We start from the raw sequence: 57,468 nt of genomic DNA, 5'->3' as shown, positions 1-57,468 counted from the left end.
GATGGCTGTCATCGACGGCTCGTCGCGCTCCGCGACCGCCATCGCCGCCGCACCCTCTACACGCGTGATGCGCATCAACCACGCCCGCTTCGTCTATCTCGTCAGCCAGCAGCCGGCTTTCGCGCTGATGGTGATGGACGCGCTGTCGAAGCGCCTGCGCGCCTCCAACAACGTCACCTACCGGACGGCGGCCGCCCCATGAGCGATCGCCGGCCGAGCCCGTTCAAGACCCTGTTCGACAGCGACGTCGCGACGCTGATCCAGGCCGCCGACGACGTCTACCAGATCCGGTTCAAGAACCGCGCCGCCAACGCCTATCTGGTGCGCGGCAGCAGGCGGACGATCCTGATCGACGTCGGGCTGTCGAGCAATTTCCCGCATCTGCTCGCCTGCCTCGCGCATGTCGGCGTGACGCCGGACATGATCGACATGGTGGTGCTGAGCCACGAGCATCTCGATCACATCGGCGCGGCCTATCATTTCCACGGCCGCGCCTATATCGCCGCGCACCGGCTCGCCGCCAACAAGATCATGCTGCGCGACGACTTCTCGATGCTGCGCAAGATGTTCAACGAGCCGAACGTGCCGATCGAGATCGACCTCTGGCTCGAGGAAGGCAACCTGATCGACCTCGGCAATTTCCGCCTCAACGTGATGTACACGCCGGGCCATACCTCGGCCTGCATCACGCTGTTCGACCAGGACAAGGGCCTGTTGTTCGCCGCCGACACCTTGATGCCGGGTGGCGTGATGGGGGGCGTGTTCGGCTCCGGCTCGATCGCCGACTACATCCAGTCGCTGGAGCGGCTGAAAGGGCTGAGTTCGAAAATCCTGCTGTCAGGCCACGGCCGGCTGTCCGATACGCCACACGACGACGTGCGGATCGCGCTGCAGCGCTCGCATGCGCTGCTCGACGACACTGCGCAACTGTTCGACGCGCTCGACGCGCGCTCCAATTTCGAGCCGATCATGCAGTCGGTGCGCGACCTCAACAAGCTCGACGACTGACGCTGCCCGCGCCACCCGTTGTGGTCCGACATCACTTTGCACTAGGATCGACCGAACAACGCAACGAGCGCGGCAGGACAAGCCGTCGCCGACAACGGGGAGACGGACGGATGGACAAGGACGCGATGGCGCAGATGCGCCGCCGGGTGGTGATTTCGTCGACCATCGGCAATGCGCTGGAATGGTTCGACTTCACCGTGTTTGGCCTGTTCGCAGGCATCATCAGCAAGCTGTTCTTTCCCGCAGACAATCCAAGCTCGTCGCTGCTGCTCACCTTCGCCACGTTCGGCATCGCGTTTGCGGCGAGGCCATTGGGCGGCCTGGTGTTCGGCCTCTACGCGGACAAGCACGGCCGCAAGAAGGCGCTGGTCGTCATGATCACGCTGATGGCTGTCGGCACCGGTCTGCTCGGCCTGCTGCCGACCTTTGGCGCGATCGGGATCGCGGCGCCGCTGCTGTTGCTGCTGGCGCGCCTGATCCAGGGCTTTTCCGCCGGCGGCGAATTCGGCAGCGCCAGTGCGATGCTGATCGAATTCGCACCGCCCGGCCGGCGCGGCCTTTTCGGCTCGTTCCAGATGGTTTCGCAAAACCTGGCATTCGCCATCGGTGCAACCATGGCGATCGGCCTCAATCTCGGCCTGTCGGCAGATGCCTTCGCGAGCTGGGGTTGGCGCGTGCCGTTCATCCTCGGCATCCTGATCGGGCCGACCGGGTGGTACCTCCGCCAGCGGTGTGACGAATCTCCCGACTTCCAAGCCTATCTCGCCGAGAAAGCCGCGGCGGCGCAACCGGCGAAGAGGACCACGCTCGGCCAGCTGTTTTCCGATCATCCGGTCGAACTGATAGCCTCGTTCTGCCTGATCGCTGCCGGCACCGCGATCAATTACGTCAATGCGATCTTCCTTCCGACCTATGCGGTGGCCGAGCTGAAACTGCCGCTGCTGAATGCGCAGATGGGCCTGCTCTTCATCAGCCTTGCCAATGCAGGGATTGCCGTGGCCACCGGGGCGCTGTCGGACCGGATCGGCCGCCGTGCCGTGCTCATTCCGTCGCTGGTCATCTATGCCGCGCTGTTCTACCTGATGCTGCAGCGGCTGGTCGCCGCTCCCACGACCACGAATCTCTGGCAGCTGCAGATCGTCGCGGTTTTCCTGGGCGTGTTGGCCGGGCCGATGCCGGCGTTCATGACCGAAATCTTCCCGGTCGGCGTTCGCTCGACCGGAGCCTCACTGATGTACAATCTGGCGGTGATGCTGTTCGGCGGACTAGCGCCGTTCATCAACACCTGGCTGGTTGCGGCGACGGGCGACAAGACAGCGCCCGTCTATTACATCCTGTTCGCCGCGGCCGTCGGCCTGGTCGGCCTGTCGATGTATCGCGGGCGGCCTGCCGTACCCGAGATCGCACCTCAACCGGCGCAGTGACGCACAAGCGAACGCGTGCACCTCGCGCGTCTTTCCCGCGCCGCTCAATTCCGTGTGAGCACGCGCGGGCGCAAGTCATTTGACAAAACCTTCCGCGGCCTGTTCAACAGCGCCAACAACAATGCCTGATAACAGGGAGCGAGACATGAAGCTTTACGACTCGATCGGACCGAATCCGCGCATCGTGCGCATGTTCATGGCGGAGAAGGGCATCGAGATCCCCAAGCAGACCGTCGACCTGCGCGGCGGCGAGAACCGGCAGGAGGCGCATCTGAAGCGCAATCCGCACGGCCAGATGCCGACGCTCGAGCTCGACAACGGCAGCTACCTCTCCGAGGTCGTCCCGATCTGCGAATATCTCGAGGAAAAGCATCCTTCGCCCGCGATGATCGGTACGACGGCCGAGGAACGCGCCGAGAGCCGGATGTGGACCCGCCGCCTCGACCTCAACATTGCCGAGCCGCTTGCCAATGGCTATCGCTTCGGCGAGGCGCTGAAGTTCTTCGAGAAGCGCATCCCGGTCGCGCCCGACGCCTCGCCCGGCCTGAAGATGATCGCCGCCAATCGCATCAAATGGCTCGACAGCCAGATGTCCGACGGCCGCGAATATATCTGCGGCAGGCGCTTCACGCTCGCCGACATCCTGCTGTTTTGCTGGCTCGAGTTCGGCAACCAGGTGGGCCAGCCGCTCGACCAGTCGAACACCAACATCGTGGCCTGGTTCAACCGCGTCGGCGCGCGGCCATCGGCGAAGGCGTAATCTTTCTACCCGTCATTGCGAGCCATCGGGCGCGCATTCGCGCGACCCGTTGCTCGCAATGACGCAAAGAACTCATTCAAATCACCACCGGCTTGTCCGGCAACTCGTTCGGGCCACCGGGCACAGGCGGAAAGTACGTCGCAAGCTCCCGCGACACCGCCTCGATTCCCCTGATCACGCCCTGCTCGAACCGGCCGCTCCTGAAATCGACCTCCATCGCGCGGCAGATCGCTTCCCATCCCGCGCGGCCGACCTTGAGGTCGATGCCGCGGTCGGCGACGATCTCGACGTCACGGTCGGCCAGCAGGAGGTAGATCAGCACGCCGTTGTTGTGATGGGTGTCCCAGATCCGCAGATGCGAGAACACGTCGAGCGCCCGCTCCCGCGCCGGCTGGTCGTGGAACAGCGGTGCGCCGTCCAGCGCGCCCTCGACGACGAAGCGGATCTGGCCGGAATGCGTGGCCTCGCCGGCCTTGATCGCCCGCTCGATGGCGTCGAGCACGCGCGGCGGAAAATCGCGCCGTACCCGCCAACGGTGCTCGAGCAGATGCTTGCCGATGCGTTTGATGCCCATCGCTACCAGCTCCCTGACGCGCCGCCGCCGCCGAAGCTGCCGCCCCCGCCGCTGAAGCCGCCACTGTCGCTCGAGCTCGAGCCGCTGCTCCAGCCCCCGCCGCCGGACCATCCGCCGGGATAGCCGCCGCCGCGTCGATACGGCCCCGAGCCGACCACCGGACCGCCGAAATTCAACCCGCCGAAGATCAGCGCCGCGGCGAAGCCGAACAGGCCGACCAGGATGGCGGCGGCAAGCGAGCCGGCCACCATCCAGGCGAAGACGCCGACGATGCCGCCCGTCGCGACCGAGCCGAGCAGCCGTCCCAGCGCAGCGCGCAAGATGCCCGCGCCGATGATGACGGCGAAGATCAGCACCGGATTGGCGAAATCGATCAGATCGGGGGCCTGCCAATGCGCGGGCTCCGGCGCTGGCAATTGCTCGCCATCGACCAGTCGGATCATCCTGTCAACGCCGGCCGAGATGCCGCCGGCGAAATCGCCGGCCTTGAATTTCGGCGTAATCTCCTCGTCGATGATGCGATGGGTGATGACGTCGCTCAGCACGCCTTCGAGGCCGTAGCCGACCTCTATGCGCAGATGCCGGTCGTTCCTGGCGATGACGAGCAGCGCGCCGTCGTCGATCTTCTTGCGCCCGATCTTCCAGGCTTCCGCAACGCGGATCGAGAACTGCTCGATCGGCTCCCCATCGGTGGTCGGCACGATCAGGATCGCGATCTGCGCGCCCTTGCGCGTCTCCAGGTCCTTGAGCCTGTCGTTGAGCGAGGCGATGTCGCTCGCCGACAGTGTCCCGGTCTGGTCGACCACGCGGCCGGTGAGCTGCGGCACCGCGACCTCGGCCAGCGCCGGACACATAAAGCCCAGCAGCAAGGCAAGCAGAAAGACGCGAGCAGCGCTCATCGCGATCGGCCGCGCCACCGCTACTTCGACGGCGCTGGCGTCGGGTTGAAATCGACCTTCGGCGCGGTCGAGATCTCCTTCTCGTTGTCGACCGTGAAGTTGGGCTTCTCCTTGTAGCCGAACGCCATCGCGGTGAGGTTGTTCGGGAAGGTGCGGATGCCGATGTTATATTCCTGCACCGCCTTGATGTAGCGGTTGCGCGCCACCGTGATGCGATTCTCGGTGCCTTCGAGCTGCGCCATCAGGTCGCGGAACAGCGCGTCCGATTTCAGCTGCGGATAGTTCTCGGTGACGACGAGCAGTTTAGACAGCGCGCCTGTGAGTTCCCCCTGCGCCTGCGTGAATTTCTGGAAAGCGGCCGGGTCGTTCAGCACCTCTGGCGTCGCCTGGATGCTGCCGACCTTGGCGCGCGCGTTGGTGACGCCGAGCAGGACATCCTTCTCCTGCTGCGCAAAGCCCTTCACCGAGTTGACGAGGTTCGGCACCAGATCGGCGCGCCGCTGGTACTGGTTCACCACCTCCGACCAGCTCGACTTGACCTGCTCGTCGTTGTTCTGGATCGCGTTGTAGCCGCAATTGGTCAGGCTCAAGGTCGCCAGCGCTGCCAGCACGGTCCAAAGCTTGCGCATGAAAGTTCTCCCGGTGGAATTTCGCCGTCACCGTATCAGATCGTTTTCGCCGGGTAATCCCACGCGGCGGCATGCGGCTGCATTTTTGCCACTGATGGCCCTTGCCTATCCCTCCCCGCGCCGTTCATCATGAAGGAAAATCGATCCGGGGAGGATCCATGACATCAGACACTTTCGAGACGATTGTCGTCGAGCGGCCGGAGCCCGCGATCATCAGGATCGTGATGAACCGCCCCGAGGCTCGCAACGCCCAGAACCTGCAGATGACCTACGATCTCAACACGGCCTTCGACCGGGCGGTGCAGGACGACGCAGTCAAGGTCATCATCCTCGCCGGCAACGGCCCGCACTTCTCCGCAGGTCACGACCTGCGGCCGAGCGGCAAGAACCAGGCGGGCACCGATTTTCCACCGGTCGGAAATTGGGGCGGCTTCGCCGAGCCGAATGCCCACGGCCGCTTCGCGCGCGAGCAGGAGATCTACCTGCAGATCACGCGGCGCTGGCGCAATCTCGCCAAGCCGACCATTGCGGAGGTGCATGGCAAATGCATCGCCGGCGGGCTGATGCTGGCCTGGGCCTGCGATCTTATCGTCGCAAGCCAAGATGCCGAGTTCTGCGATCCCGTGGTGACCATGGGCGTCTGCGGCGTCGAGTGGTTCGTGCATCCCTGGGAACTGGGTGCGCGCAAGGCCAAGGAGATGCTGTTCACCGCGGATGTCTGGAGCGCCGACGAGGCGCATCGGCTCGGCATGGTCAATCACGTGGTGCCGCGCGGTGATCTCTCCTCCTTCACGCTGGCGCTGGCGAAGAGGATCGCGGCTAAACCCGCCTTCGCGCTGAAACTCTCCAAGGAAGCGGTCAACCGCTCGGTCGACATCATGGGACAGCCGGCCGCGATCGATCAGGCGTTCGCGCTGCATCAGCTCTGCCACGCGCACAACCTTCAGGAATTTGGAATGGTGGTAGACCCCGCGGGCCTTCATCCCTCCGTCAGACAATCCGCAAACGTGAAGTAGATCAGATGGACTTGACCCTCAGCGACGAGCAGCGCCTGCTGCGCGAAAGTGTCGACCGCTTCGTGACCGAGACGTTCACGGCCGAACACCGCAAGAGATCAGCCAACGAGCCGCTCGGATTTTCGCCCGCGATCTGGAAGCAGTTCGCCGGGCTCGGCTGGCTGGCGCTGCCGATCGGCGAGGCCCATGGAGGGCTCGGGGGCGGCGCGATCGAGATCGGGATATTGATGGAGGCGTTCGGACGCGGACTGGTGACCGAACCCTACCTTTCCACGGTCGTGATCGGCGCGGCGCTGGTCGGCGCATGCGGCACCGGGGCGCAGAAGCAGGCGATCCTGCCTGACGTCGCGGAAGGCGCGCTCACGCTCGCTTTCGCGCATTCGGAGCGCGCCGCGCGGTTCGATCTCGGCCATGTCGAGACGACGGCGACCAGGAGCGCCGACGGATGGCGGCTGAACGGCAACAAGACCGCGGTGCTCGACGGCGCCGCCGCAAAGCAGATCATCGTCTCTGCCCGCATCGTCAATGCGAACGGCGCCTCCGGCAAGCTCTGTCTGTTCCTGGTGCCGGCTGATGCGCCCGGCCTGCGGGTGCGCGACTATGCGCGGCTCGGCGGCGGACGCGGCTGCAATCTCGACCTCAATGACGTCGCGCTCCCGGCCGATGCGCTGCTCGGTGACGGCAGCGACGCCCTGCCCGCAATCGAGGCCGTGGTCGACCGCGCGATGGCCGCGCTCGGCGCCGAAGCGGTCGGCATCATGCAGACGCTGCTCGACACCACGCTGGAATACACCAGGATCCGCAAGCAATTCGGCCGCCCGCTGTCGGCCAACCAGGTGATCCGCCATCGGCTTGCCGACATGGCGATGCAGGTCGACGAGGGCCGCTCGATGGCGCTGCGCGCGGCGCTGATGGCCGATGCCGAGCCGGTAGCGCGCAGCCGCGCCGCGTCCGGCGCGAAAGCAAAGATCGGCAAATGCGCCCGCTTCGTCGCCGAGCAATCGGTGCAGCTGCACGGCGCAATGGGCGTCACCGAGGAGCTCGACATCGGCTCCTACTTCAAGCGCCTGCTCGCCTTCGAGACGCTGTTCGGCGGCAGCGCCCATCACTATCGCCGCCATGCTGCCCTGAGCGGTCGCCTGCAAGCCTGACGGAGCGCAAGATGGATCTCACCTTCAACGCACAGGAACGCGCCTTCGAGCAGGAGGTTCGCGACTTCCTCGCCGCCAATCTGACACCGGAATTGAAGCGCGCCACCGCGCTGACGCCATCGGTATTCTCCGATCCCGACATCGGCATGGCCTGGCAGCGCGCGCTGCATCGGAAGGGCTGGGGCGCGCCGGGCTGGCCGGTGGACCATGGCGGGCCGGACTGGACGCCGGCGCAGCGCTGGATCTTCGAGGCCGAATGCGCCCGCGCCGGCGTGCCCAATGTCAACGTGATGGGCGTGAAGATGGTCGGGCCCGTCATCATCGGCTTCGGATCGCCGGAGCAGAAGAATTTCTACCTGCCGCGCATCCTTTCCGGTGAGGACTATTGGTGCCAGGGCTATTCCGAGCCGGGCTCTGGCTCCGACCTCTCCTCGCTGAAGACGCGCGCGGTGCGCGACGGTGACGACTACATCATCAACGGCACCAAGATCTGGACCACGCATGCGCATCACGCCAACCGCATGTTCGCGCTGGTGCGTACCAACGAGAGCGAACGGCAGCAGGACGGCATCAGCTTCATCCTGATCGACATGAAGACGCCGGGCATCACCACGCGCCCGATCCTGACCATCGGTGGCGACCACGAGGTCAACCAGGTGTTCTTCGACGACGTTCGCGTGCCCGTCGCAAACCGCGTCGGCGAGGAGGGCAAGGGCTGGACCTATGGCAAGTATCTGCTCGAATTCGAGCGCGGCTCCGGCATCGCCTCGGCCAAGCTGCGCGATGCGCTGAAGACGATCGCCGATCTCGCGGGGTCCGACGTCACCGGCCGCGCCATCGACGATCCTGATATCGCGCTGCGGATGTCGGAGGTCGAGGTCGACATCGATGCGCTCGAGATGACCGAGCTGCGGGTGCTGTCGGCGCTGCAGACCGGGCAGAACCCCGGCGCGGTGTCGTCGCTGATCAAGCTGCGGGTCAGCGAGATCCGCCAGGCGGTGACGCGGCTCGGCGTCGACGTGATCGGCAATGACGGACTGGCGGTCGAACCGGCGCGGCCGTTCTACCGGCTCAACCACGAGCCGGCGGTATCGGAGGAGCTGCTGCCCGTGGTGCCGGAATATCTCAACGGGCGCGCCTACACGATCTTTGGCGGCTCGTCGGAGATCCAGCGCGACATCATCGCGAAGATGGTGCTGGGGTTGTAAGACGCCGTCATTCCGGGGCATCGCGCGGCGATGGACCCGGAATCTCGCCCAGCAACCTCGAGGTTCCGGGTTCGACGCTCCGCGTCGCCCCGGAACGACGGAATCAAGCCGCCCGCGCCTTCGCGTCGCGGATCGCCTGCCAGATCTTTGACGGAGTAAGCGGCGTGTTCAACTGCGTGATGCCGAGCTCGCTCAGCGCGTCCATCACGCCGTTGGTGATGCAGGGCGGGCCGCCGATCGCGCCCGACTCGCCGCAGCCCTTGGCACCGAGCGGATTGGTCTTGCATGGCGCCGAGTCGTCCAGCGTCACCGAGATCGGCGGGATATCATCGGCGCGCGGGATGCAATAGTCCTGATAGCTCGCGGTCAGGAGCTGGCCTTCCTCGCTGTAGGCCACGCCTTCGTACAAGGCCTGGCCGATGCCCTGGGCAACGCCGCCATGCACCTGGCCGGTCACCAGCATCGGATTGACGGCGACGCCGACGTCATCGACCGTGGTGTAGCGTACCACCTTGCTGACGCCGGTCTCGGGATCGATCTCGACCTCGCAGATATGGGTGCCGTTCGGCCAGCTCGGCCCGTCGACCTCGCCTTCGCTCTCGACCGAGAGCTGCGCACCTTTTTCCTTCTTCGCGATCTCGAACAGGCCGATGCGCCTGTCGGTGCCGACAACGCTGAGCACGCCGTCGCGATACTCGATGTCCTCGACGCCCGCCTCCAGGATGTTGGCGGCCTTCTCCCGCGCCTTGTTGATCATGTCGTTGGAGGACACCGCGACCGCCGTGCCGCCGACGAACAGCGAGCGCGAGCCGACGCTGCCGAAGCCGGTGGCGAGATCGGTGTCGCCCTGGACCACGTCGATCCTGTCCATGGGAATGCCGAGCGTATCCGACACCATCTGGGTGTAGGTGGTTTGCAGGCCCTGCCCCATCGCCATCGTGCCGGACCACAGGATGACGCGGCCTTCGGCGGTGGCGTGCAGCGAGACCTTTTCGTTGTGCGCGCGGCCGCCGGTCCATTCGATGTAGCTGGTCAGGCCGCGGCCGTAGAGCAGGCCCCTCTTCTTCGCCGCCTTCTTTCGCGCGGCAAAGCCGTTCCAGTCGGCAAGCTCCGACGCGCGCTCCAGCATGTGCGCGAAGGCGCCGCTGTCATAGACCTGCCCGACCGCGTTGGTGTAAGGCAACTGCGCCGGCTTGATGTAGTTGACCTTGCGGATGGCCCGCGGATCCATGCCGATCTGGCGCGCCGCCGCATCGAACAGCCGTTCGACGATGAAGACGGCCTCGGGCCTGCCGGCGCCACGATAGGCGCCGACCGGCGCGGTGTGGGTCATCACCGACTTGACCTCGAAATGCACCAGCGGCAGGTCATAGACGCCGGTCTGCACGAACGGCCCGAGCACCAGCGGGATGATGTTGGCGGTGCCCGACGAATAGGCGCCGGTGCCGCCGATCGAGCGCACGCGATAGGCCAGCACGCGCCCCCTGGCATCGAGCGCGAACTCTCCGGTCGAGGTGAGATCGCGGCCATGGGTGCCGCCGACGAACTCGTCGGTGCGATCGCCGCGCCAGCGAATCTTCTTGTTCAGCTTGGTCGCGGCATAGGCGACGATGCCGTCTTCGGGATATAGACTCGTCTTCTGACCGAAGCCGCCGCCGATATCGCCGACCAGCACGCGCACGCTGTCCTTGGGCCGCTTCAGGATGGATTCCGCAAGCAGGTCGCGGGTCGAGCCCGGCGTCTGCGACTGCACATGCAGCAAGAGCCGCCCGGTCTTCTTCTCGATCTCGGCGATGGTCGAGCGCGGCTCCATGGCCGACGGCGCCAGGCGCTGGCTGACCAGGTCGAGCGAGACCCGGTGCGCGGCGCTGGCAAAGGCCTCCTCGACCTTGGCGGCATCGCCATAGCTCATCGCGGCGACGATGTTGTCGGGCGCCTCGGGCCAGACCGCGGGTGCGCCTGATTTGATCGCCTCGACCGGATCGACCACCGAGGGCAGCACCTCGTAGTCGATCTCGATCGCCTCGGCCGCGGTCTGCGCCAGCACGCGCGAGGTGGCGACGACGGCCGCGACACCCTCACCGGCGTAACGGACCACCTCATGCGCGAGCAGGCGTCGCGGCGGCACCGTCATCGGCTTGCCGTCCGGCCGCTTGAAGATCGCGAGCGTCGGCAACGTGCCGATATCGTCCCTGACGAGATCGGCACCGGTATAAACCGCCTCGACGCCCGGCATCTCCAGCGCCGCCCTGGCGCCGATCGACCTGATGTTGGCGTGGGCATGCGGCGAGCGCAGCACATGCAGCCAGAGCGCGCCGTCCTCCGGCTTGTCGTCGATGAAATGCCCCTTCCCGGTGAGCAGCCGCTGATCTTCGAGACGCTTGACCGGCTGGCCCGCACCAAAACGCATATTGCCGGGAAGAATGTTCATCGCAGGGTCCTTGATTGCAGAAATTTCGCGGGGGTTTTAGCGGATTTTTGCCGGCTGACAACCGACTGCGGCCAGGGGACGGATGCGCCGGCCCCGCATTGCGCGACGAGCACGGATTCGTGACCGTCCGGGCTGCCGACGAGAGTATTATTGCGTGCGACCAATATCGACGACGGCGACCTCGACATCACGCGTCGACCCGTCGCGCTTGACGCTCAGGCGCACCGTCTTGCCGACCCCGACCTGCTCGACCTCATCGGTAAGGTCGGAGAGCCGGTGAACCGGCTTGCCGTCGACCGCAGTGATCACGTCGCCAAGATGACCGGTGGAGAAATCGACGCCGTGGATTCCGGCGCGTTCAGCCGGCGACCCCGGTGTGGTGCGCACGACGATCAATCCTTCGGCGCCCAGACGCGTGGCAACCGCCTCGTTTGCGGTCACGACGCCGACGCCCGGCGTCGGCACGCGGCCGTCGCGAATCAGTCCCGGGACCACGCGGTTGACGATATCGACGGGGATGGCAAAGCCGATACCGGCATTCGACCCCGAGGGCGAGAGGATTGCGCTCGTCACGCCAATCAGGCGGCCGGCTGAATCGAGCAGCGGGCCACCCGAGTTGCCCGGATTGATCGCGGTATCGGTCTGGATCACGTTGGCGATCTCGCGCCCACTGCTTGTCGGCAGCTTTCGCTTGAGTGCGCTGATGATGCCGCTGGACATGGATTGATCGAGCCCGAACGGATTGCCGATCGCGAACGCGAACTGGCCGACCTTGAGGTCCGCGGAGCTGCCGACCGCGACCGGCGGCGGCAATGCGTGCGCGCTTTGTACCCGCAGCACAGCAAGATCGTAGTTTGGCGCCGTACCGACAATCTCCGCGCGCACCACCTCACCGGAGGCAAAGCGCACCGCGAGCCGGCTTGCCTTCTCCACCACGTGGTTGTTGGTGACGACGTGGCCGTCACCGTCCCAGACTATGCCAGTGCCGGACGCGACGCCGCCCTCCTGCTCCTCGCTGAACGGATTGGCGCTGGATTGTGCTACGACCTGCACAACCGACGGCGAGACCTTCTCGAAAATTTCAATATTGGCCTTCTCAGCGTCCAGAAGCGCCCCGCGGGTGGCGACGGCGCGGGCGCTCGAGCTCATCCAGGGAGCCTGAAGCAGATTGCCGCCGGCATAGGCCAGCAGGACGGCTGCGGCGATGGCAAGGAGGAGGGTCGCGCGGCGTTTCATCGATGAGCTCCGCGCAACAAACGCCGCCCGTGCGCGAAGGTTTCTGGGGAACGGCCACGGCGCGTGCTCCAATGACTTGCGTCCGGTTAGCCGATCTGCCACGCGGGACTTTCTTGAAACCAACCCATCCGCTGCTAGTTGTTCCCTGATGCATTGCAGCGCCGGACCGCCTTCAAGGCCCGATGGCTGCCATGCGTGCTGGCGGGAGCGCGGACATGACGAAGCAGACCCGTTTCAACATCGGCTACGCCGTCGCTGCAATCGTCGTGGTTTTCCTGATCCAGTACGCGGTCGCGACCGCGAACAGGATCGCGGTGATCCCCTACAGCGAATATCAGCAGCTTTTGCAACAGGGCAAGGTCGACAGTGTCGGCATTTCCGATCGTACGTTGCAAGGCACGCTGAAGGAACCGTTGTCGAGCGGACAAAAGCGGTTCGTCACCACGCGGGTCGATCCGCAGGTGGCGCAGGAGCTCGAGAAGTACCACGTCCGCTTCACTGGGCAGATCGAAAACACTTTCTTTCGCGACCTCTTGTCGTGGACGATGCCGATGCTGCTGTTCTTCGGCGTCTGGTGGTACATCGGCAGGCGCACGGCCGGGGGCGGCGGCCTCGGCGGCGGGTTGATGGCGATCGGCAAGAGCAAGGCCAAGATCTATGTCCAGGCCAATACCGGCGTGACCTTTGCCGATGTCGCCGGTGTCGACGAAGCCAAGGACGAACTGCACGAAGTCGTCGATTTCCTGAAGAACCCGACCGACTACGGCCGCCTCGGCGGACGCATGCCGAAGGGGGTTCTGCTGGTCGGCCCACCCGGCACGGGCAAGACCCTGCTGGCGAAGGCGGTGGCCGGCGAAGCGAAGGTGCCGTTCTTCTCGATCTCGGGCTCCGAGTTCGTCGAGATGTTCGTAGGCGTCGGTGCCGCGCGCGTGCGTGATCTGTTCCAGCAGGCGCACCAGAAGGCACCCGCAATCATCTTCATCGACGAACTCGACGCGCTCGGCCGGGCTCGCGGTATCGGCCCGTTTGCGGGCGGGCACGACGAGAAGGAGCAGACGTTGAACCAGCTTCTGGTCGAGCTCGACGGCTTCGACTCGCGCACCGGCCTCGTCATTCTGGCCGCGACCAATCGGCCGGAAATCCTGGACCCCGCACTGCTGCGCGCCGGCCGCTTCGACCGCCAGGTGCTGGTCGACCGACCCGACAAGAAGGGGCGCATCGCGATCCTGGACGTGCACATGAAGAAGGTTCGGCTTGCGCCCGACGTCGATCCGGAAGCTGTCGCCGCGCTGACGCCAGGGTTCACCGGCGCCGATCTCGCCAATCTCGTCAACGAGGCGGCGTTGCTCGCCACCCGACGCAAGGCAGCGGCGGTCAGCATGCACGATTTCAACAACGCGGTCCTGCGCATGGTAGCGGGGCTCGAGAAGCGCAATCGGCTGCTCAATCCCAAGGAGCGCGAGATCGTCGCCAATCACGAGATGGGTCACGCGCTGGTCGCACTGTCGCTACCCGGCGTCGATCCCGTGCACAAGGTCTCGATCATCCCACGCGGTGTCGGCGCGCTCGGCTACACCATTCAGCGCCCGATCGAGGACCGCTTCCTGATGACGAAGGAGGAACTCGAGAACAAGATGACCGTGCTGCTCGGCGGTCGCGCCGCCGAGCTGATCGTGTTCAATCATCTCTCCACCGGCGCCGCCGACGACCTGCGCCGCGTCACCGACATCGCACGCAGCATGGTCAGCCGCTACGGCATGTCGGAAAAGCTCGGCAGCGTCGCCTATGACCGCGACCCCGGCAATTTCCTTGCCGGCGCCGACCGTCCCTACCCCATGCGCGAACGCGACTATGCGGACGAAACGGCGGCGGTCGTCGACCACGAGGTGCGTGCGATCGTCGACCGCGCGTTCCAACGCGCTCAAACCATCCTGAGCGCGCGCCGCACGATCCTCGACCGGGCCGCGAAGGAGTTGTTGGAGAAGGAAACGCTCGAGCAGAGCGACCTGCAACGGCTGATCCGCGAAATTCCGCAGGAGGGCCTGAGGGCGGTGTAGAACACGCCGGCGCGCCCCCGTCTCCGCTCAAGTCTGCGATAAAGGCTCAACCCAGGTCACGCAGCGCGGCCTCGACCAGCTTGCGCTGCTCGATCGTGAGCGGTGCCTGCGGCGGCACCGGGTCGCCGACGTCATAGCCCTGGATCGAAAGCCCGGCCTTGATGCAGGCGGCGAGGTTGAAGCGGGCGAAGGCCTCGTTGATGCGCCAGAGCTTGCGCTGGAGCGCCATCGCCTCGTCCCAGCGGGTGCGGCGGCAGAGATTGTAGAGCTCGACGCTTTGCCTCGGGATGATGCAGGCCGGACCGGCCATCCAGCCATGGCCGCCGATCAGCATCACGGCCGCAGGAATATGGGCCGAGGCCGAAAACACCTTCAGGCCGTCGCCGCAGCGGTTCATGATCGAGAGCAGCCGCCCGGTATTGGTCGAGGCATCCTTGATGTAGCCGATGCGCGGATGGGCGGCGAGACGCGCGACGACATCGAGCGTGAGATCGGAGCGCTGGAAATTCGGATTGGTGTAGATCACGACGGGAATGTCGACGGCATCGGCGATAGCGCGGAAATAGGCCTCGACCTGGACGTCACTGAGCGGGAAATACGCCTCGAGAATCGCCAGGATGCCGTCGGCACCGCGCTTCTGATAGGCCCTGGCCTGCGCCACGGCGTCCGCCGTCGAGGTCGAGGCAACACCGGCGACCACAGGCACGCGCCCCTGCGCGGCCTCGATCGTGGTCTGCACCACCTGCGCCCGCTGCGCGTTGTTGAGATAGGCGAATTCGCCGGTCGACCCCAGCGGTGTCAGCCCGTGCACGCCGGCCTTGATCAAATCGTCGCAGAGCCGTCCCAGCACCTCGGTGCGGACATGGCCGGCGGGATCGACCGGGGAAACGAGATACGGGAAGACGCCGTGGAAATCAGCCATTTGCGAGCCTCGTGGACGGCGAGACATAGTCGGGATCGTGCGCGAAGGGAAGCGGCGCAGCCTCGCGCAAGGCGCGCAGCACCGCTGCAAAGTCGGTTATCGCACGGAAACCGAGCAGGCGTTCGGCCTTGCCGGGATCGTAGATGCGGCCGATCGAGCCCGGCAGCTGCCAGCCGCGTCGCGCAAACAGCGCCGGCGCGTCCGGGAAATAGCGCGCGATCACGGCTGTGGCGTCGGATTTCAGCGCCACGACGTCGCCGTGCGCGAAGGGCGTCGGGGCGCTGATGACGAAGGTCTCGAAACCGCTGGCGTTCTCCAGCGCCATCACATGGGCCCGGGCGGCGTCCTCGACCGTGAGCCTTCTGTACAGCAGCTCGGTCGCCTTCAGGTTCTCGCCATGGATGCCGCGGATCGTGTCGTCCTCTTCGGGGAAGAAGCGGCTGGTGCGCAGCACCGCGCAGTTCAGCCCATGCTCGCGGCTGAACAGCCGGCACAATCCCTCGGCGGCAAGCTTGGTCACACCGTAGATGTTGCGTGGCTCGAGCGGGCCGGTGGTCTCGTCGAGCCATACGGCGGCGGAGCCTTCGCCGTCGCGGATCACCTGCGAGATCATCAGCGACGTCGTCGAGGTGAAGACGAAACGATCATGGCCTGCGGTTGCAGCCGCCTGCAGGAGATTGAGCGTGCCTGTCACGTTGACGTCGACAAAGGCCTGCGGCGGGAACCTCCCGATGTCGGGCTTGTGCAGGGCAGCGGCATGGACCACGGCCTCGATGCGATGGTCGGCGAAGGCCCGATCCACGACGGATCGCTCGGCAACCGACCCGACGATATCGGTCGCCGCGCCCGGGACCACATCGAGACCGACCACGCCATGGCCGGCCTGCATCAGTCGCGGCGCGAGGAAACGGCCGAGCCAGCCGGACGAGCCGGTCAACAGCACCCGCATGATTTCAGCCCCGGCCCGGTCTCAAAACACCTTGGCGATCGCGGCCTGGGCGTCGCTCTGGATCTGCTTCAGATGACCCGGCCCGCGGAAGCTCTCGGCGTAGATCTTGTAGACATCTTCCGTGCCGGACGGACGCGCGGCGAACCAGCCGGATTCGCTCTCGACCTTGATGCCCCCGAACGGCTGGTCATTGCCCGGCGCCTTGGTTCTCACCGCACGGACGGGATCGCCGGCGAGATCGGTCATGTTGAGCCGATCTGGTCCGAGCGCCTTCAGCGCGCTCTTTTGCTTCGGCGTCGCCGCGACATCGATGCGCTCGTAATAGGGCACGCCGAGCTCGGCCGTCAGCTCGTTGAACAGCTCGCTCGGATCGCGGCCGGTCTTTGCGATGATCTCTGCCGCCAGCAGTCCGAGGATGATGCCGTCCTTGTCGGTGGTCCACACCGAGCCGTCGCGCTTGAGGAAGGACGCGCCTGCACTCTCCTCGCCGGCGAAGCCGAAGCCGCCGCTGCCGAGCCCCTCGACGAACCATTTGAAGCCGACCGGCGTCTCGACCAGCTTGCGGCCGAGCTTCCTGGCGACACGATCGATGATCGAGCTCGACACGATCGTCTTGCCGATCGCGGCGTCCTTGCTCCATTGCGGCCGGTGCGCGAACAGATAGGCGATCGCCGTGGCGAGGAAATGGTTCGGGTTCATCAGCCCGTTCGAGCGGGTGACGATGCCGTGGCGGTCGGCATCGGTGTCGTTTGCGAAGGCGACGTCGAACCGGTCGCGCATCCGGATCAGGCTCGCCATCGCGTAAGGCGACGAGCAATCCATCCGGATCTTGCCGTCCCAATCCGCGGTCATGAAGCGGAATGTCGGATCGACCGCCTCGTTGACGACGGTGGCGTTGATCCCGTAGCGCGCGATGATCGGATGCCAGTAATGCACCGCGGCACCGCCGAGCGGATCGATGCCGATCTTGACACCGGCGGACTTGATCAATGCGAGATCGACCGTGTTGCCGAGGTCGGCGACAAAGGGCGTGATGAAATCGTGCAGATGCGTGGTCGCCGCTTTCCGCGCCCGCTCATACGGTATCCGCACGACGCCCTTGAGACCGGCTTCGATGTAGCGGTTGGCGTTCTTCTCGACCACGGCGGTGACGTCGGTATCGGCCGGGCCGCCATGCGGCGGGTTGTACTTGTAGCCGCCGTCCTCGGGTGGATTGTGCGACGGCGTGATGACGACGCCGTCGGCAAGGCCGGTGCTGCGGCCCTTGTTGTAGCTCAGGATCGCATGCGAAATGACAGGCGTCGGCGTGTAGCCGGCCTGCGCATCGATCATGATCTCGACGCCGTTGGCGGCGAACACCTCAACCGCGCTCGCCAGCGCCGGCTCGGCCAGCGCATGGGTGTCGATGCCGATGAACAGCGGCCCGGTCAGCCCCTTCTCGCGCCGGTAATCGCAGATCGCCTGCGTGGTCGCGAGGATGTGGTCCTCGTTGAAGGAGTTCTTCAGCGACGAGCCGCGATGGCCCGAAGTGCCGAAGGCAACGCGCTGTGCAGGATCGCCGGCGTCGGGCTTGCCGGCGAAATAGGCCGTCACGAGGCGCGGCACGTTGGTGAGCGAGGCGGGATCGACGGGCTTGCCGGCGGCAGGATGTGGTGCAGACACGTGACCTCACTTATATTTCAAGAAGGATTCGCCTGGTATCGCCGACCGTCAGCACAATGCGTGACACCTCGGCCTGCTATCGGGATGGCTTGCTTCCAATCAAGCCGACGGCATTTCGTTCCTCATCGCCTGCAGCCCTTCGCTACGACACGTCGATCTGCGTCAGCTTCTCGCGGAGCTCGTCGACCAGCACGCGCTTGTTCTCGGAATAGTCGATCGGAATCACGACGAGATGCACGCCGCCGCCGGCGAAGGCGCGTTCCAGCGTCGGGACGATCGCCTCCGTGCTTTCGATCCGCGAGCCCCTGGCACCGTAACTTTCGGCATACCTGACGAAATCCGGATTGCCGAAGGTGAGGCCGAAATCCGGGAAGTCATCGACCGCCTGCTTCCAGCGAATCATGCCGTAGGCGGAATCCTCGAGAATCAGGATCACGAGATTGAGCTTGAGGCGGACGGCGGTCTCCAGCTCCTGCGAGTTCATCATGAAGCCGCCGTCGCCGCAGATCGCGAGCACCCGGTTCTTCGGATAGAGCATCGCCGCCATCATCGCCGACGGCAGGCCGGCGCCCATGGTCGCGAGCGCATTGTCGAGCAACAGCGAGTTCGCCAGCAGGGTGCGGTAGTTGCGCGCGAACCAGATCTTGTACATGCCGTTGTCGAGTGCGACGACGCCGTCCTCGGGGATCACCTGCCGCACGTCATGCACGATGCGCTGCGGCGTCGGTGGCCAGCGTGCTTCGGTGGCACGATCGGTGATCTTGGCCAGGATGCTTTCGCGCAGGCTGAACAGCGCGCTGGCATGCGGCAGCCGTCCCTCGACGCGATCAGCCAGCAGCTCCAGGCTCGGGCCGACATCGCCGATCACCTCGCATTGCGGGAAGTAGACCTGCTCGACATTCGCCGCCGTGTAGCTGACATGGATCACCTGCGGCCCCTTCGGGCCCATGATGAAGGGCGGCTTCTCGATCGTGTCATGACCGATCGCGATGATCAGGTCGGCGCGGTCGATCGCCTCATGCACATAGTCGCGCTCGCTGAGCGCGGCGGTGCCCATGTAGAGATTGGTCCCGCCGGATACCGTGCCCTTGCCCATCTGGGTGGTGAAGAACGGGATCCGCGTGCGGCGGACGAAGTCGCCGATCCCCGCCGTGCTGCGCGGACGCGACGCCGCGGCGCCGAGCATGATCAGTGGACGCTGCGCCTTCAGGATCATCTCGGCGGCACGGTCGAGCGCCGCGGCATGCGCCACCGGGATCTCGATCGGATGCGGCGGCACCATCGCCACCGGCTCCACGTCCTCGCCGGCGATGTCCTCCGGCAGTTCGAGCAGCACCGGGCCGGGCCGCTCCTGCATCGCGATCCGGAACGCATCGCGGACCAGCGTCGGGATGGTGGCGGCGCCGACGATCTGCAGCGACTGCTTGGTCAGTGGACGGAAGGTCGAGACGATATCGACGATCTGGAACTTGGCCTGCCGGCTGCTCAGGATGCCCTTCTGCCCTGTTATCATGACCATCGGCATCGCGCCGAGCAGCGCATAGGCGGCGCCGGTCGTGAGGTTCAACGCCCCGGGACCGAGCGTGGTCATGCACACGCCGGGCTTTCCGGTGAGCCGGCCATAGGTCGCGGCCATGAACGCGGCGGGCTGCTCATGACGGGTGACGATCAGCTTGATCGAGGATTTGCGCAGGCTCTCGACGACGTCGAGGTTCTCCTCGCCGGGAACGCCGAACACCCGCTCCACGCCTTCATTCTCGAGGGCCGCCACCAGCAAATCGGAACCTTTGACCATGTCGGCCTCGCACGATTGACTGCACATTGCCCACGGAGCATAGCGGCATCGCGCGCCGCCGGGGAGTCCCTCGCACGGTCAGGGCTTATGCGCCCTGATCCAGGCGTCGATCACCGGCAGCACGCGCGCCTGCAGGCCGGCCGAGATCGCGATCGTCTCCAGCGCTCGCGCCACCATCAGCCGCCCGCCGCTGGTCGATTGCGGCGGGGTAAAGGCAGCTAGCTCGGCGGCATGGCCCGCGTCGGTGAAGTTGGTCATGAAGCCGGGTACGAACTGGTCGCGGAAGTTCGGCCCCTGCTTCGCCAGCAGCGCGTCGAAATTGGCCTGGATGAAATCCCAGGCGAGCTGCGGCTGCTCGCCGCGCGACGCGACCGTGCCGATCATCCCGGAGACGATGGTCCCCGGCAACTCGTTGGACAGCATCAGCGCCAGGGTCGCGCGCGCCAGTTCGGGGTCGCGGGCGCCGGCGGCGGCATAATAGTAACGGAGCCGCTCGTTGGTGGCCGTGCTGCCCCGCGCGAGCGCCAGCAGCCTGTCATAGGTCGCCCGGTCGGCCGTGATGCCGACGAGATGGGTGACACTGTCGCGCAACGCGTTGGGAAGCGAGTTCGGGTCCTCGAGGAACGCCGCAAATCGCCGTTTCGCCTCGGCGATAACGCCCTCGTCGCCGAGATCGCCCAACGTCGAGATCAGGCTTGCACGCAGCAGCGTCGCGTCGTCGTCGGCAGAACCGCTATTGCCCCAGCCGAGCCGGTCGAACACCGGGCGCAGCCTGGCGCGCGAATAGGCCCGGATCACGGGCCTTTCGTCGCGACCACGCGCGAGCCGGTCGAGCGTGGCGAATGACGAGATCACCTGGTCCCACACCGCACGTTGATCACCCGGATCGATGGCATCGAGCAGCGCAAGATGGGACGGCGGGTCGGCGCGGCCGGCCTGCACCAGCGCCCAACTGTCGGTGACGATGTTGAGGCGGTCATCGACCGCCATTTGCGCGAAGGCGCTCAGCAGCGCCGCGCGGTTCTTGAGGCCATACTCGACCCTGTAATAGCCGATGTCGCCGAGATTGACCTTGATCGCATCGCCGCAAGCCCCGGCCGGAACCTCGGCCCTGCCGTTCAGCAGGATCTCTCCAAAGGGCTTGCCACCCACCGGCCCCGCGGCCACCGGAATCTGCCAATTGCGTGCCGGCAGCGGCGCCGCGTCGACCGCGCCCAGCGGCGCAATCACGAACCGGTCCTGTCGCAGCGTCAGGCGCTGTGCAGCGCCGTCGCAAACGGTCTCGGCCACGATGAGCGGAACGCCGTCCTGCTCGGTGAACGAGGCAGCTACACCCGTGATCGTCTTGCCTGCGGCGCCCTCCAGCGCCTGCCAGAGATCGGCGGTGGTGCTGTTGCTGTAGGCGTGATCCGCCATGTATTTGCGGATGCCGTCACGGAATGCCTGCTCGCCGAGATAGTTCTCCAGCATGCGGATCAGCGCCTGGCCCTTGTTGTAGGTGATGGCGTCGAACGCGATGGCGGCCTCGCTGTGATCGGCGACCGGCTGCTGGATGGGATGCGAGGTGCGGCGGGCATCGAGCGTCATGGCAAACTGCTTCGCGCCGTAACCGTTCAGCCAGTTCCGCCACTCCGGATGGAAATGCTCGGATGCCTTGGTCGACATCCAGGTGGCGAAGCCCTCGTTGAGCCAGAGATTGTCCCACCAGGCCATGGTGACGAGATCGCCGAACCACATATGCGCCATTTCGTGCGCGAGAATGCCGAAGATGCCGCGCTGTGCCGACTCGGCATTGGTCGCGGAGTCGAACAGCAGCCGGCTCTCGAAGAAGGTGATGCCGCCCCAGTTCTCCATCGCGCCGCCGAACCCGCCGGGGACCGCGATCAGGTCGAGCTTGGGCAGCGGATACTTCACGCCGAAATAGTCGTTGTAATAGGCGAGCAGCTTCACCGCGCTGTCGAGCGCAAACCGCCCCTGCCCACTCTTGCCCTCCGTCGTCACCACGCCGACCGTCACGCCACCGGAATCCGCCGTAACGCGTTCGAGTTCGCCTACGGTCAGCACGAAGAGATAGCTCGACATCTTCGGCGTCGGCGCAAAGGAGACGATCTTGAGATTGTCGGCGACCGGCTCTTCATGGGCGACCGGCATGTTGCCAACCGCCATGAGGTTGCGCGGGATCATGACTGACAACGCATAGGTCGCCTTGAACGCGGGCTCGTCCCAGCATGGGAAGATCCGCCGCGCATCGGCAGGTTCGAGCTTGCTCGAGATCAGCCGCTTGGTTCCAGCCTTGGTCGGATAGTCGACCACGAACAGGCCGGTGCCGAACCTGTTGATCTCGGCGGTGAAGGCGATGCGAAGCCTGTGCCGGCCCGCCGCAAGCGGCTGGGCGAAGGTGAATGTCGCCGTCTGCGCGGCAGCGTCGGTCGTGACATCGGCGCGCTGGACTCCGTCACCGACGATGACGTCGCCGAACGTCGTGTTGACCGCGTTCACCGTGACCCGCGTGGTCGGCTCTTTTACCTCGATGTCGACGGTCTCGACGCCGGGCAGAGTGAGGTTCGCAAGATCCGGCCTCAGCTCGATCGCGTAGTTCACCGGGATCACCGTCTTCGGCAGCCTTCCGGGTGTTGCGTCGAAGGAGAACGCCTGCTCGGCCCGCGCGCCGGCAGTCATGGACAGCAACAATGCCGCAATCGCGGCAAGGCAACGCAGCGGCGCCCGTCGGGCATGGCTTGCAGGCTGGATCATTGCGCTGGGCTCAAACGAGGCTTCCAGGGGATTTCGATGTCATTTCGGGATCGAATGACGCGGTGGCCAATCTAGGCGAGAACGCCGCGCGACGAAACCGGCAACCGCGCGCTTTCGGTCTTCATCCGCTGTTGCTCGACGCCCGGATCAGAGGCTAATTTGGAAGGCCTTCCGCCTTTCTCGCCTGACCCAGTTGATGACCGAATGACGACAAGATCGAGATCGACCCGCATCTCCGCCTGCCAGATCGACATGGCCTGCGCGGGAGCCAGCAATGTCCGATAAGTTTTCGCGCCGCCAGTTTGCCGGGCTTGCAGGCCTGTCGGCGCTCGGGCTGTCGGCTCCTGCCGCAGCGGCGGAAAGCGCGCCACGGCCGGACGGCGCAAGCTTTCCCACCGGCTTCCTCTGGGGCACTGCGACCTCGTCGTACCAGATCGAGGGCGCCGTCAACGAGGACGGCCGAGGCCGCTCGATCTGGGACACTTTCAGCCACACGCCGGGCAAGATCGAGGACGGCAGCAACGGTGACCGCGCCAACGATCACTATCACCGCTACAAGGAGGATGTCGGTCTCATCAAGGATCTCGGCGCCAAGGCATATCGGTTTTCGATCGCCTGGCCACGGCTGTTTCCGGATGGCACCGGCGCGCCGAACCCGAAGGGCCTCGACTTCTACGACCGTCTGCTCGACGAGCTGCTGGTGAATGGTATCGAGCCCTACGCCACGCTCTATCACTGGGACCTGCCGCAGGCGTTGCAGGATCGCGTCGGCGGCTGGCGATCCAGCGACACGTCGAAGGCGTTCGCCGATTACGCCGCTTATGTCGCGGCGCGGCTGACGGACCGCGTGAAGAACATCTTCACGATGAACGAGGTCGGACGTTTCCTCCCGTTCGGCTACGCGCTGGGCATCGACGCACCCGGCCTGACGCTGCCGCCGGCGGAGGTGAACCAGGCGCGCCATCACGTGGCGCTCGCGCACGGCCTTGCAGTCCAGGCCATCCGCGCCAACGGGCGCGCCGGCACGCGGGTCGGCCCGGCCGAGAACATCACCACTTGCGTACCTGCGATCAACACGCCGGAGAACATCCACGCCACCGAGGTCGCGACGCGCGAGTTCAACTCCGGCTTCCTCGGCGTCTTGCTCGAGGGCAAATATACCGACGGCTTCCTCGCCTATGCCGGCGCGGATGCGCCCAAATTCACCGCCGAGGAGCTGAAGATCATCTCGCAGCCCAACGACTTCGTCGGGCTGAACATCTACGCCCCGCAAACCTACATCGTCGCGAGCGACCAGAAGCCGGGCTGGAAGCCGCTGCCGATGCCCGGCTCGTTCCCGCATATGAGCTCGGAATGGCTGCGGATCGCCCCGGAGGTGATCTACTGGGCGCCGCGGATCGCGGCGAAGATCTGGAACATCAAGAGCATCTATATCAGCGAGAACGGCACATCGGGCGAGGACAAGGTGCAGCCCGACGGGCAGATCTACGATCTCGACCGCATCATGTACCTGCGCAACTATCTTGCCCAGCTCCAGCGCGCCACCGCCGAAGGCGTCCCGGTCCACGGCTATTTCCTGTGGAGCCTGATGGACAATTTCGAATGGATCTTCGGCTACGAGAAACGCTTCGGCCTCTACCGCGTGGATTTCGAGACCCAGGCCCGCGTGCCGAAGCTCAGCGCGTCGTTCTATCGTGACGTGATCGCACGCAACGCCATCGGCGTGTGACCCGTTCCGGGTCCGTGGATCAGCCGCGGCGCCAGTCACGCGGCGTGCAGCCGAAGCGCTGCTTGAATCGCCGCGCGAAATGCGAGAGGTCGGCAAAGCCCCAGTCGAACGCGATCTCGCCGATCGCACGCCCCATCATCCCGGGATCCCTGAGCTCTCGCGCCACGCCCTCTAGTCGGTGGTCCATCACGTAGCAGGCGAAGGTGGTTCCCGCCCGCTCGAACAGCTTGTGCACGTAGCGCTCGCTGATGGAGACCGACATTGCGGCCGCGGCCGCGGTCAGGCCGGGCTCGCGCAGCCGGCGATGAACGGCGCGGCGCAGCGCAATCCAGGTCGCCTCCACGAGGCTCATCGGCTCCGCGCCGCGCCTGCCGTCGCGCGACAGGCTCAACGCCACCAGATCGAGCAGCACACCGAACAGCCGCGCGTTCTCCTCGTCCGACGTGTGGGGCGCCGCCGAATTCAGCGCATGGGCCGTCTCGACGATCAGATGACCGACCAGCGGATCGTCGGACACCCGGGCCGCCCTGAACTCGAACGACGGCGGCAGGCGATCGCGAAGCAGCTGCGCCGGCACCCAGAACGACGCGACTTGAAGCGACGGCCCCTGGCTGTGACGCAGCGCAAACAGCCGTTCACTGTCGAAGATGCCGACCTGGCCCGGCGACAGGTCGACGCTCCGACCGTCCTGTTCGATACGGCAGCGGCCGGCAAGCTTGAGATTGAGGTAGAAGCAGCTGCTGCTCGAGGCGGCAATATCGCTGGCCGAGCGGAGCACGAGGTGACCGGGAAAGGTGACCCGATTGATGGCGCCGGTGCCGAGCCCGATCCGTTCGACTCGTGCCGGAAAGCTGGACTTGTCGGTCGGCTCGGGCGTCAGCTTCATGAACACCTGACAGATCGCCTCGCGGTAATAGGCGAACTGCTCGGCAGGCCGCACATCCTCGGTGTTCCAGGCGAGGCTCCGCGAGCGGTCCGGACGCGCGATTTGTTGCATCAGTTCACTCCGAGCCTAGTCCAGTGCGGCCTCAGCCAAGCGCGGCGGGCCCGGCTACCGCAATATCCGACAAGCAATTGCACGAAGGTCGCACCTCAAGGAAGCGAGCCTCGATCTAACCAAACCCCCGGGAGAAGCACAATATGTCGACCTACGTCCTCGTCCACGGCGCCTGGCACACCGGCGCCGAGCTTGAGCCGGTTGCCGCGGCAATGCGCAAGGCCGGTCACACCGTCCACACGCCGACCATCAAGGGCAACCGGCCCGGCGACCGGAAGGACTCCGGCCTTGCCGAGGCTATCCGGTCGATCGTGGACTATCTGGCCGAGCACGATCTCAAGGACATCGTGCTGGTCGGCCACAGCTATGGCGGCATGGTCATCACCGGCGTCGCCGACCTCGCGGGCGATCGCATCCGCCGGCTGGTCTACTGGAATGCCTTCGTGCCCAACAACGGCGAATGCCTCAACGACATGGTGCCGCCGACCTATGTCGGGCTGTTCGACGCTGTCCATGCCGAGCGCGGCGACGGCTCGGTCGTGCTGCCGTTCCCGATCTGGCGCGAGGCCTTCATCAATGACGCCGATCTCGAAACCGCGCAGCGCGCGTATGATGTGCTCAACCCTCACCCGTTGAAGACGTTTCAGGACAAGATCTCGCTCAAGACCAACCCTGCCGACATGCCGATCGCGAAGTCCTACGTCAACTGCACCGAGGATACGGCGCTGCCACACGTCCTGCCCTGGCATCCGCGGCTGTCGCAGAAGCTCGGGCTGTTCCGCCTGGTCCAGGTACCGGGCAGTCACGAACTATGCTTCTCCAATCCGGCGCGGCTGGCCCAAGCCTTCCTCGATGCCGGCCGCGACTGAGACAAGCCCCGGATCTATGCCACCGCCTTGTAGACCGGGGCGGTGGCGAGGAAGCGCGCATAGGCGCCCGCATCTGGCGGCGTGAACTTTTCGACGAGCGGGCTGCGGCGGCGCGCTGTCGTGCCGATGTCGGCGAGCAGCTCGTCGAAATGCTTGAAATGATAGGGCGCGACGCACAGTCCCCCATAGACACCGGCCGCCGGCCGCTCGACGCGCTTGAAGTTCAGCATCATGTCGATGTTGTCGCGCATCTCGGCCGCGCTCGGCTGCCGCTTGAGCTGGCCGTCGGCATAGCGCACCAGCCAGTTCGCCGCCATGTCGGCGCACAGCACGGTGCAGAAGCTGGAGTTGAAGCCGACGAAGCCCATGTCGGGCAGATCGGGATTGGCGATCAACCGATACAGCCGGTACTGCCCGTCGGGCTCGACCAGCTTCGCCTGATGCTCTCCGGACAGGAACGGCACGCCGAGCCTGTAGCCGATCGCGAGCACGGCAACGTCCGCCGCGACGCGCTGGCCGCCGCTCATGACGATGGTCTTGCCGTCGTAGTGATCGAATGTGCCGCGCACCGCCTTGATGCGGCCGTCGGCGACCATCGGGTAGAAGCCCGGGGTCGCGATCGGCACCGAGCAGTTGACGCCGTCCTCGATGCGCTCCTTCGGCACCATGTCGCACTTCTTGAGCTTGAGCTGCATCTTCAGCATGCTCTCCAGCCCGCGCCAGTTGGCCCAGACGAACGGCTTCGCGATCGCATGCGCGAGCCGCGACATCGGCCCGATGCCCCAGCTCTTGAACATCTCCTCCTGGGCGCGGATGTAGAGGATGCGCTTGAAGTTGACGAGCCCGCCGATGAAATAGGGAATCCGCCAGACCGGCTCGCGATAGACGATGGTGACCTCGCTGGCGCCGGAATTGACCGCGTTGACGGCAATGTCGGTCGCCGATTTCGAGCCACCGAGCACGACGACCTTGCGTCCCTTGGCGAGCATGGGATCGCCATATTGCGACGAGTGCAGGATCTGGCCGCCCTGCGCCCTGAAGCCGTCCTCGCCGGGCAACGCTAGCGTCTGCCGCTCGTTGAACTGGCCGGTGCAGACCGCGACGAAGTCGAAATCCTCATGGCCGGCGGCGCCGTCGGTCGAGCTCAACTCGAGCGTCCAGCCCGGCCTGCCGTCGGCACGGCGCTTCATCGCCTCCACCTTGGTGTTGAACCGCATCGCGCCGTCGAGCCCGTGGTCGCGCGCGTAGTCGCGCAGATAAGCATAGACCTGCGGGCCTTTCGGCCATTCCGGATAGGATTCCGGCATCGCCTTGTCGGTGTAGCGATAGAGATCCTTCGGGCTCTGGGTCTGCACGTCCGGATAGGAACGCGCCGGTTCCCAGACCCCGCCGAGATCGCCGCTGCGCTCGATGATCGTCACCCTGTGGCCGCGACTCGAAAACACCTTTCCGGCCGCGAGCCCCGACACGCCGGCGCCGATGATGCACACATGCTTCTGCTTGACCATGAAACCGCTCCAATCAGTGAACTGGTCCATTTTCCGGGCGCACGTCGCCCCGTCATCGCCGGCGCCTGCTCCGGCGAATCCCTGTATCTTGCGCGTGGTTTCGCTTTGGCCTGCGGCCTATTCGTTGGCTTCCGGCGGCAGGAAATCGACCTCGTGCTCGGCGGAGATGCGCACCACCTCGACCGGGTCCTGCAGATTGTGAAGTTTCTCGAACAGCGCCTCGAGCTTCTGCATCGGCGAGACCCAGAACAGCGCCCGCGTTGGCTTGTCCGACTTGTTGAAATAGCCGTGCGGAATGCCGCGCGGCATGCGGACGAGATCGCCGGCCTTGGCCTGCACCCAGACGCCGTCGAGCTTGAGATCGAGCACGCCTTCCTGCACCAGGATGAACTCGTCCTGGGTCGGGTGGACATGCACCGGCACGAACTGGCCGGGATCGCTGTTGGTCTCGAAGGCGAAGGTCGAGTCGGTGACGGCCTTCGGATAGTAGACTTGGCCGAGGATATTCCAGGTCTTGCCGTTATAGCCGGTGCCGTCTCGCGTGATGCCTTTTTCGAGCGAACCCATGTCAGCCTCCAGGTTGGATTGCGTGTTACCGAAGCCCAGCCTGTCGCCGGCCTCGGGGACTGTCTAGCCGCTAAACGAATCCGCGGCCGGCGGACTTTTGCTGCAATGCGGGAGCGGTCCGGCATCCCGGCATGCCCGAGCCGCCCGCATCCGGCTGCACGCCGATCGGGCAATTTGCACGACGAAACCGCGTTCCCCTTTGTGACCAGATGCATTAGGCTGCCGATGTTTTAGACCTCAAACAACTCCGGACGGCCGGGCGTGACTGCGACCAGCAACGAGGTTTCGGCAAGGCTCAGCGGTTTCGCGCGCGTTTCCACCATGCGCGTGGACGACGCGGCCGAGGCGATCGGACGCATCTTCTGCCCGCACAATCTGACGCCGGTCGAACATTCGGCGCGGGATTTCTTCGCGCTTCACAACTGCGCGGACTTCGACGGATTCTCCATCAACTACGTCGCCTATGGCGGCGCAGTGTCGATCAATCCCGGCTGCCTCGATCGCTTCTTCCTGCTGCAGATCCCATTGCACGGCTGGGCATCGGTCCGGACCGCTTCGGGCGAGGTGACAACGGGACCCGCGCGAACCGCCTCGCTGCTGTCGCCGACCATTCCGACCGACATGACGTGGCGGGAGGACTGCGCACAGCTGATCCTGCTGCTCGATCGCAGGCTGGTGGAGCATCGCGCCGCCGCGCTCGGAGGCACCGCCGTGAGGCCGGTCGAGTTCGATCCCGCCGTCGGGCTGGATGGTCCGCTCGGGCAGGCACTCGCAGCCAGGATCGAACAGCTGGTCGCGCTCGCCGAACGGCTCGGGCCACGGAAGCAACTGCCTGCGGTGACCGCTGCCGATTGGCGCGAAGCATTCCTTGATGCGCTGCTCAACGGCCAACGACACAGCCTGAGCGCCGCGATCGACACGTTCAACGGCCGCGGCGAAACGCAGCCGGCCGCGCTGAAGCGGGTGCGCGAACATCTGGAGACGCGGGCGACCGAGCCGATCGATCTCGCCGAGCTCGCGGGTGTGGCCGGCACCGGCATCCGCGCCCTGCAGCTCGGCTTCCGCCGCCATTTCGGCACGACGATCTCGGACATGCTGCTCGACATTCGACTTGCGCAGCTCAACGCTCGGCTGAAGACGGCGCGTCCGGGCGAGCGGATCGTCGACATCGCCTTCGACCTCGGCTTCACCCATCTCAGCCGGATGGCGAGCGCCTATCGGGCCAAGTTCGGCGAGACCCCGAAGGCGACCTTGCGGCGCCCGGGCTGAGCCGTCACGGCCGGCTATTTTATTGCTATGTAAATCACCACGAAGATCAATCGAAGATATATGCCACGGCTCGCCAAGCTGCAGTGCATCAGGCGCGATCATTTCGCGTCCGGCTCGGCGGCCATCTCGAAACTGCACCACTCCGGGCCGGCCAACCCGGCAAAACCGACTTGTATCGGACGTCGAAGTTCCGCTCGATGGTCCCGGCGGGCCTGATCCCCATCGCCTGTCTGATCCCGATCATCTTCAGGGCCACACGATGGGGCATATGCGCGGCTTCGCCTGGATGACGCGGAACCGGGTCTAGCTCCGGCGCTCGGCGCCGGCCAAGCTGCCCGCAGCCTCGCCCTGCCCATCCGGCCAGTTTCGGGACGGCTCCCGAGAACCCAGATTGAGGAAAGCCGACAGGAGCTTTCCATGACCGAACCGACCACCCTCGCCTCACTCTCCTCCGCCCTCTCGGAGACCATCGCGCGCGCCGCGCCCGCGGTCGTCTCGGTGCATTCGCATCGCCTGCGCGCCTCAGGCTTCGTCTGGAAGGCGGGCCTGATCGTCACCGCCGACGAGGCGCTGGCCGACGATGGCGAGATCGAGATCCAGTTCGCCGATGGCAGCCGGAAGCAGGCGACCGTCGTCGGACGCGACCACACCACCGACATCGCGCTGCTGCGCTTTGACGGAAACATCCAGCCGGTCGCGCTGACCAATGGAGTCCCCGCGCTCGGATCGCTTGCGGCCGTCGTCGCGGCCGACCGCGGCGCACCGACCGCGCGGCTCGGCATGGTGTCGCTGTCCGGTGCCGCCTGGCGCAGCCTGCGCGGCGGCGAGATCGACGCCCGGATCGAGCTCGACGTCCGCCTGCGGCACAGCCAGCAGGGCGGGCTCGCGCTGAATGCCTCGGGCGAGGTGTTCGGCATGGCCGTGCTCGGGCCTCGCCGCGTGCTGACAATCCCCGCAGCCACCATCGCCCGCGTCGCCGGTCAGCTCGAGAAAAGCGGTCGCATCGCGCGCGGCTATCTCGGCGTCGGCCTGCAACCGATCCGCCTCGACGACGGCATCGGCGCGATGGTGATGAATGTCGACAAGGACGGCCCATCGGCTGCCGCCGGCATCAGGCAGGGCGACGTGATCGTTGCCGTCAACGGCGAGAAGCTGTCCGGCGTGCGGGCGCTGCTGCGGAGCCTCGGGCCGCAGAGCGTCGGCTCGGTGGTCGACGTCACGGTCCACCGCGGCGGCGAGCCGCTGCAATTCAAGGTGACGATCGGCGAAAGGCCGGAGACGTGAGCGACCAGCCCGCGCCACGCATCTCGCCCGATATCGCGATAGCGATCGAGGTCGACGACCCCGCGCTCGCCGACCGGCTGGCGACCCTGCTCGGCAGTGTCGCCGGCCTCCGCCTCGCTGCGCCGGGCGAGCCGGCGGCGGTGGCCATCGTCGCGCGCGACCACAACGTCGCGGCCTCGCCGAACGATTTCGAGCTGACGCCGCGCGAGCTCGACGTGCTGGCACTGCTCGCCGAGGGCGCCTCCAACAAGATGATCGCAAAGCGCCTCGGCATCTCCGTCCACACCGCAAAATTTCACGTCGGCTCCCTGCTCGACAAGCTCGACGCCACCGGCCGCACCGACGCGGTGGCGCATGCGGCAAGGCGTGGCGTGATCAATTTGTGAGGTGACGGCATGCACTGAGACGATGGAGCTCGCTCTCTCGCCGGTGCATGCTGCAACGGCGAGAGCCGTGCTTCCGCATTCTCGCGACATGAATCGTCCGAGTTTTGCCATTCGTTCCACCCTCTTCTAGGAGAGGGCGCAGGGAAAGCCGGGTGCCGATCGCACCCATGGGCCCCGTGCAATGTAGAAAGCACGGGGGTAGGACCACAGGTGTAACCGGGAACAACCCGGCTTTCCCTGCGCGATGGGTTACGGCTTATACGTGCTCTCCCCGGCGAGACTGGGCTTTCTTGTCACCGCTTTCGCAAAGACGCTTGCGCACACTTCACGAGAGGACACCTGCCACCAGGGCGTCAGGCCTGCACGATTTCGCCGTCCGCCCTGGTGCATTCGTCGCGCGCACCTCGGCGTCCACCGCATCCCACCACCACGTTCGTGACGACCGCGAAGCGCCCCTCGATCGGGTGAGACGGACAATCCATACACTGATTTGCCATTACGATAAACCGAAATATTTTCACAATGCGCTCTTGACAGGTTTCCAGCTGATTTGCCCGTCGGGTCGCCTTGTCGCAGGCGCCTGCTCCCTGGCGCCGGCCCATCGGCGTCACCTGCCACGGTGATCCTGGCCGGGATCGACGGACATTTGGCCTGAAACACCGGATGTCCGTCGTTGAGCCGATCCGCCGGGTTTTCTAATCGTGAGGCCACCAAACACCAAGTCAGAGCGATCAGGGCGGCGCCTCGCGCATCGCGAGCACGACCTGCTGCCTTCACGAACAACCCTGGAGCATCCAATGACTGACGAGATCAACCGGCCGTTGCTGACGCACGCCTCCGGCGCACCGGTGACCGACAACATCAACATCCAGACCGCCGGACCGCGCGGACCGGCGCTGCTGCAGGACGTCTGGCTGATCGAGAAGCTCGCGCATTTCGACCGCGAGGTGATCCCGGAGCGCCGCATGCACGCCAAGGGCTCGGGCGCCCATGGCATCTTCACGGTCACCCACGACATCACCCGCTACACCAGGGCGAAGATCTTCTCTGAAATCGGCAAGCAGACGCCGATGTTCGCGCGGTTCTCCACGGTCGCCGGCGAGCGTGGCGCGGCGGACGCAGAGCGCGACATCCGCGGGTTTGCGCTCAAGTTCTATACCGAAGAAGGCAACTGGGACGTCGTCGGCAACAACACGCCGGTGTTCTTCTTTCGCGATCCCCTGCGCTTTCCCGACCTGAACCACGCCATCAAGCGCGATCCCTACACCGGCATGCGAAGCGCCGACAACAACTGGGATTTCTGGACGCTGCTTCCCGAGGCGCTGCACCAGGTCACCATCGTCATGAGCGAGCGCGGCATCCCCAGGAGCTACCGCCACATGCACGGCTTCGGCAGCCACACCTACAGCCTGCTGAACGCGAACAATGAGCGCGTCTGGGTGAAATTCCACTTCCGCACCCGGCAGGGCATCCAGAACCTGACCGATGCCGAGGCTGTCGCCCTGGTCGGCCGGGATCGCGAAAGCCATCAGCGCGACCTTTTCGGCAGCATCGAGCGCGGCGCGTTTCCGCGCTGGACGCTGCACATCCAGGTGATGACGGACGAACAGGCGACGAAATCTCCGTTCAATCCGTTCGACCTCACCAAGGTCTGGCCGAAGGCTCAGCATCCGTTGATCGAGGTGGGGCATTTCGAGCTCAACCGCAATCCGGAGAACGTCTTCGCCGAGGTCGAGCAGGCCGCGTTCTCGCCTGCCAACATCGTGCCGGGCATCGGCTATTCACCGGACAAGATGCTGCAGGCGCGCCTGTTCTCCTATGGGGACGCGCAGCGCTACCGGCTCGGCGTCAACCACCATCACATTCCGGTCAACGCGCCGAAATGCCCGTTCCACAGCTATCACCGCGACGGCGCCATGCGGACCGACGGCAATCTCGGCCGTACGCCGACCTACTGGCCGAACAGCCGCGGCGAGTGGACCGACCGGCCGCAGCTGAACGAGCCGCCGCTGGTGATCTCAGGGGCGGCCGCGCATTGGGATCACCGGGTGGACGACGACCACTGGCAGCAACCCGGCAATTTGTTCCGGAAGATGACTTCCGCGCAGAAGCAGACGCTGTTCGACAACACCGCCCGCCAGGTGGGTCAGGCCGCAAGGCACATCCAGGAACGGCACGTCGCGAACTGCAGCAAGGCCGACCCGGCATACGGCAAGGGCGTTTCCGAGGCGCTCGCCCTGTTTGCCGCCGGCGAGCTGTAGCGCGGTGGGGGCGGCGAGCCCGGCTTGTCGCCCCCACGCACTGGCGCACGCGGCGGAAATTTCATCACACAATATTGTTGGATGAGGACGGCAACAGATCGATCTCGCAAGAAGAGGCGAACCTGCCGCTAACGCTCCATGGTTCGCCATAGCCCCCGGCAGGGAGACGCGCTATGATTGCGGATCGATCACGACGTGCCATTCTCGTCTATACATTGTTGGCGGTGAGAACCATTGCGCTCGGTACTCCCCCTGTGCTTGCAGCCAACGTTGAGAGCGCGCCGTTTCTTCACAGTGAACCATGGCCGATTCACAACGGTCGCAACTATCAGCCAACCATGGATGCGCTGAGAATCTTGCATCTGGAAGATGTCACGCCCGATCAGGCGCGCGAGATCGACCGGTTGTATGAACAGCTGCTCACAGGCAGCGAACAGGTTCAGCATCGGCATCCCGCGTCCAAACCTTGATCCGGATGCTGTCGTCATTCCGGGGTGCGTTACTTTTCCACAATCGAGGAGTCTGACGATGAATTTGTCATTTCCCCTGGTGGCACTGTTGCTCGCGTCGTCGCTCGCCACGTCAGCGACAGCGCGGCCACGCGTCAAGAACGTCTCCGCGCCTGCACAGTCGGCCCTTGCGCATTCAGCTCCAGCATATTCAAACGCGATCGAGGGCCGCCAGATCGCGGCTCCGCCCTGGAGTGCGGCCTGCATGACGGATCACGGCCCAAGCGAATGCGGCGAGCCGATGTGGATTTATGGTCCCCGCAGCGAGATCGCGCGATACCGGAGTGCGTTCTGACGGGGAGGCCGCTCATCCACCCTGCGCTCCCACCGCCGGCGCCGGAAACGACAGCCTGAACAGCAGGCCCGGCGCGTTGTCGGCGAGCTCGATCCTGGCACCGTGCAGATGGGCGACCGCCGCGACCAGACTGAGGCCGAGGCCGTTGCCCGGCGTGTAACGGCTTTGCTCCAGCCGATAGAAGCGCTTGAAGACGCGGTCATGCTGCTCGGCGGGAATGCCGGGACCATCGTCGGCGACCGACATCACGGCGCCGCCCTCGACGTTGTGGCAGGTCACGGTCACGCGTCCGCCGGCGCGGCCGTGCTTGATGGCATTGTCGACGAGATTGGCGATCGCATCGAACAAAAGGTCGCGATCGCCGGTCACTGGCACATCGGCTTCGCCGGCAAGGCGAAGCCGGGTGGCATCCTGCTCGGCTGCTGCGTCATAGAGCTCGACCACCTCGCCGGCGACCTCGACCAGATTGACGGTGCGAAACGCACCCTTCCGGGCCCGGCTCTCGATCTCGGAAATCCGCGTGATGGACGCGAACATCCCGAGTACCGCATCGAGATCGGCAATGGTGTCGCCGATCAGCGCCGCGTCGGTCTCGCTGCCGCGCGGAGCATGATAGGCCTTCTCGAGGCGGCCCCGCATGCGGGTCAGCGGCGTGCGCAGGTCATGCGCGACATTGTCGCTGGCCTGCTTGACCTCGCCCATCAGGGTCTCGATGCGGTCGAGCATCAAATTGAGGTTCTCGGCAACACGGTCCCACTCGTCATGACTGCCGCGCAGCGGAATGCGCTGGTCGAGGCCGGACCGCATGATGGCGCGGCTGGTCGCATTGATGGATTCGATCCGGCCGACGGTCCGCCGCGTGACCCCGATGCTGGCCACCGCCGCCAGCACGAAGATCAGCACGATAACGGCGAGGCCGGCTGCCCTGATCTGCGCCGTGAAGCCGTCGAGATCGCTGATGTCGCGGCCGACCAGCAGCCGATCGCCGCGCGCCAACGTCTCGGTCATGCCCCGCACCAGGGGGCCGACCGAGGCTGATGACGACACTGGCGCGCGAAACTCGGTCCATCCGTGCTCCGCAGCACCAGGCGGCCACTGCTTGAGGTTTCCGGCGAGGACCGCCGAACCCGGCCCGACCAGCAGGTAGACGTGATCGACAAAGCTCTTGTCGGCCGTGCGCTGGTCGATCAGCGCCATCAACCCGTCGCGCCCGGACCGCGTGTAGGTGTCACGCAGGCTGGCCTGCTCGGCGACAACAGCCCGGTCGGCGCGGTTGCGCACATAGGAGGCGGTCGACCAGTAGACATAGGCGAAGATCGCGGAGACGATCAGGCCGAAGGCGCCGATGGCGATCAGCGCCAGGCGGAAGGTCGACGATTTGAGGGTCTTAGCCAGGAGCACGGAGGCAGTACCCGATGCCGCGGATGGTATGAATCAGCGGATAGGCTTGCTGGTCGTCGACCTTGCGGCGGACGCGCCCGACATAGACGTCGATGATATTGGTGGAGGGATCGAAATGCAGATCCCACACATGCTGCAGGAGCATCGCCCGCGACACCACGCGGCCTTCGTTGCGCACGAGATATTCGAGCAGCTGGAATTCCTTCGGCAGCAGCGGAATCCTGCGGCCGCCGCGGCTCGCATTCCGCCCGATCAGATCGATCGCGAGATCGCCGACCCGCAGGATGGTCTCCTTGGCAACGGTCTCGCTGCGCCGGCCGAGCGCCTCCAGACGCGCCAGCAATTCGACGAAGGAGAACGGCTTGACCAGATAGTCGTCGCCGCCGGCGCGCAGGCCGCGCACGCGGTCGTCGACTTCCCCGAGCGCACTGATGATCAGGAACGGCACCCTGATCCCGTCGTCGCGCATCTGGCGCATCACGGCGATGCCGTCGATATCGGGCAGCATGCGATCGATCGTGATCACGGCATAGTCGCGCGCGGCGCCGTGGTCGAGCGCCTCGCGGCCGTTTGCCGCCAGGTCGACGTCGTAACCGCTGGTCGTGAGCTGATCGACGAGCTGGTCAGCGGTTTCCGCGTCGTCCTCGACGACAAGAATACGGCGGTGAGCTCCGGTCATTGCATTGAATTCTCCGAGCGCCCCGCGACGATCGCCACCAGACTATTCCATTCCGGGGCTGGATGGAACGCCTGGTGACGACCGCGCCAACGGTACGGTTCGTTGCACTAGTACCCGTAGTAGTCGCCGCACGCGTTGACCCATTGCCATCCGTACGGCGTCAATGCCCTGCGCCAGCAGCCGTCGTAATAGTCGGCGTAATACGCCCCGCCGCCGAAAGCGACGAAGCGATGGAAGCGATGATGGAAGAAGCCGTGATGATGGAATCCGCCGCCGGCGAACCGCGGTGCGAACACGGCATGCGCCATCGGGGTCCCCGCAAAGCGGGCGCCACCGAAATGCTGGCCACCGAAATGCGCGCCGCCGCCCGGCCCGGCGAAAGCCATCGCGCCTCCGCCATGCATGCCGCCGAAGCCTCCGGCATGCATTCCACCGAAACCTCCGCCATGCATGCCGCCTCCGAAGCCGCCGCCTCCGAAGCCGCCACCACGGGCACCGCCTCCGAAGCCGCCACCGCCGTGACCGCCGCCTCCACCGCCGCCGCCGCCGCCGCCGCCTCTGGCGAAGGCCGCCGGCGCGAGTGCAACGCTGGCCGCAACCGCCGCCGCCATCAGACCTGTGAAGAGCCTGTTCTTCATCGAAAGATCCTCCGTCACTGAATCGCGGCGAAGCGCCTTCGCCGCACCAAGACGAGGATCAGCAGACGCAGATCGACAGCCTCCTTCAACTTACAAATGCGCCAGATTCTGACGCCGAAGTTAGTTTTTCGAGAGATGCAATCGCAACGAAGCGCATGCCCGCGCAGCAACGAACGCGATCCGGTTTGTTCACCTCGCGGCGCAGTCGATTCGGACCGTGCAACCTGGATCGAGCGCCAGCCCGTCATTCACCGTGGCCGCGCTTCATCCAGCCTTCCAGGTCGCGCGAGCCCGGCCACAGGATCAAGATGCGTCGCGGAATGATTCCGGTGCGTCGAGGCCCGGGCGCATCCAGGCCGCTACTTCAGCAAGGTCGGTCCACTCGACTGGCCTCAATCCGGTTGCGAGCAAATTGCTGTTGGCGCAGTATGACCGTACGGCAGTTGCAATGTCAGCGTGGGGTCGAGCTCGAGTTTGTCCGCCTCATGGATGATCATCGTGCGGGACGCACCAACAAGAGACGGCACGGCCAGGGGCGCGTGGCTCGATGGCAAGGCTGATTTTGCAGCGCAGTCAGCCGCGACCGACGCGTCATCGGAGATCCGACCGTGCAGGCGGAGCAAGGGAGGCGTCGATGAGCGTCGCAATCGTTCCAACGGCCCGCTCGGACAAGACCGGAAAGATCGTCGCGGCGCGCGAGGCCGCACGGCTGATACGTACCGGTGACACGGTCGCGATCGGCGGCTTCTTCGGCATCGGCCTTGCCATGGAAGTCATCCACGCGTTGGCGGCGATCTACGGCGAGACCGATACCGAAACCGCGTCGTTCGGCAAGCCGCGCGATCTGACGCTGGTGTGGTGCGTCAGTCCCGGCGACGGCCAGCAGCGCGGGGCCCAGCGTCTCGCCCAGCCCGGCCTCGTCAGGCGGCTGATCGGCGGGCACTGGACGGCGGTGCCCGCCCTGTATCAGCTCGTGGCCGGCAATCAGGTCGAGGGCTACAACATTCCCCTCGGGCCGCTGTCTCATCTCTACCGGGACATCGCGGCCGGCAAGCCTGGTCATCTGTCGCGCGTCGGGCTCGGCACCTTTGCCGATCCGCGCTTCGGCGGCGGCAAGCTGAACGAGAAGACGACCGAGGATCTGATCGAGCTGATGACCGTCGGCGGCAGGGAATACCTGTTCTACAAGGCGTTCCCGATCAACGTCGCGCTGATACGCGGGACCACCGCCGACCCCGAGGGCAATATCACGATGGAGCGTGAGGCGCTGACGGTGGATACGCTCTCGCTCGCAATGGCGGCGCACAACTCGGGAGGTCTCGTCGTCGCGCAGGTCGAGCGCGTCGCCGATGTCGGAACGCTGAACCCGCGGCAGGTGAAGATCCCCGGCGCGCTCGTCGACTGCATCGTGGTGGCGACGGCTGCCGATCATCACATGCAGACCATTGCCACGCCCTACAATGCGGCGTTCGCGTCCGAGGTTCGCGTTCCGCTGACCTCGCTGGAGGCGATGCCGCTGGATGATCGCAAGATCATCGCTCGTCGTGCGGCGATGGAGCTGCGTCCGCACAGCGTCGTCAACCTCGGGGTCGGCGTTCCCGAGGGCGTGGCCGCGGTCGCCGCCGAAGAGAAATGCGCCGACCTGATGACGCTCACGGCCGAGCCCGGCGTCATCGGGGGGATTCCCGCGGGCGGCCCGAATTTCGGGGCCGCGACCAATGCGCAGGCCGTCATCGACATGCCGTACCAGTTCGATTTCTACGATGGCGGCGGTCTCGACGCCGCCTTTCTCGGGCTGGCGGAAGCGGACAGGGAGGGAAACCTCAACGTGTCGAAATTCGGACCACGTCTCGCCGGTGCCGGCGGCTTCATCAACATCAGCCAGAACGCGAAGAAGCTGTATTTCCTCGGCACGTTCACCTGCGGAGACCTCGACGTCTCCGTGGTCGACGGCAAGCTGTTGATCGAGCGGGACGGCAAGTTCAGGAAGTTCGTCAACCAGGTCGAGCACCGCACGTTCTCGGGCCCGTATGCCACGCAAAACGACAAGGAGGTGCTCTACATCACCGAGCGCTGCGTATTCCAGCTCACCAGACACGGGCTCGAGCTGATCGAGATCGCTCCGGGCATCGACATCAAGCGCGACATCCTCGACAGGATGGATTTCGAGCCGGTCGTGCGTCATCCGCGCGAGATGGATTCCCGCATCTTCAGGGCCGAACCGATGGGCCTCCGCGAGGAAATGCTGCGCCTGCCGTTCGATGCGCGTTTCAACTACGATCGTGACCACAACATCCTGTTCCTCAATCTCTCCGAACTGGCGGTCAAGGGGCATGCCGTCATCGAGAGATTCAGGGAGCGAATTCGATCGATCGTCGAGCCCCTCGGCCACAAGGTCTATGCCGTCGTCAACTACGACGGGTTCGACCTCGATCGCGACATCGAGGATGCCTATCTCGACGCCTTGAAGGAGATCGGCGATCGCTATTTCCTGGGCGTCACGCGCTTTGCGACCAGCGCCTTCATGCGGGCCAAGCTCGGTGACGCACTAAAGAAGAGAGGCGTCGCGCCGCACATCCATGAATCGGAAGAGGAAGCGCGAGGCGTCGTGAGGGAGACGGTTCCCCGCACCTGATCCCGGGCTTTCGGGCGCTTGCGCGGCCCGCTGGAAGCCGGCGAACGAAGGGGCTGCGAGGTCGAAACGGCGGTGCATCCGACAGGCGCCGGCCAGAGGGAAACGTCCAGGAGGAAACCGATGAGCGACCCCGTCACCGACAAACTACGCGACGACATCGGACGCGCGCGCGGCACCGACTACTTCCTGATGAAGGAGCAGCTGACGGCGGAAGAGGCCCGGATCCTGCGCGAGGTGCGGGAATTCGGCGAACGCGAAATCCTGCCGATCGCCAATTCATACTGGGAACGCGGCGAATTTCCCTTCGAGCTGGTGCCCAGGATCGCCGCGCTCAACATCGTCGGCGATCACAACATGCGCCTGCCCGGATGCCGGCCGATGACGGCGGTCGGAGCGGGCCTGGTGATGATGGAGCTGAGCCGGATCGACTCCAGCGTCGCCACCTTCTTCGCGGTTCATCTCGGATTGGCGATGCAGTCGATCAACCTGCTCGGCTCGGAAGCGCAGAGGGAGCGTTACCTGCCGCAGATGGCCAGATTCGAGAAGGTCGGGGCGTTCGCCCTGACCGAACCCGACCACGGATCGGACTCGGTTGCGCTCGAGGCCACGGCGAAACGCGAGGGCGACGAGTGGGTGATCAACGGGCGCAAGCGCTGGCCCGGCAACGCCGTGTGGTGCGACTACATCATCGTCTACGCCCGCGACGTCGCCGACAAGCAGGTCAAGGCTTTCGTCGTCGAGAAGAATAATCCCGGCTACAAGGCGACCAAGATCGGGGGCAAGGTATCGCTGCGAATGGTGCAGAATGCCGACATCATCCTCACCGATTGCCGGGTATCGGAAGACGCGCGGCTGCAGAAGTGCAATTCGTTCAAGGACTGCGCCAGGGTGCTGATGGGCACCCGCAACACGGTCGCCTGGGCATCGCTCGGAAATGCCGTGTCGGCCTACGACATCGCCCTGACCTACGCGCAGCGCCGGACCCAGTTCGGCAGGCCGATCGCCAAGTCCCAGATGGTGCAGTCGATGCTCGTCTCCATGCTTGGCGACGTCACCGCGATGCAGCTCTATTGCATCCGCCTCGGCCGCCTGATCGACGACGGCAAGCTGGAGGAAACGATGGCCGCGCTGGCCAAATACTACTGCAGCGTCAAGGCGCGCGACGTGTGCCGGATGGCACGCGACGTCCTCGGCGGCAACGGCATCACGCTCGACTTCCACGTGATACGGCACATGTGCGACATGGAAAGCCTCGTCACATACGAAGGAACCGCCGAGATCCAGTCCCTGATCGTCGGCCGGGATATCACCGGCCAGAGTGCCTTCGTCTGACCGTCGCGCAGGGCGTTCTCGAACAGTCGCTCTAGGTCGGCTTGCCGCGCCCGCTCTTCTCGGCGGCGCGGCGCAGGGCCTCGGCGAGCGCGCCTCCCGCCTGGTCCGGCGACTTGCGTGGCGCGGACGACGACATCTTGGCCGGGCCGCGCGGCGTATCGCGCGATGGCCCGGCATCCTTCTTCGACCCGACCTCGTCGTCGAGCCGCAGGGTCAGTGCGATGCGCTTGCGCGCGACCTCGACGTCCAGCACCTTCACCTTGACGATGTCGCCGGGCTTCACCACCTCGCGCGGATCCTTGATGAAGGTCTTCGACATCGCCGAGATGTGCACCAGGCCGTCCTGATGCACGCCGATGTCGACGAAGGCGCCGAACGCGGCGACGTTGGTCACCGTGCCCTCGAGGATCATGCCCTTCTTGAGGTCCTTGACCTCCTCGACGCCTTCCTTGAACACCGCGGCCTTGAACGCCGGACGCGGGTCGCGGCCGGGCTTTTCCAGTTCGCGCAGGATGTCCGTGACGGTCGGCAAGCCAAAGGTGTCGTCGACGAAGCTTTGCGGCCTGAGCTGGCGCACCACCTCGGCGTTGCCGATCAGCGCCTTGATGTCGCTCCTGGTCGCCTCGAGGATACGCCGCACCACCGGATAGGCTTCCGGATGCACGCCGGACTGGTCGAGCGGATCCTCGCCATTGCTGATGCGCAGGAAGCCGGCGCACTGCTCGAACGCCTTCGGGCCCAACCGCGGCACGTCCTTCAGCGCCTTGCGTGACTTGAACGGGCCGTTGGCGTCGCGGTGCTGCACGATGCTCTGCGCCAGCCCCTGCCCGATGCCCGATACCCGCGCCAGCAGCGGAACCGAGGCGGTGTTGGCGTCGACGCCGACCGCGTTGACGCAATCCTCCACCACCGCATCGAGCGAGCGTGCCAGCTTGGCTTCGCCGAGATCGTGCTGGTACTGGCCGACGCCGATCGCCTTCGCGTCGATCTTGACGAGCTCCGCCAGCGGATCCTGCAGCCGGCGCGCGATCGAGACCGCGCCGCGCATGGTGACGTCGAGCTCGGGCAGTTCGCTCGAGGCGAAGGCGGAGGCCGAATACACCGACGCGCCGGCTTCGGAGACGACGATCTTGGTCATCTTCAGGTCGGGCAGCCGCTGCACCAGTTCGGTGGCGAGCTTGTCGGTCTCGCGCGAAGCGGTGCCGTTGCCGATCGCGATCAGCTCGACCTTGTGCTCGATCGCGAGCTTGCCGAGCATCGCGAGCGCCTCGTCCCAGCGCCGCTGCGGCTCGTGCGGAAACACCGCCGTCGTCGCCAGCACCTTGCCGGTGGCATCGACCACCGCGACCTTGACGCCGGTGCGGTAGCCGGGATCGAGCCCCATGGTGGCGCGCGCGCCGGCAGGTGCCGCGAGCAGCAGGTCGCGCAAATTGGAGGCGAATACGCGCACCGCTTCGGTCTCGGCCGCGGTCCACAGCCGCATCCGCAGGTCGATGTTGAGATGGATCTGGATCTTGGTGCGCCAGGCCCAGCGCACGGTCTCGATCAGCCATTTGTCGCCCTTGCGTCCCTGATCGGAGACGGCGAAGCGGTTCATGATCCTGAGCTCGTAGCGGGTGGGCACGCCCGCCACCGGGTCCTGCGCCTCCGGCTTGAGCTGGAGATCGAGGATCTCCTCCTTCTCGCCGCGGAACAGCGCAAGGATGCGGTGCGACGGCAGCTTCGGCAATGCCCCGCTGTAATCAAAATAGTCCTTGAACTTCTCGCCCTCGGTCTTCTTGCCGGTGCGCACGGTGGAGACCATCACGCCGTTCGACCACATCTCCTCGCGCAGCGCGCCGATCAGGTCGGCATCCTCGGCGAAGCGCTCGACCAGGATCGCGCGCGCGCCTTCGAGCGCGGCGGCGACATCGGCAACCTCCTTGTCGGCGTTGACGAACGGGGCTGCTGCCTGCTTGGGATCGTTGATGGGCTGCGTCAGCAGCATGTCCGCAAGCGGCTCGAGCCCGGCCTCCCTGGCGATCTCCGCCTTGGTGCGACGCTTCGGCTTGTAGGGCAGATAGATATCTTCCAGACGGCCCTTGCTGTCGGCCGCCATGATCTGGGCCTCGAGCGCGGCATCGAGCTTGCCCTGCTCGCGGATCGAATTGAGCACCGCGGTGCGGCGTTCCTCGAGCTCGCGCAGATAGGTCAGTCGCTCCTCCAACGTGCGCAGCTGCGCGTCGTCGAGCGCGCCAGTCAATTCCTTGCGGTAACGCGCGATGAACGGCACCGTCGCACCGCCGTCGAGCAGCGTCACCGCCGCCTCGACCTGCTCGTCGCGAACCCCCAGCTCCTGCGCAATCTGATGATGAATCTTTGCCACGCTCGTCTCTCTGAAACCGGCGCACCACCGAACGTCAGCAGCGCGGACGCCGCTTATGGACCATCCCGGAATGATTCATCAAGGCGCGCTGTGGATCAATTTCGGCGCCTCCGGTACGCTATTTCCCCGACGTGTGCCTTCCGCGACTTGACAAATAGATCCGCGCCGCATTGCCGCCGTAGATCGCGGCCTTTTCGTCCGGCGACAGGCGGGCCAGCAGGGCCTCGCTCGCCGCGAACCACCTGGCGTAGCCACCGGCGAGATTGACCACCGGCCAGTCGCTGCCGAACAGCATCCGCTGCGGCCCGAACACTTCTAGCACATGATCGACGGCCTCGCTGAGGTCGCCGATCTGCCAGTTTGCCGCGGCTTCGGTGACGAGACCGGACAGCTTGCAGACGATGTTGGGCCGCGCGGCGAGCCGCGAGACGTCGTCCTTCCAGGCCGCGATCTCGCCGGTCGCAAGATGCGGCTTGGCGAAATGGTCGAGGACGAATTGCAGACCGGGATGGCGATCGACCACCTGCACCAGCCGCGACAGATGCCGCGGCAGGGCCAGCGCGTCGAACACCAGGCGATGCCGCGCCATCGCATCACACTGCGCTGCCAGCGCGGGGCGCAGCAGCCAGTCGTCATCGGCGATATCCTGCACCATCGGCCGCAAGCCGACGAGCAGCTGATGCGCCGCGACCTTCTCGATCCCTGCGACGGCGTCGGTGGCATCGAAATCGATCCAGCCGACCACGCCGCGCACGAGGTCCGCCTGCCCGGCGATGTCGAGCATGAAGGCGGTCTCCGCCTCGGTCGGCGCCGCCTGCACCAGAATGGTGCCCTCGATGCCGGCAGCCGCAAGCAGCGGCCGCAGCTCCGCCAGATCGTAATCGCGATAGAGCGGGACGAGATCGGGCGTCAGCCAGCCGTAATCACCGCGGGCGAGTTGCCAGACGTGGTGATGGGCATCGATCCGCATCACGCCGGTACCGGCGCGTCGGCATCGAGCAGCCGCTCCGCCTTCAGGTCGCGCCACAGCGCCGACGGCACCGGGCTCGACAGCGCCGCGACGTTGCGCTCGACCTCCTGCGGCGCCTGCGCGCCGAGCACGAGGCTCGCAACGACGGGGTGACCCAGCGCGAAATGCAGCGCGGCGGTCGCCAGCGCCACGCCGTGGGCGCGGCAGACGCGCTCGATCTGCGCCACCTTCTGCATGACGTCCGATGGCGCGTCCTTGTAATTGTACTTGGCGCCGGCAACCGCACCGGTCGCCAGGATGCCGGAGTTGAACACGCCGCCGAGCATGACGCCGATGCCTTGCGCTTGCGCGAGCGGCAGGAACTCGGCCAGCGCCGGCTGCTCCAGCAGCGAATAGCGGCCGGCAAGCAGCATGGTGTCGAAGGTGCCGGCCCTGGCGAAGCGCACGCACATGTCGGCCTCGTTGACGCCGATGCCGATGCCCTTGACGACGCGCTCGGAGCGGAGCTTGTCGAGCGCGACATAGGCGCCCTCCATCGCCTCGCGAAAGCGGTCCTCGATCGCGTCGGCACCATGGGTCCAGACGTCGACGTCGTGGATCAGCAGCAGCTCGATGCGGTCGGTGCCGAGCCGCAGCAGCGACTGCTCCACCGCACGCATCGTGCCGTCATAGGAATAGTCGACCACCGCGCGATGCGGCGCGCCGCCGACGAAATTCGAACCGGAACCGCGGTCGTGGAACGGGTCGATCCAGCGCCCGACCTTGGTGCAGACGACGATTTGGTCCCGCGGCACGCGGCGGAGCGCGGTTCCCGAGCGGTGCTCGGCAAGGCCGTGGCCGTAGAGGGGCGAGGAATCCAGCAGATTGACGCCGAGCGCAAACGCCCGCTCGGCTGCGGCTATCGCAGTGGCGTCGTCGAGATGGGCAAACAGGTCGCCGAGCGGCGCGGTTCCGAAGCCGAGGACGGAGACGTCGAGCCCGGTTCGGCCGAGCCTGCGGCGTGGCAGCGCCGACGCGGGGGCCGGAGACGTGGGCAGGGGTTGGTTCATCGCGGGGCCTCCGTGCAGTCTTTTTGGTTGCCGGCAGAGTAGCCTCGCGGAGGAGCGGAGCACAAGCCGAAGCGCAACGGACGCCGCTCATTGCGATTTGCCGTCCCGGTTCCGCGCTATGGCGATCGATGGCTGATGGCCCAGACATAGGCCGCCACGGCATCGATATCGGCGGGCCTCAGATCGCCATCCATCCCGGGGGCCACTGCCATGTTGTGCAGGATGGTCCGCTTGAGCTGGCTGACACTGCCGTCGCTCCAGACGAACATGCCGGCGGTGAGGTCGTTGCCGTTTGCGGTCCCCTTGCCGTCAATGCCGTGACAGACGCTGCACTGACCGTTCGCGGCTTCGCCGTGGAACACGCGATCGCCGTGAACGATCTGCTCTCGGCTGAATCCGTCCGGCACCGGCAAGGCGTCGGCCGGGGGACGAACCTGCTCCCTCGATATGCTGAGCGGCGGGGTGACCAGTCGGAATTCCTGCTGATCCGGTTGCGCTCGCAACGCGTCGGGTGCCGCAGCGATGGCCACGCAGGCCGCCACGACGTTGAAACGCGATGCCATCAACGACCTCCCGAACCGTTGCAGTCGCGGTTGACCTTACGAAGCGACGGCCAGCCGGACCAGCAGGACCAAGGTACAGCACCGCTATGCCATCACGGCCGCGTCAACGGCTCCGAAACCTCGGGCTTGGCGTTGGCTCCGACCGGCGCGACGGCGTCTTTCAGCTCGACCGCGCAATAGAGGCCGACCTTGATCGCGCCCCATCGCGTCGTGGCGGCGAGGTTATTGTTGCGCAGGCGAAGGCGCATGCAGCCCCTAGCCGGGAAGCGTTTCGGGATTGTCGCGATCAAACCGCGCGAACACGGCGCTGGTCACGCCGCCCAGCATGAACCAGAACGTCAGGCTGGTCATCGTGACCGCAACCACGAACTGGTGCGACAGTGCTGCCGGCACATTGGTCTCGACGTGATCCAGTTCGGGCGCACCGATGACATGCGGCAGCACGATGAGGATCAACCCTGCGATCGAGGCCGGCAGCGATCGGCGCAGGAAGATCAATCCGAGCCCTCCCGCCGTCGTCGCCGCGGCCAGGACCCACCAGATCTGCCGCGACAGCAAGGGCGCCGCCGGCACGCCCGGCAATTCCGGCGGCAGGCCCAGTCCCGGGGCAAGCGTGAACACCGCAAAGCCGGCCAGTCCCCAAATCATGCCCTCATGCCAGGAGATGCGGCCACCCGCGTTGCCGCTGCGCATCGCGAAGATGGCGGCGAGCAGCATTGCGAAGCCGATCGCCGTGAGCACGTTGGCCGCCGCCGTATAGGCGTTGCGCTCGAAGCCGTCACCTGGCTCCCAGGCCTCGGCGTGCTCATGGTCCTCATGGCTGTGAGCGGCGGCAACGCCATCCCGGGCGTCGGGCGTGGCTGCATGATCGTGATGCGCCGCCGCCTTCTCATAGAGTTCGGCTCTCAGGATCAGCGGCACCGTGCCGAAATGCTGGATCACCGTAACGATCGCACCGACGACGAAGCCCGCAATGACCGACGAGAAGACGATGGCGCGAAAGGTGTTCATCGAGACGCGGTCAGTGGCAGGGGAAGGCGTTCGAATGCCGCACGTCGTGAGCGGCGTTGTGGACGACGTCGATGTGGGAAAAGCCGACGAAGCCGACGATGAACAGGCCAAGCATCATCGCCATCAGCGACTGGGGCAGCCGCGAGACCCGGCTGGCTGTGACCGGCAGATGGGTGGCTTCAGTATGTGCCATGATCGTTCTCCTTGTTCTGTTCCAACTCTAGCAAGGTCCGCGCGACATCGCGACTGGTCAGGTGAAAATTCCGTCCTGTTGGAAGTGATTTTTGTGCGATCTTGACGCCCGCGGCCGCCCTGAACGCAGGTTCATGACGGGCGAAATACGCAAGACAATCCGCCGGCATCGGCTCGGCCCCGAGCAGGGTCCGGAACGCGCGGCGGTGCACGGCGCAAAGCGCGGCGTGCTCTTCGACCGAGAACATCAGCGAATCGATCTCGGAATTCCAGCTTACCCCGCCCTTCAAGCCCGACCTCGCGCAATTGCCGGCCGTCGCAATCGCCGCCACCCTATGACAATGCCGCTGGTCGACACAATGATCCCGACCAGTGACAACAGCACCATTACGGTATCCCATGCCGGACGATGGCGCAGCAGCAGCGCGAAGTCGAGGCTGTGCAGGGCATTGAACAGCCAGCGATAGGTTCGCCGGCTGTCGTCGCTGCGGCCGACGATGTCGCCGGTGCGCGGGTCGATGTAGAACCGGCTCCGCGCCGCATCATCGAAATCGACGCGCAGCACCGGCAGCGCGCGCTCGTTGTGATGCGGATAATAATAGCTATCGAAATCGTTCAGGCGCAGGCGCTCGGCCACCCTGGCATCCGGCAACAGGGCAGCCGCAGCCGCAAAGATCTCGTCGTCCGACAGCGTCGTTGCAGCGCCGGTTGCGGGATCGGCGGCGATCTCGTGGCCGTCGCGATCGGCAAGCAGCATCAGCGTTCGACCGCCGAGCCAGACGAAGCGTGCTTCGACCGCCCCGCTCGGCGGTGTCGACCGGAAGGTCGCCACGATCCGCGGCGCGTCATGCCCGGCATAGCGCTCCGCCATCTCACGGGTCTGGCCGCGGCCCGCGAAATAACCCCCCGGATTGAGCGACAGCCAGCCGCTGAACATCCAGGTCATGACGAAGATGCCGCCGATCAGGCCTGCGATGTGATGCCAGGCCATCCAGCCGCGATGCGGCGTGATTGCGTCGGCTGCATAACGCCGCCGCAAACGGAGCCGCAGGATGCCGATCCAGAATCCGGTCACCGCCGCCACGAGGCAGATGCCGGACAACCAGAGCACGACCAGCCGCCAGGTCGCGCCGTCCTTGCGCAGCACGGTGGGGTAGATCCAGTGCGGGATCGAGCCGAGCCAATTCCAGACCCGCTCGCGCCTGTTGGTGTCGAGTGCCAGCTCGCCGGTCCGCGCCGAGATGTAGAGTTCGCTCCCCTCCTCGTCTCCGAGCGAGACCAGATAGAGCGGCCGCAAGGAATCGTAGCGCGCCGTGACGCTCCATTGATCGCGTTCGATGGTGCCGATCACTCGCGGATACACCGCATCGGGATGTTGCCGCGCGATCGCCACCGCCTGTTCGGGCGTGATGCCGTCGATCAGGTGACCGTCGGTCGCCGAGATGGTCTTGCGCGCGCCATTCCAGTCCGACAGCCGATAGACCGGCATGTCATCGAGCATCACGAGGCTGAGGTCGCGCGGGTAGCTCGTGACGCCCGCGATCGCCATGGCGCGATCGGGCGCCACGTGAACGCGATCCCATGCGATCGGCGGCAGCGCCGCCCGTCGCTCCTTGCCGGTGAGCTGCGGGAACGCCACATACATCATGACGACGCCCGAGACGAACCACATCGCGAACAGCAGGCAGGTCGCAATGCCGATCCAGCGATGGATGACGTAGAGCCATCGCCGTCCTCGCCGGATCAATGCGCGCCGCATGGTCAGAACTTCACGTTGACGGAGAGCTCTGCCGTCCGCGGCATGCCCAGGATCCACTGCCCGGCATAGGGCGACACCGTGGCGTAGACCTTGTCGAACAGATTGTAGACCCGGAACGCGACCGTCGTGCGGTCATCCGGCTTCCACCTGACACCCGTGTTGACCACGGTGTAGCTCGGCATCGCGATGGTGTTGGCCAGGTCGGAATAGGCCTGGCCTACGATCTGCGCGCCACCATAGACCGTCCAGCCGGGCGCGAAATCCCAGGTGAGCCAGACGTTGGAGACCTGCTGCGGAACGTTGATCGGGACATTGCCGGCGTAGCTGACGATCGTTCCGCCGACCGTCTGACTGAAATTGTCGTACCGCGCGCGCAACAGCGCCGTGTTGGCGTCGATGCGCCAGCCGTCGTTGAGCACCAGCCCGACCGATGCCTCGACCCCACGCGACGATTGCTGACCGACCTGCAGTGCAAGCCCGGCAGGATTGGTCGGATCGGGAATCAACAGCCCGTTCTTGACGATCTCGTAGCCCGCCAGCGTCCACTCGCCGCGGCCGCCCCAGAACGACTGCTTGACCCCGATTTCGGTCTGCCTGCCGGTGGCGAGCTGGAACGTCTTCTGCGTGGCCGAAAGCGAGATCAGGTTGGTGACCGGATCGGTGCCGACTGCATATTGGCCGTAGAAGGCGAGATCCTTGATCGGCTCATAGACCAGCCCGGTGCGCCAGCTGGTGCCCGACAGCGAGACGTCGAAACTGTTCGAAGGAACCTTGTAATCGGTGCGATCGACCTCGGGACGATCGTATCTGACGCCGCTGACGAGCGACAATTGATCGGTGAGCGCGAGCCGGTCCTCGGCAAACAGGGCGTACTGGTTGACGATCGCATTGAAGCCCGGCGTGGTCGGGACCGTCGTCGCGAAGAACGATCCGGGATCGAAGACGTAAGGATTGACCGACGAGGTGCCGCTATAGGGCGAATTGTTGGTGTGGAAGAACTCGATATGATTGACGTCGAAACCGGTCACCAGCCGGTTCTCGAGCCCGAAGATGTGACCGGTGAAGGTCGTGTCCCACCGGTCGCCGGCCTGCTTCTGGTCGTGGAAGATCTCGATATAGTTGGCGCGGCTGATCGACTGGGTTGCCGGATTCCAGGTGTAGCTCTCGATGTCGCGCCAGTGCCGCTCGCTGGTCAGGTAATACACCGTGTTGTTGACCTTGATGCCGTCGGCGACGTCCCACTCGGTCTTGAACCGGGTCCAGTTGTCCTGATAGCGGATCGTGCTGTCCGACGCGTTGTAGTTCTTGAAGCGCAGCGCATCGACGATGGTGCCGTTGATCAGCGGCGTGCCGAAATAGCGCGACGGGTTGCGGTCGCCATAGTCTTCGGACAGCGTGAAGGCGAGATCGTCCGATGCCTGCACCCGCACTGCGGCGGAGACTGCCACATTCGACGTCCTGTCGCGATCGACCCAGCCGTCCGACATGTTGCCGGTGGCGTTGACGCGGTAGGAGACGTTGGGGTTGATCGGACCGCCGCTGTCGACGGAAAGCCGGCGCGTCATGTTGCTGTCCACGGACACTTCCGCATCGTTAATGGGCGTCGTGGTCGGCTTCTTGGGGATCACGTTGACGACGCCGCCGATCGCGCCTTCGCCGTACAGCACCGACGCCGGCCCGCGCAGCACCTCGATGCGATCGGCCGACCAGGTGTCGAACGGAAACGTCAAGGTGCCGGATCCGACATAGAGGCGCGTGCCGTCATAGAGCGTCATCACCGAGTTGCTGCCGGCGAAGCCTCGCGTGCTGAACGACAGGCCGCCATTGCCGGGCGCCGACAGGGCGGTGAAGCCGGCGGCATCCTGGGTGATCGCGTCGGTGACATTGTGCTGGCCGCGTTCGGCGATGGTCTGCGAGGTGATCGTCTCGACGCTCGCGGGCATCTGCAACGGCGTGAGGCCGAGCCGGCTGCCGCTGCTGTTCTGCCGGTTCAGATTGAGCGCCGACGGTTGGGCGTCGCCTGGCGTTGCCGCGACCGCGGGCGCGACCGCCGGTGCCGCCGCCGGTCTCGACCGCGATCGTGACGCTGCCGCGCTCGAACGCTTGTCATCGCGACCGGGTTTCGCCGCAGGCGCCTCGGACGGGCTGACGCTGACCGGCGGCAGCACACGGGACGGATCGGCCTGCTGCGCCCTGGCGGAGCTTATCTCGAACAGGGGAAGAGGAAGAAGATATCCAAGAGCGAGCGCGGCGGCATGATGCCGCCTGGCAACGGAAATGATGGAGAACACGGGCAGACCTCGGCATGACGTCAGTGGCACGTCACAGCGAACGAGATCTCACGTGAACGCGTCGGTCGGCGCGCCAGGTGAAAACAATGTCTGTACTCCCCGACCGACATCTTCGCGTGTGACCACGGCTGACGGCAGGTCTCCTGGCTCACGGGTCCTCACCCTTCGCCGCCTTCCCAGGACCGAGATTTCCCAGTGGCGTATGACGAAGGACTCACCGCTAACAGTTGCGGGGGCAGCCGCGGCATTGGGAGTGATCCCGCACCGCGTTCCCTTTTGATCCCCGGGAAGGGGAACCGTCGTGGATCATCTAGGGTGTTGTGCGAGCCGGAGTCAATCTGGTTGTTGCCGGGCAGGACGGCATAGCCCCGGCGTTCCTCGAAAAGGCGCTACCACAATCCCTTCATGCCGATCGCATCACTCCGCCGACGGGCCCACCACTGACGGAGGAGCGAGGTCGAACGGCAGGTCCGAAAGTCTCATGGAACCGTCCGTTGGAACTTCTCGTTAGTTGGTAGATGCGCAACGACGAGGCCGACTTTTTGTACGGGGCACGCCTCATCCAACCGCTGTCGAAGCGATTCGGCAAACAATCGGGAGGAGCCCAACATGAGCAAAAGCAGACTTGCATCCATCACCCGGCGCCGGTTCTTGCGGGACACGAGCCTCGCGCTGGCAGCGGCCAGCGCGACGCCGATGCTCTCCGCGCCCTTCGCGTCGCGCGCCATGGCCGACACCAAGACGCTGACGATCGTGCAATGGAGCCACTTCGTTCCGGCCTACGACAAGTGGTTTGACAAATTCGCAGCGGATTGGGGAAAGAAGAATCAGATTGAGGTCACGGTCGACCACATTCCCGTGCAGGACGTCGCCGCACGAGCCGCGGCCGAAGCATCGGCCGGATCGGGCCACGATCTGTTCGGGTGGAACGGCGCCGGCGGAGCGCATCTCTACCGCAAATTCCTTGTCGATCTGACCGATCTCGTCGAATCCGTCGAGAAGAAATACGGCAAGGCCACCATCATCGGCAAACAGCTCGGCTACAACCTGGACGACCACACCTGGTCGGCGTTTCCCGATTATTACATCAACTTCCCTGCCATGTACCGCAAGAGCCTGTGGGACGGGATCGGGATGACGCCGGACACGTGGGACGACATCCGGATCGGTGGCGCCAAGCTCAAGGCGAAGGGCAATCCCGTCGGGATTTCTCTCGGCCACTCCAATGATCCGAACACGACCTGGCGCGGCGTGCTGTGGAGCTACGGCGGCGCCGTGCAGGACGAGACCGGCAAGACGGTCGAACTCGACAGCAAGGGATCGGTCGAAGCGGTCAAGTTCGTCACCGCACTCTACAAGGAGGCGATGACGCCGAATGTGCTGTCGTGGAGCGACGCCAGCAACAACCAGTACATCGATTCCGGCGTCAGCTCGCTGATCATCAACCCGATCTCGGCCTATCGGACCGCCCAGCAGCTCAACAAGAAAGTGGCCGACGACATCTTCGTGATGAAGCCACCCAAGGGCCCCGCGCGCCGGCTGATGGGCGGTGCTGCGGAGTTCTACGGCGTCTGGAAGTTCGCCAAGAACCGGGAGGCGGCGGTCGATTTCCTCAAATACTACGCCGACAACTGGCTCGACGCCTTCAAGGCAAGCTCCGGCTACAACAACCCGATCTTCACCAACATGGTGCCGAAGCCGATGCCGCTGCTGTCCGATGATCCGACATCGACCCCGCACGACAAGTTGGCGGTCCTGCAGACATCCGACGAGTGGTCCGCAGTCCCCGGCTATCCCGGCCCGGCAACGCCCGCGACCGACGAGGTCTACAACGATTTCATCATCTGCGACATGATGGCAAAAGCGGCGACCGGGGCGATGACGGCAGAAGAGTCGGTCAAATGGGCCACGCAACAGTGCCGGGCCATCTTCGACAAGTGGCAACACAAGGCGTAACGGTTGAGTCCCGGCGCCCGGGCGCCGGCATGCCGTAGCAGACCGAGGGGCAAGGAAATGACGCGCTGCCGCGCGAGCGACGTGCGGCAATGTTGATCTCGAGGATGTTCAATGGCTGCGGTACTGGCACAGAATATCGTCAAGAGGTTCGAGAACGTCCTCGCGGTCAATGGCATTACGCTGGCGGTACCGGACGGCGAGTTCGTGGTCCTGCTCGGGCCGTCGGGCTGCGGCAAGACGACCTTTCTTCGCATCATCTGCGGGCTCGAGAGGCAGACCAGCGGCAATCTCATTATTGCCGGCGATATCGTCAACGACGTTCCGCCCCGCGCCCGCGGCGTCGCGATGATGTTCCAGAGCTACGGGCTCTATCCGCACTACACTGTGCGCAACAACATCGCCTTTCCGCTCCGGACCCAGCGCGTCGGCCGCGCCGTGATCGAGAGCAAGGTCGACTGGGCATCTCGCCTCCTCGGCATCGAGCATCTGCTCGACCGGAGGCCGCGCCAGCTGTCCGGCGGCGAGCGCCAGCGGGTCGCGCTGGCGCGTGCGCTGGTGCGCGAGCCGACCGCGCTCCTGCTCGACGAGCCGCTGTCGAACCTCGACGCCAAGCTGCGCGCCTCGGCCCGCCAGGACATCAAGCAGTTCCAGCGGCGGGTCGGCGTCACCACGATCTACGTCACCCACGACCAGGTCGAGGCGATGGGCATGGGCGATCGCATCGCCGTGATCGATCGCGGCAAGATACGGCAAGTCGGTACGCCGGCGGAGATCTACGACGAGCCCGCCGACCGGTTCGTCGCGACCTTTGTCGGCACGCCGCCGATGAACCTGCTCACACACAATGGTGCGCATCTCGGCTTCCGTCCCGAGAACTTCCTGCCGAAGGAAATGATCAGGGGTGGTGACTTCTCCGAATTCTCGTTCCGCGTCGATCGATCGGAATATCTCGGCTCGGAACGGATCGTTTACGGCGCGATCGAAGGTTTCGATTCGAGCCAGCCGATCACTGCGAAGTTGCCGGCGCATGGCGCGGAGCAAACTCTCCGGCCCGGCGAGTGGCACCCTTTCGCGGTGCGCAACAAGGACCTCCGCTATTTCGATCAGGACGGCAAGCGGACTGATCGACACTGAGACACACCGGTTCTCTCATGGCCACGATTGCTGAACCCGCCGCAAGGACGGCCTCGCGCTTTCGCTTCATTCTCGACCGGCGTGAGGTGCTGGGCTCGATCTTCGTCGCGCCCGCGATCCTGTACGTTCTGCTTCTGGTCGGGGTGCCGTTCCTGCTCGCGGTCTACTACTCGGTCAGCGCCTATACGATCTACGACCCGTCGTGGCGCTTCGTCGGGTTGACGAATTTCAGGCAAATCCTGCAGAACCCGGTCTTTCTCGAAACGCTCGAGAACACCTTTCTCTTCACCTTTGCGTCGCAGCTGCTCGGCCTCATCCTGGGAAAGTTCGGCGCCCTGCTGCTGTTGCGGCCGTTCCCCGGACGCAAGATCGTCAGGGCGTTGATCATATTGCCCTGGGCCGTGCCGATCGCGCTCGCCAGCGTCGCCTGGGAGTGGATGTTCGATTCCCTCTACAGCGTCATCAACTGGACGATGATCACATTAGGCATCATCGACCGTTCGGAGGCGCCGAACTGGCTCGGCAACCCGCATCTGGCGATGCTGTGCGTGATCGTCGTCAACGCATGGCGTTTCTTTCCGTTTGCGATCGTCATCTTTCTTGCCGGCATCACCTCGGTACCGCAGGACATCATCGACGCCGCGACCGTTGATGGTGCCGGCTTCTGGCGCCGCAACTATCAGATCATCCTGCCGATGATCTTCCCGATTGTTGCCGTCGGTCTGATCTTCGGCATCGTGTTTACCTTTACCGACCTTTCCATCGTCTTTCTCCTGACCAATGGCGGCCCGATCAACGCGACCTCGGTGCTGGGCTTCCAGGGCTTCCAGGTCGGCATTCTCTCCGGCGACGTGTCGCACGGCGCCGCCATCTCGCTGTTCATGCTGCCGGTGCTGCTCCTGATGGTCGTCGGCATGTTGCGCTTCATCAGACGGCGGGAGATCTGACATGCAGCGCATCATCGCCAGCACCCTGCGCGAGGTCTCGTTCTACGGCGCGGTCGCCTTTTTCGTCGTGCTGACCGCGTTCCCGTTCTACTGGATGTTGATCACCTCGCTGAAGTCCAACCCCGATCTCTACAACGTCACCAACATTCCCTTCTGGTTCAACGAAGCGCCGACGCTGGAGCATTTCCGCTATTTGTTCGAGGACACTCTGTTCGCGCGCTGGCTGCTGAACTCGCTGGTGATCGGCGTCTGCGTCGTCGCGATCACCCTCGTCACCGCGCTGCCCGCCGGCTACAGCCTGGCGCGGATGACCGGCCGCAGCGGTGAAGCGCTGGGGATCGGCGTTTTCCTGACCTATCTGGTGCCGCCGACGCTGTTGTTCCTGCCGCTCTCGCGGATCGTTGCCAGCCTCGGACTGCAGAATTCGATGTGGTCGCTCGTGCTGGTGTACCCGACCTTCACGATTCCGTTCTGCACGTGGCTGTTGATGGGGTTCTTCAAGTCCTTTCCGCGCGAGATCGAGGAGGCGGCGATCGTCGACGGCTGCAGCCTGTTCGGCGCCTTCATCAAGATGGTCATCCCGTTGTCACTGCCGGCGATTCTGACGACCGTGATCTTCACGTTCACCCTGACCTTGCAGGAGTTTGTCTACGCCCTGACCTTCATTTCCTCATCCGCGCAAAAGCCGGTCACGCTCGGCGTGGCGACGGACCTCGTTCGCGGGGACATCTTCTTCTGGGGCGAAATCATGGCCGGAGCATTGATCGCGAGCATCCCGGTGGCGATCGCCTATAACTTCTTTCTCGATCGCTTCATCTCCGGCATCACCGGCGGCGCCGTCAAATAGCCAATCGATTTGATCTACACCGGATCGAAGGCGCGGATCGGCGGCAGATTGCCCTTGAAGCGCTCCACCTCGACGGTCGTGATCTGGCCGGTGCAGCCCTGCGCAAAGGATGAGGTGCCGATGTCGCGGGTCAGCACGTTCGGATTGCCGTGCACGCAGAGCGGGTTCTCCTCCTCGGGATCGACAGGGTCGTACCAGGCGCCGGTCGGAAGCTGGACGATGCCCTGCGCGATGCCGTCGGTGACATGAACAGCGGCGAGACAGGATCCGCGGGCGTTGAACAGGCGGATGATGTCGCCGTCGGCGATGCCGCGAGCCCCGGCGTCGCGCGGGTTCATGCGCGCGACCTCGCGGCCGCGATGCTTGGCGCCCGCCGAATGCCCGCCGAAGTCGAGCTGGCTGTGCAGCCGCGTGACCGGCTGATTGGCAATCAGGAAGAACGGCGAGCTTGCCGACGGCACGTCGGTCTTCTGCAGCCAGACCGGATGTCCCGGACAATCCGCATCGCCGTGACCGGCGATCTTGCTCGAGAAGATCTCGATGCGGCCGCTTGGGGTCGGCAACGGGCGCTCGATCGGTTCCTCGCGAAAGCGGCGCAGCGAGCCGCCGTCGTCGAGATGTTGCGGAACGACCAGGCTGCCGCTCGCCCAGAACTCCTCGAAGCTCGGAGCAGCGAGACCCTGGGCTGCGAGCGCCTTGCGGGTCGGCTCGTAGAGATGCATCAGCCATTGCCGCGCCGTGCGTCCCTCGGTGAAGGGCTCGCGCGCGCCGAGACGCTCGGCCAGATCGGCGAAGATCTCATAGTCGTCGCGCGCGAGGCCGAACGGCTCGGCGATCCGGTGCATGGCGACCATCAGCGGATCGTTGGTGGAGTAGCCGATGTCCTCGCGCTCCAGCGTCATCGTGCAGGGCAGCACGATGTCGGCGTGCCGCGCCGTCGCGGTCCAGGCGAGTTCATGGACGACCAGCGTGTCGAGTTTCGCGAAAGCCTTGCGCAGCCGGTTGAGGTCCTGGTGATGGTGGAACGGATTGCCGCCGGCCCAGTAGACCAGGCGGATGTCCGGATAGGTCCGCGTCTCGCCATTGTAGCGATAGGGGGTGCCGGGCTTGAGCAGCATGTCGGCGATGCGCGCCACCGGAATGAAGTCGGCGACACCGTTGCGGCCCTGGCCGAGCGTCGGCCCCGGCACCGCGTTGACGCGCCGGCCGTAATAGCCGATCGCGCCCAGCGAATAGGCGTAGCCGCCGCCGGGAAGGCCGATCTGGCCGAGGGCCGCCGCCAGCACCAGGCCCATCCACACCGGCTGCTCGCCGTGCTCGGCGCGTTGCAGCGAGTGGGAGACGGTGATCAGCGACCTGCGTCCGGCAAGGCGGCGAGCCAGCCCGCGGATCGCGTCGGCACTGACTCCGCAGATCGCCGCGGCCCATTCCGCATCCTTCGGCCGGCCGTCCGCCTCGCCGGTGAGATAGCGCAGGAACACCGGCCAGCCCTCGGTGTAGCGATCGAGGAAGGCCTGGTCGTGCAGGCCGGCGCTGACCAGCGAATGGAC

50 protein-coding genes and 1 riboswitch (2 of these 51 running past the window's edge) are annotated in these 57,468 nt (G+C 65.4%); of the genes, 22 read left to right on the top strand and 28 right to left on the bottom strand.

Annotated elements, in window-relative coordinates; translation table 11 throughout:
- The 4 genes from JQ586_RS07050 to JQ586_RS07035 form a co-directional block, all read left to right on the top strand.
- A protein-coding gene (locus JQ586_RS07050; protein ID WP_212393788.1) for a Crp/Fnr family transcriptional regulator crosses the window boundary here: on the top strand, positions 1–202 show its 3' portion. The gene continues 173 nt to the left of window position 1, outside the view; 202 of the gene's 375 nt are visible here — the last part of the coding sequence; its start codon lies off the left edge, out of view; the stop codon is at positions 200–202.
- A complete protein-coding gene (locus tag JQ586_RS07045; RefSeq protein ID WP_212393787.1) occupies positions 199–1,008 on the top strand; it encodes an MBL fold metallo-hydrolase in 810 nt (269 codons plus the stop codon). Before JQ586_RS07050 ends, JQ586_RS07045 begins: the two co-directional genes overlap by 4 nt.
- Positions 1,009–1,118: 110 nt before the next feature.
- Positions 1,119–2,432 (top strand): MFS transporter, encoded by a 1,314-nt coding sequence (locus JQ586_RS07040; RefSeq protein ID WP_249147369.1) that lies wholly within the window; start codon positions 1,119–1,121, stop codon positions 2,430–2,432.
- Positions 2,433–2,577: 145 nt separating this feature from the next.
- Positions 2,578–3,192, top strand: coding sequence for a glutathione S-transferase family protein (locus JQ586_RS07035; RefSeq protein ID WP_212393786.1), 615 nt, complete (start codon positions 2,578–2,580; stop codon positions 3,190–3,192).
- 76 nt (positions 3,193–3,268) lie between these two features.
- On the opposite strand, the gene JQ586_RS07030 is transcribed toward JQ586_RS07035, so the two are convergent.
- From JQ586_RS07030 to JQ586_RS07020, 3 genes are read right to left on the bottom strand one after another with little or no spacing between them, the layout of a single operon-like run.
- Positions 3,269–3,766, bottom strand: a complete 498-nt coding sequence (locus tag JQ586_RS07030) for a TPM domain-containing protein (RefSeq protein ID WP_212393785.1) — start codon at positions 3,764–3,766, stop codon at positions 3,269–3,271.
- A 2-nt stretch (positions 3,767–3,768) separates the two neighbouring features.
- On the bottom strand, positions 3,769–4,665 hold the full coding sequence (locus JQ586_RS07025; protein WP_212393784.1) for a YgcG family protein: 897 nt from the start codon (positions 4,663–4,665) through the stop codon (positions 3,769–3,771).
- 20 nt (positions 4,666–4,685) lie between these two features.
- On the bottom strand, positions 4,686–5,294 hold the full coding sequence (locus tag JQ586_RS07020; RefSeq protein WP_212393783.1) for a LemA family protein: 609 nt from the start codon (positions 5,292–5,294) through the stop codon (positions 4,686–4,688).
- Positions 5,295–5,452: 158 nt separating this feature from the next.
- Here JQ586_RS07020 and JQ586_RS07015 point away from each other — a divergent pair, with 158 nt between their 5' ends.
- From JQ586_RS07015 to JQ586_RS07005, 3 genes are read left to right on the top strand one after another with little or no spacing between them, the layout of a single operon-like run.
- Positions 5,453–6,310, top strand: a complete 858-nt coding sequence (locus JQ586_RS07015) for an enoyl-CoA hydratase (RefSeq protein WP_212393782.1) — start codon at positions 5,453–5,455, stop codon at positions 6,308–6,310.
- 5 nt (positions 6,311–6,315) lie between these two features.
- Positions 6,316–7,461 carry an acyl-CoA dehydrogenase family protein gene (locus JQ586_RS07010; RefSeq protein ID WP_212393781.1) on the top strand — a complete coding sequence of 382 codons (1,146 nt, stop codon included), beginning with the start codon at positions 6,316–6,318 and terminating at the stop codon, positions 7,459–7,461.
- Between the two features lie 11 nt (positions 7,462–7,472).
- On the top strand, positions 7,473–8,669 hold the full coding sequence (locus JQ586_RS07005; RefSeq protein ID WP_212393780.1) for an acyl-CoA dehydrogenase family protein: 1,197 nt from the start codon (positions 7,473–7,475) through the stop codon (positions 8,667–8,669).
- Between the two features lie 103 nt (positions 8,670–8,772).
- Here the strand turns inward: JQ586_RS07005 and JQ586_RS07000 are convergent, their stop codons facing one another.
- A complete protein-coding gene (locus tag JQ586_RS07000; RefSeq protein ID WP_212393779.1) occupies positions 8,773–11,100 on the bottom strand; it encodes a xanthine dehydrogenase family protein molybdopterin-binding subunit in 2,328 nt (775 codons plus the stop codon).
- Between the two features lie 147 nt (positions 11,101–11,247).
- Positions 11,248–12,336, bottom strand: coding sequence for a S1C family serine protease (locus JQ586_RS06995; RefSeq protein ID WP_212393778.1), 1,089 nt, complete (start codon positions 12,334–12,336; stop codon positions 11,248–11,250).
- Positions 12,337–12,551: 215 nt separating this feature from the next.
- Here JQ586_RS06995 and ftsH point away from each other — a divergent pair, with 215 nt between their 5' ends.
- A complete protein-coding gene (ftsH, locus tag JQ586_RS06990; RefSeq protein ID WP_212393777.1) occupies positions 12,552–14,393 on the top strand; it encodes an ATP-dependent zinc metalloprotease FtsH in 1,842 nt (613 codons plus the stop codon).
- 46 nt (positions 14,394–14,439) lie between these two features.
- Here the strand turns inward: ftsH and JQ586_RS06985 are convergent, their stop codons facing one another.
- From JQ586_RS06985 to JQ586_RS06960, 6 genes are all read right to left on the bottom strand, one after another.
- The gene (locus JQ586_RS06985) at positions 14,440–15,315 is read right to left on the bottom strand and encodes a dihydrodipicolinate synthase family protein (RefSeq protein WP_212393776.1); all 876 of its coding nucleotides are present in this window, start codon (positions 15,313–15,315) and stop codon (positions 14,440–14,442) included.
- Positions 15,308–16,264 carry an NAD(P)-dependent oxidoreductase gene (locus JQ586_RS06980; protein ID WP_212393775.1) on the bottom strand — a complete coding sequence of 319 codons (957 nt, stop codon included), beginning with the start codon at positions 16,262–16,264 and terminating at the stop codon, positions 15,308–15,310. Before JQ586_RS06980 ends, JQ586_RS06985 begins: the two co-directional genes overlap by 8 nt.
- A 21-nt stretch (positions 16,265–16,285) precedes the next feature.
- Entirely contained in the window at positions 16,286–17,926 is a 1,641-nt protein-coding gene (pgm, locus tag JQ586_RS06975) for a phosphoglucomutase (alpha-D-glucose-1,6-bisphosphate-dependent) (protein WP_212393774.1), read from the bottom strand.
- A 142-nt stretch (positions 17,927–18,068) separates the two neighbouring features.
- Complete coding sequence (locus JQ586_RS06970) at positions 18,069–19,721, bottom strand: acetolactate synthase large subunit (RefSeq protein ID WP_212393773.1); 1,653 nt, start codon at positions 19,719–19,721, stop codon at positions 18,069–18,071.
- 78 nt (positions 19,722–19,799) lie between these two features.
- Complete coding sequence (locus tag JQ586_RS06965; protein ID WP_212393772.1) at positions 19,800–22,475, bottom strand: M1 family metallopeptidase; 2,676 nt, start codon at positions 22,473–22,475, stop codon at positions 19,800–19,802.
- Positions 22,476–22,546: 71 nt separating this feature from the next.
- A complete protein-coding gene (locus tag JQ586_RS06960; protein ID WP_212393771.1) occupies positions 22,547–22,729 on the bottom strand; it encodes a hypothetical protein in 183 nt (60 codons plus the stop codon).
- 20 nt (positions 22,730–22,749) lie between these two features.
- On the opposite strand from JQ586_RS06960, the gene JQ586_RS06955 reads away from it, so the two are divergent.
- Positions 22,750–24,204 (top strand): GH1 family beta-glucosidase, encoded by a 1,455-nt coding sequence (locus JQ586_RS06955; RefSeq protein ID WP_212393770.1) that lies wholly within the window; start codon positions 22,750–22,752, stop codon positions 24,202–24,204.
- A 19-nt stretch (positions 24,205–24,223) separates the two neighbouring features.
- Here the strand turns inward: JQ586_RS06955 and JQ586_RS06950 are convergent, their stop codons facing one another.
- Entirely contained in the window at positions 24,224–25,201 is a 978-nt protein-coding gene (locus JQ586_RS06950; protein ID WP_212393769.1) for a helix-turn-helix domain-containing protein, read from the bottom strand.
- Positions 25,202–25,344: 143 nt separating this feature from the next.
- On the opposite strand from JQ586_RS06950, the gene JQ586_RS06945 reads away from it, so the two are divergent.
- Positions 25,345–26,070 (top strand): alpha/beta hydrolase, encoded by a 726-nt coding sequence (locus tag JQ586_RS06945; protein WP_212393768.1) that lies wholly within the window; start codon positions 25,345–25,347, stop codon positions 26,068–26,070.
- Positions 26,071–26,084: 14 nt separating this feature from the next.
- Here the strand turns inward: JQ586_RS06945 and JQ586_RS06940 are convergent, their stop codons facing one another.
- Entirely contained in the window at positions 26,085–27,578 is a 1,494-nt protein-coding gene (locus tag JQ586_RS06940; protein WP_212393767.1) for an NAD(P)/FAD-dependent oxidoreductase, read from the bottom strand.
- A gap of 117 nt (positions 27,579–27,695) precedes the next feature.
- Positions 27,696–28,145, bottom strand: coding sequence for a cupin domain-containing protein (locus JQ586_RS06935; protein ID WP_212393766.1), 450 nt, complete (start codon positions 28,143–28,145; stop codon positions 27,696–27,698).
- Between the two features lie 261 nt (positions 28,146–28,406).
- Here JQ586_RS06935 and JQ586_RS06930 point away from each other — a divergent pair, with 261 nt between their 5' ends.
- From JQ586_RS06930 to JQ586_RS06905, 6 genes are all read left to right on the top strand, one after another.
- Positions 28,407–29,414 (top strand): AraC family transcriptional regulator, encoded by a 1,008-nt coding sequence (locus JQ586_RS06930; protein ID WP_409334548.1) that lies wholly within the window; start codon positions 28,407–28,409, stop codon positions 29,412–29,414.
- Between the two features lie 417 nt (positions 29,415–29,831).
- On the top strand, positions 29,832–30,698 hold the full coding sequence (locus tag JQ586_RS06925; protein WP_212393765.1) for a S1C family serine protease: 867 nt from the start codon (positions 29,832–29,834) through the stop codon (positions 30,696–30,698).
- Positions 30,695–31,084, top strand: coding sequence for a helix-turn-helix transcriptional regulator (locus JQ586_RS06920; RefSeq protein ID WP_312016941.1), 390 nt, complete (start codon positions 30,695–30,697; stop codon positions 31,082–31,084). Before JQ586_RS06925 ends, JQ586_RS06920 begins: the two co-directional genes overlap by 4 nt.
- Positions 31,085–31,881: 797 nt before the next feature.
- Positions 31,882–33,345, top strand: a complete 1,464-nt coding sequence (locus tag JQ586_RS06915; RefSeq protein WP_212393764.1) for a catalase — start codon at positions 31,882–31,884, stop codon at positions 33,343–33,345.
- 173 nt (positions 33,346–33,518) lie between these two features.
- On the top strand, positions 33,519–33,815 hold the full coding sequence (locus JQ586_RS06910; RefSeq protein ID WP_212393763.1) for a hypothetical protein: 297 nt from the start codon (positions 33,519–33,521) through the stop codon (positions 33,813–33,815).
- 58 nt (positions 33,816–33,873) lie between these two features.
- Positions 33,874–34,149, top strand: a complete 276-nt coding sequence (locus JQ586_RS06905) for a hypothetical protein (RefSeq protein WP_212393762.1) — start codon at positions 33,874–33,876, stop codon at positions 34,147–34,149.
- 12 nt (positions 34,150–34,161) lie between these two features.
- Here the strand turns inward: JQ586_RS06905 and JQ586_RS06900 are convergent, their stop codons facing one another.
- From JQ586_RS06900 to JQ586_RS06885, 3 genes are all read right to left on the bottom strand, one after another.
- The gene (locus JQ586_RS06900; RefSeq protein ID WP_312016940.1) at positions 34,162–35,550 is read right to left on the bottom strand and encodes an ATP-binding protein; all 1,389 of its coding nucleotides are present in this window, start codon (positions 35,548–35,550) and stop codon (positions 34,162–34,164) included.
- Complete coding sequence (locus tag JQ586_RS06890) at positions 35,537–36,229, bottom strand: response regulator transcription factor (RefSeq protein WP_212393761.1); 693 nt, start codon at positions 36,227–36,229, stop codon at positions 35,537–35,539. Before JQ586_RS06890 ends, JQ586_RS06900 begins: the two co-directional genes overlap by 14 nt.
- Positions 36,230–36,336: 107 nt before the next feature.
- Entirely contained in the window at positions 36,337–36,867 is a 531-nt protein-coding gene (locus tag JQ586_RS06885) for a hypothetical protein (RefSeq protein ID WP_212393760.1), read from the bottom strand.
- Positions 36,868–37,501: 634 nt separating this feature from the next.
- On the opposite strand from JQ586_RS06885, the gene JQ586_RS06880 reads away from it, so the two are divergent.
- Positions 37,502–39,502: an acyl CoA:acetate/3-ketoacid CoA transferase gene (locus JQ586_RS06880; protein WP_212393759.1), complete on the top strand. Its 2,001-nt coding sequence runs from the start codon at positions 37,502–37,504 to the stop codon at positions 39,500–39,502.
- Between the two features lie 120 nt (positions 39,503–39,622).
- Positions 39,623–40,834: an acyl-CoA dehydrogenase family protein gene (locus JQ586_RS06875; protein WP_212393758.1), complete on the top strand. Its 1,212-nt coding sequence runs from the start codon at positions 39,623–39,625 to the stop codon at positions 40,832–40,834.
- 31 nt (positions 40,835–40,865) lie between these two features.
- Here the strand turns inward: JQ586_RS06875 and JQ586_RS06870 are convergent, their stop codons facing one another.
- The 10 genes from JQ586_RS06870 to JQ586_RS06825 all read right to left on the bottom strand — a co-directional run bounded on the left by JQ586_RS06870 (position 40,866) and on the right by JQ586_RS06825 (position 50,911).
- Positions 40,866–43,199, bottom strand: a complete 2,334-nt coding sequence (locus tag JQ586_RS06870) for a Tex family protein (protein WP_212393757.1) — start codon at positions 43,197–43,199, stop codon at positions 40,866–40,868.
- Between the two features lie 118 nt (positions 43,200–43,317).
- Entirely contained in the window at positions 43,318–44,169 is an 852-nt protein-coding gene (locus tag JQ586_RS06865) for an amidohydrolase family protein (RefSeq protein ID WP_249147368.1), read from the bottom strand.
- Positions 44,169–45,218, bottom strand: a complete 1,050-nt coding sequence (locus JQ586_RS06860; protein ID WP_212393755.1) for an aldo/keto reductase — start codon at positions 45,216–45,218, stop codon at positions 44,169–44,171. Before JQ586_RS06860 ends, JQ586_RS06865 begins: the two co-directional genes overlap by 1 nt.
- Positions 45,219–45,334: 116 nt before the next feature.
- Complete coding sequence (locus JQ586_RS06855) at positions 45,335–45,781, bottom strand: c-type cytochrome (protein WP_212393754.1); 447 nt, start codon at positions 45,779–45,781, stop codon at positions 45,335–45,337.
- A gap of 92 nt (positions 45,782–45,873) precedes the next feature.
- Positions 45,874–46,029, bottom strand: a complete 156-nt coding sequence (locus tag JQ586_RS06850; RefSeq protein ID WP_212393753.1) for a hypothetical protein — start codon at positions 46,027–46,029, stop codon at positions 45,874–45,876.
- Positions 46,030–46,036: 7 nt separating this feature from the next.
- A complete protein-coding gene (locus JQ586_RS06845; RefSeq protein ID WP_212393752.1) occupies positions 46,037–46,792 on the bottom strand; it encodes a CbtA family protein in 756 nt (251 codons plus the stop codon).
- Between the two features lie 10 nt (positions 46,793–46,802).
- Positions 46,803–46,985 (bottom strand): CbtB-domain containing protein, encoded by a 183-nt coding sequence (locus JQ586_RS06840; protein ID WP_212393751.1) that lies wholly within the window; start codon positions 46,983–46,985, stop codon positions 46,803–46,805.
- The gene (locus JQ586_RS06835; protein WP_212393750.1) at positions 46,972–47,232 is read right to left on the bottom strand and encodes a hypothetical protein; all 261 of its coding nucleotides are present in this window, start codon (positions 47,230–47,232) and stop codon (positions 46,972–46,974) included. The genes JQ586_RS06840 and JQ586_RS06835 overlap by 14 nt, the downstream gene beginning before the upstream one ends.
- A 38-nt stretch (positions 47,233–47,270) precedes the next feature.
- Positions 47,271–48,743 carry a PepSY domain-containing protein gene (locus tag JQ586_RS06830; protein ID WP_212393749.1) on the bottom strand — a complete coding sequence of 491 codons (1,473 nt, stop codon included), beginning with the start codon at positions 48,741–48,743 and terminating at the stop codon, positions 47,271–47,273.
- A 2-nt stretch (positions 48,744–48,745) separates the two neighbouring features.
- Positions 48,746–50,911: a TonB-dependent receptor gene (locus JQ586_RS06825; RefSeq protein WP_409410968.1), complete on the bottom strand. Its 2,166-nt coding sequence runs from the start codon at positions 50,909–50,911 to the stop codon at positions 48,746–48,748.
- A 238-nt stretch (positions 50,912–51,149) separates the two neighbouring features.
- Positions 51,150–51,350: riboswitch (cobalamin riboswitch) on the bottom strand.
- 293 nt (positions 51,351–51,643) lie between these two features.
- Between JQ586_RS06825 and JQ586_RS06820 the strand changes: the two genes are divergently transcribed.
- The 4 genes from JQ586_RS06820 to JQ586_RS06805 all read left to right on the top strand — a co-directional run bounded on the left by JQ586_RS06820 (position 51,644) and on the right by JQ586_RS06805 (position 55,918).
- Positions 51,644–52,990 (top strand): extracellular solute-binding protein, encoded by a 1,347-nt coding sequence (locus JQ586_RS06820; protein ID WP_212393748.1) that lies wholly within the window; start codon positions 51,644–51,646, stop codon positions 52,988–52,990.
- Between the two features lie 111 nt (positions 52,991–53,101).
- Positions 53,102–54,124: an ABC transporter ATP-binding protein gene (locus tag JQ586_RS06815; protein WP_212393747.1), complete on the top strand. Its 1,023-nt coding sequence runs from the start codon at positions 53,102–53,104 to the stop codon at positions 54,122–54,124.
- 17 nt (positions 54,125–54,141) lie between these two features.
- Entirely contained in the window at positions 54,142–55,071 is a 930-nt protein-coding gene (locus JQ586_RS06810; protein ID WP_212393746.1) for a carbohydrate ABC transporter permease, read from the top strand.
- A 1-nt stretch (position 55,072) separates the two neighbouring features.
- The gene (locus JQ586_RS06805) at positions 55,073–55,918 is read left to right on the top strand and encodes a carbohydrate ABC transporter permease (RefSeq protein ID WP_212393745.1); all 846 of its coding nucleotides are present in this window, start codon (positions 55,073–55,075) and stop codon (positions 55,916–55,918) included.
- 14 nt (positions 55,919–55,932) lie between these two features.
- Here JQ586_RS06805 and JQ586_RS06800 read toward each other — a convergent pair whose 3' ends face one another.
- On the bottom strand, positions 55,933–57,468 hold the 3' portion of the coding sequence (locus tag JQ586_RS06800; RefSeq protein WP_212393744.1) for a molybdopterin guanine dinucleotide-containing S/N-oxide reductase. Its footprint extends 786 nt past the window's final position; only the last 1,536 of its 2,322 coding nucleotides appear in the window; its start codon lies beyond the right edge, outside the window — the gene reads right to left on this strand; it ends in the stop codon at positions 55,933–55,935.

The organism is Bradyrhizobium jicamae, from assembly GCF_018130215.1.
GTDB classification, from domain to species: Bacteria; Pseudomonadota; Alphaproteobacteria; order Rhizobiales; family Xanthobacteraceae; genus Bradyrhizobium; species Bradyrhizobium jicamae_A.
Note: the sequence above shows the minus strand (reverse complement) of the source record. Positions and strands in the feature narration are given on the sequence as shown.

Excerpts from the sequence above, each read along its gene's own strand:
- JQ586_RS07000 (WP_212393779.1), bottom strand. The coding sequence starts at position 11,100 with ATGAACATTCTTCCCGGCAATATGCGTTTTGGTGCGGGCCAGCCGGTC.
- JQ586_RS06860 (WP_212393755.1), bottom strand. The coding sequence starts at position 45,218 with ATGAACCAACCCCTGCCCACGTCTCCGGCCCCCGCGTCGGCGCTGCCA.
- JQ586_RS06965 (WP_212393772.1), bottom strand. The coding sequence starts at position 22,475 with ATGATCCAGCCTGCAAGCCATGCCCGACGGGCGCCGCTGCGTTGCCTT.
- JQ586_RS06820 (WP_212393748.1), top strand. The coding sequence starts at position 51,644 with ATGAGCAAAAGCAGACTTGCATCCATCACCCGGCGCCGGTTCTTGCGG.
- JQ586_RS06980 (WP_212393775.1), bottom strand. The coding sequence starts at position 16,264 with ATGCGGGTGCTGTTGACCGGCTCGTCCGGCTGGCTCGGCCGTTTCCTC.
- JQ586_RS07045 (WP_212393787.1), top strand. The coding sequence starts at position 199 with ATGAGCGATCGCCGGCCGAGCCCGTTCAAGACCCTGTTCGACAGCGAC.
- JQ586_RS07035 (WP_212393786.1), top strand. The coding sequence starts at position 2,578 with ATGAAGCTTTACGACTCGATCGGACCGAATCCGCGCATCGTGCGCATG.
- JQ586_RS06830 (WP_212393749.1), bottom strand. The coding sequence starts at position 48,743 with ATGCGGCGCGCATTGATCCGGCGAGGACGGCGATGGCTCTACGTCATC.
- JQ586_RS06960 (WP_212393771.1), bottom strand. The coding sequence starts at position 22,729 with ATGTCGATCTGGCAGGCGGAGATGCGGGTCGATCTCGATCTTGTCGTC.
- JQ586_RS06985 (WP_212393776.1), bottom strand. The coding sequence starts at position 15,315 with ATGGCTGATTTCCACGGCGTCTTCCCGTATCTCGTTTCCCCGGTCGAT.
- JQ586_RS06815 (WP_212393747.1), top strand. The coding sequence starts at position 53,102 with ATGGCTGCGGTACTGGCACAGAATATCGTCAAGAGGTTCGAGAACGTC.
- JQ586_RS06910 (WP_212393763.1), top strand. The coding sequence starts at position 33,519 with ATGATTGCGGATCGATCACGACGTGCCATTCTCGTCTATACATTGTTG.
- JQ586_RS06890 (WP_212393761.1), bottom strand. The coding sequence starts at position 36,229 with ATGACCGGAGCTCACCGCCGTATTCTTGTCGTCGAGGACGACGCGGAA.
- JQ586_RS06840 (WP_212393751.1), bottom strand. The coding sequence starts at position 46,985 with ATGGCACATACTGAAGCCACCCATCTGCCGGTCACAGCCAGCCGGGTC.
- JQ586_RS06955 (WP_212393770.1), top strand. The coding sequence starts at position 22,750 with ATGTCCGATAAGTTTTCGCGCCGCCAGTTTGCCGGGCTTGCAGGCCTG.
- JQ586_RS07015 (WP_212393782.1), top strand. The coding sequence starts at position 5,453 with ATGACATCAGACACTTTCGAGACGATTGTCGTCGAGCGGCCGGAGCCC.
- JQ586_RS06905 (WP_212393762.1), top strand. The coding sequence starts at position 33,874 with ATGAATTTGTCATTTCCCCTGGTGGCACTGTTGCTCGCGTCGTCGCTC.
- JQ586_RS06880 (WP_212393759.1), top strand. The coding sequence starts at position 37,502 with ATGAGCGTCGCAATCGTTCCAACGGCCCGCTCGGACAAGACCGGAAAG.
- JQ586_RS06875 (WP_212393758.1), top strand. The coding sequence starts at position 39,623 with ATGAGCGACCCCGTCACCGACAAACTACGCGACGACATCGGACGCGCG.
- JQ586_RS06855 (WP_212393754.1), bottom strand. The coding sequence starts at position 45,781 with ATGGCATCGCGTTTCAACGTCGTGGCGGCCTGCGTGGCCATCGCTGCG.
- JQ586_RS07010 (WP_212393781.1), top strand. The coding sequence starts at position 6,316 with ATGGACTTGACCCTCAGCGACGAGCAGCGCCTGCTGCGCGAAAGTGTC.
- JQ586_RS06805 (WP_212393745.1), top strand. The coding sequence starts at position 55,073 with ATGCAGCGCATCATCGCCAGCACCCTGCGCGAGGTCTCGTTCTACGGC.
- JQ586_RS07005 (WP_212393780.1), top strand. The coding sequence starts at position 7,473 with ATGGATCTCACCTTCAACGCACAGGAACGCGCCTTCGAGCAGGAGGTT.
- ftsH (WP_212393777.1), top strand. The coding sequence starts at position 12,552 with ATGACGAAGCAGACCCGTTTCAACATCGGCTACGCCGTCGCTGCAATC.
- JQ586_RS06925 (WP_212393765.1), top strand. The coding sequence starts at position 29,832 with ATGACCGAACCGACCACCCTCGCCTCACTCTCCTCCGCCCTCTCGGAG.
- JQ586_RS07040 (WP_249147369.1), top strand. The coding sequence starts at position 1,119 with ATGGACAAGGACGCGATGGCGCAGATGCGCCGCCGGGTGGTGATTTCG.
- JQ586_RS06865 (WP_249147368.1), bottom strand. The coding sequence starts at position 44,169 with ATGCGGATCGATGCCCATCACCACGTCTGGCAACTCGCCCGCGGTGAT.
- JQ586_RS06950 (WP_212393769.1), bottom strand. The coding sequence starts at position 25,201 with ATGCAACAAATCGCGCGTCCGGACCGCTCGCGGAGCCTCGCCTGGAAC.
- JQ586_RS07030 (WP_212393785.1), bottom strand. The coding sequence starts at position 3,766 with ATGGGCATCAAACGCATCGGCAAGCATCTGCTCGAGCACCGTTGGCGG.
- JQ586_RS06835 (WP_212393750.1), bottom strand. The coding sequence starts at position 47,232 with ATGTTCTCGGTCGAAGAGCACGCCGCGCTTTGCGCCGTGCACCGCCGC.
- JQ586_RS06850 (WP_212393753.1), bottom strand. The coding sequence starts at position 46,029 with ATGCGCCTTCGCCTGCGCAACAATAACCTCGCCGCCACGACGCGATGG.
- JQ586_RS06935 (WP_212393766.1), bottom strand. The coding sequence starts at position 28,145 with ATGGGTTCGCTCGAAAAAGGCATCACGCGAGACGGCACCGGCTATAAC.
- JQ586_RS07020 (WP_212393783.1), bottom strand. The coding sequence starts at position 5,294 with ATGCGCAAGCTTTGGACCGTGCTGGCAGCGCTGGCGACCTTGAGCCTG.
- JQ586_RS06995 (WP_212393778.1), bottom strand. The coding sequence starts at position 12,336 with ATGAAACGCCGCGCGACCCTCCTCCTTGCCATCGCCGCAGCCGTCCTG.
- JQ586_RS06810 (WP_212393746.1), top strand. The coding sequence starts at position 54,142 with ATGGCCACGATTGCTGAACCCGCCGCAAGGACGGCCTCGCGCTTTCGC.
- JQ586_RS06845 (WP_212393752.1), bottom strand. The coding sequence starts at position 46,792 with ATGAACACCTTTCGCGCCATCGTCTTCTCGTCGGTCATTGCGGGCTTC.
- JQ586_RS06940 (WP_212393767.1), bottom strand. The coding sequence starts at position 27,578 with ATGGTCAAGCAGAAGCATGTGTGCATCATCGGCGCCGGCGTGTCGGGG.
- JQ586_RS06945 (WP_212393768.1), top strand. The coding sequence starts at position 25,345 with ATGTCGACCTACGTCCTCGTCCACGGCGCCTGGCACACCGGCGCCGAG.
- JQ586_RS06970 (WP_212393773.1), bottom strand. The coding sequence starts at position 19,721 with ATGGTCAAAGGTTCCGATTTGCTGGTGGCGGCCCTCGAGAATGAAGGC.
- JQ586_RS07025 (WP_212393784.1), bottom strand. The coding sequence starts at position 4,665 with ATGAGCGCTGCTCGCGTCTTTCTGCTTGCCTTGCTGCTGGGCTTTATG.
- JQ586_RS06885 (WP_212393760.1), bottom strand. The coding sequence starts at position 36,867 with ATGAAGAACAGGCTCTTCACAGGTCTGATGGCGGCGGCGGTTGCGGCC.
- JQ586_RS06915 (WP_212393764.1), top strand. The coding sequence starts at position 31,882 with ATGACTGACGAGATCAACCGGCCGTTGCTGACGCACGCCTCCGGCGCA.